The sequence below is a fragment of the uncultured Flavobacterium sp. genome, from assembly GCF_937967675.1.
In the GTDB taxonomy this organism is placed as follows: domain Bacteria; phylum Bacteroidota; class Bacteroidia; order Flavobacteriales; family Flavobacteriaceae; genus Flavobacterium.
The window spans coordinates 1-57,671 of record NZ_CALBSN010000044.1; the positions used below are offsets into that span (position 1 = coordinate 1).

General features: G+C 32.6%; 58 protein-coding genes (1 of these 58 running past the window's edge). 32 read left to right on the forward strand and 26 right to left on the reverse strand.

All coding sequences use genetic code 11. From position 1 onward, the window contains the following. The 6 genes from hisH to Q0075_RS03015 form a co-directional block, all read left to right on the forward strand. Positions 1 to 335 (forward strand): imidazole glycerol phosphate synthase subunit HisH (hisH, locus tag Q0075_RS02990; protein WP_297868216.1); only part of this gene is annotated, 335 nt, incomplete at its 5' end. A gap of 91 nt (positions 336 to 426) precedes the next feature. Further along, a complete protein-coding gene (hisA, locus tag Q0075_RS02995) occupies positions 427 to 1,149 on the forward strand; it encodes a 1-(5-phosphoribosyl)-5-[(5-phosphoribosylamino)methylideneamino]imidazole-4-carboxamide isomerase (RefSeq protein WP_297868217.1) in 723 nt (240 codons plus the stop codon). 27 nt (positions 1,150 to 1,176) lie between these two features. Next, positions 1,177 to 1,932, forward strand: coding sequence for an imidazole glycerol phosphate synthase subunit HisF (gene hisF / locus Q0075_RS03000; RefSeq protein WP_297868218.1), 756 nt, complete (start codon positions 1,177 to 1,179; stop codon positions 1,930 to 1,932). A 137-nt stretch (positions 1,933 to 2,069) separates the two neighbouring features. After that, positions 2,070 to 2,693 carry a bifunctional phosphoribosyl-AMP cyclohydrolase/phosphoribosyl-ATP diphosphatase HisIE gene (gene hisIE, locus Q0075_RS03005; RefSeq protein WP_297868219.1) on the forward strand — a complete coding sequence of 208 codons (624 nt, stop codon included), beginning with the start codon at positions 2,070 to 2,072 and terminating at the stop codon, positions 2,691 to 2,693. Between the two features lie 77 nt (positions 2,694 to 2,770). Beyond that, positions 2,771 to 3,160, forward strand: coding sequence for a hotdog domain-containing protein (locus tag Q0075_RS03010; RefSeq protein ID WP_291108205.1), 390 nt, complete (start codon positions 2,771 to 2,773; stop codon positions 3,158 to 3,160). Positions 3,161 to 3,323: 163 nt separating this feature from the next. Continuing rightward, positions 3,324 to 3,992, forward strand: a complete 669-nt coding sequence (locus Q0075_RS03015; protein ID WP_297868220.1) for a DUF2461 domain-containing protein — start codon at positions 3,324 to 3,326, stop codon at positions 3,990 to 3,992. 74 nt (positions 3,993 to 4,066) lie between these two features. Here Q0075_RS03015 and Q0075_RS03020 read toward each other — a convergent pair whose 3' ends face one another. From Q0075_RS03020 to Q0075_RS03040, 5 genes are all read right to left on the reverse strand, one after another. Beyond that, positions 4,067 to 4,453 (reverse strand): glyoxalase, encoded by a 387-nt coding sequence (locus Q0075_RS03020; protein WP_297868221.1) that lies wholly within the window; start codon positions 4,451 to 4,453, stop codon positions 4,067 to 4,069. Between the two features lie 78 nt (positions 4,454 to 4,531). Continuing rightward, a complete protein-coding gene (locus Q0075_RS03025) occupies positions 4,532 to 5,785 on the reverse strand; it encodes a mechanosensitive ion channel domain-containing protein (RefSeq protein WP_297868222.1) in 1,254 nt (417 codons plus the stop codon). After that, on the reverse strand, positions 5,785 to 6,063 hold the full coding sequence (locus Q0075_RS03030) for a DUF3817 domain-containing protein (RefSeq protein WP_297868223.1): 279 nt from the start codon (positions 6,061 to 6,063) through the stop codon (positions 5,785 to 5,787). Before Q0075_RS03030 ends, Q0075_RS03025 begins: the two co-directional genes overlap by 1 nt. Next, positions 6,060 to 6,668, reverse strand: coding sequence for a short-chain dehydrogenase (locus Q0075_RS03035; RefSeq protein ID WP_291108215.1), 609 nt, complete (start codon positions 6,666 to 6,668; stop codon positions 6,060 to 6,062). Before Q0075_RS03035 ends, Q0075_RS03030 begins: the two co-directional genes overlap by 4 nt. A 115-nt stretch (positions 6,669 to 6,783) precedes the next feature. Continuing rightward, on the reverse strand, positions 6,784 to 7,152 hold the full coding sequence (locus Q0075_RS03040; protein WP_291108217.1) for a hypothetical protein: 369 nt from the start codon (positions 7,150 to 7,152) through the stop codon (positions 6,784 to 6,786). Positions 7,153 to 7,344: 192 nt separating this feature from the next. Here Q0075_RS03040 and Q0075_RS03045 point away from each other — a divergent pair, with 192 nt between their 5' ends. Together Q0075_RS03045 and Q0075_RS03050 are read left to right on the forward strand one after the other, a co-directional pair. Then, positions 7,345 to 9,264: a DUF294 nucleotidyltransferase-like domain-containing protein gene (locus Q0075_RS03045; RefSeq protein WP_297868224.1), complete on the forward strand. Its 1,920-nt coding sequence runs from the start codon at positions 7,345 to 7,347 to the stop codon at positions 9,262 to 9,264. Between the two features lies 1 nt (position 9,265). Next, the gene (locus tag Q0075_RS03050) at positions 9,266 to 9,874 is read left to right on the forward strand and encodes a 3'-5' exonuclease (protein WP_297868225.1); all 609 of its coding nucleotides are present in this window, start codon (positions 9,266 to 9,268) and stop codon (positions 9,872 to 9,874) included. A 422-nt stretch (positions 9,875 to 10,296) separates the two neighbouring features. Here Q0075_RS03050 and acs read toward each other — a convergent pair whose 3' ends face one another. From acs to Q0075_RS03100, 10 genes are all read right to left on the reverse strand, one after another. Further along, positions 10,297 to 12,204: an acetate--CoA ligase gene (gene acs / locus Q0075_RS03055; RefSeq protein ID WP_291106093.1), complete on the reverse strand. Its 1,908-nt coding sequence runs from the start codon at positions 12,202 to 12,204 to the stop codon at positions 10,297 to 10,299. Positions 12,205 to 12,329: 125 nt separating this feature from the next. Beyond that, positions 12,330 to 14,225, reverse strand: a complete 1,896-nt coding sequence (locus Q0075_RS03060) for an acetate--CoA ligase (RefSeq protein WP_297868226.1) — start codon at positions 14,223 to 14,225, stop codon at positions 12,330 to 12,332. Between the two features lie 108 nt (positions 14,226 to 14,333). Beyond that, positions 14,334 to 14,888, reverse strand: coding sequence for a hypothetical protein (locus Q0075_RS03065; RefSeq protein ID WP_297868227.1), 555 nt, complete (start codon positions 14,886 to 14,888; stop codon positions 14,334 to 14,336). Between the two features lie 17 nt (positions 14,889 to 14,905). Next, positions 14,906 to 15,268: a response regulator gene (locus Q0075_RS03070; protein ID WP_297868228.1), complete on the reverse strand. Its 363-nt coding sequence runs from the start codon at positions 15,266 to 15,268 to the stop codon at positions 14,906 to 14,908. Between the two features lie 100 nt (positions 15,269 to 15,368). Beyond that, a complete protein-coding gene (locus tag Q0075_RS03075; RefSeq protein ID WP_297868229.1) occupies positions 15,369 to 18,062 on the reverse strand; it encodes an ATP-binding protein in 2,694 nt (897 codons plus the stop codon). Continuing rightward, positions 18,055 to 18,249 carry a hypothetical protein gene (locus Q0075_RS03080; RefSeq protein ID WP_194095559.1) on the reverse strand — a complete coding sequence of 65 codons (195 nt, stop codon included), beginning with the start codon at positions 18,247 to 18,249 and terminating at the stop codon, positions 18,055 to 18,057. The genes Q0075_RS03075 and Q0075_RS03080 overlap by 8 nt, the downstream gene beginning before the upstream one ends. 73 nt (positions 18,250 to 18,322) lie before the next feature. Continuing rightward, on the reverse strand, positions 18,323 to 18,538 hold the full coding sequence (locus Q0075_RS03085; protein WP_297868230.1) for a DUF6814 family protein: 216 nt from the start codon (positions 18,536 to 18,538) through the stop codon (positions 18,323 to 18,325). A gap of 12 nt (positions 18,539 to 18,550) precedes the next feature. Continuing rightward, a complete protein-coding gene (locus tag Q0075_RS03090; protein WP_297868231.1) occupies positions 18,551 to 20,092 on the reverse strand; it encodes an MFS transporter in 1,542 nt (513 codons plus the stop codon). A gap of 20 nt (positions 20,093 to 20,112) precedes the next feature. Beyond that, positions 20,113 to 21,489, reverse strand: a complete 1,377-nt coding sequence (locus tag Q0075_RS03095) for a porin (protein WP_297868232.1) — start codon at positions 21,487 to 21,489, stop codon at positions 20,113 to 20,115. Positions 21,490 to 21,586: 97 nt separating this feature from the next. After that, complete coding sequence (locus tag Q0075_RS03100; protein WP_297868233.1) at positions 21,587 to 22,006, reverse strand: hypothetical protein; 420 nt, start codon at positions 22,004 to 22,006, stop codon at positions 21,587 to 21,589. A gap of 232 nt (positions 22,007 to 22,238) precedes the next feature. Between Q0075_RS03100 and Q0075_RS03105 the strand changes: the two genes are divergently transcribed. The 9 genes from Q0075_RS03105 to Q0075_RS03145 all read left to right on the forward strand — a co-directional run bounded on the left by Q0075_RS03105 (position 22,239) and on the right by Q0075_RS03145 (position 31,593). Then, positions 22,239 to 22,844: a flavin reductase family protein gene (locus Q0075_RS03105; protein ID WP_297868234.1), complete on the forward strand. Its 606-nt coding sequence runs from the start codon at positions 22,239 to 22,241 to the stop codon at positions 22,842 to 22,844. Between the two features lie 4 nt (positions 22,845 to 22,848). Next, a complete protein-coding gene (locus Q0075_RS03110; protein ID WP_297868235.1) occupies positions 22,849 to 25,185 on the forward strand; it encodes a bifunctional salicylyl-CoA 5-hydroxylase/oxidoreductase in 2,337 nt (778 codons plus the stop codon). Positions 25,186 to 25,212: 27 nt separating this feature from the next. Then, complete coding sequence (locus tag Q0075_RS03115) at positions 25,213 to 25,566, forward strand: four helix bundle protein (protein ID WP_297868236.1); 354 nt, start codon at positions 25,213 to 25,215, stop codon at positions 25,564 to 25,566. Positions 25,567 to 25,583: 17 nt separating this feature from the next. Further along, positions 25,584 to 27,164: an AMP-binding protein gene (locus tag Q0075_RS03120; RefSeq protein ID WP_297868237.1), complete on the forward strand. Its 1,581-nt coding sequence runs from the start codon at positions 25,584 to 25,586 to the stop codon at positions 27,162 to 27,164. 16 nt (positions 27,165 to 27,180) lie between these two features. Then, positions 27,181 to 27,600 (forward strand): thioesterase family protein, encoded by a 420-nt coding sequence (locus Q0075_RS03125; protein ID WP_297868238.1) that lies wholly within the window; start codon positions 27,181 to 27,183, stop codon positions 27,598 to 27,600. 61 nt (positions 27,601 to 27,661) lie between these two features. Then, positions 27,662 to 28,642 (forward strand): carbon-nitrogen hydrolase family protein, encoded by a 981-nt coding sequence (locus Q0075_RS03130; protein ID WP_297868239.1) that lies wholly within the window; start codon positions 27,662 to 27,664, stop codon positions 28,640 to 28,642. Between the two features lie 48 nt (positions 28,643 to 28,690). Further along, complete coding sequence (locus Q0075_RS03135; protein WP_297868240.1) at positions 28,691 to 29,803, forward strand: cupin domain-containing protein; 1,113 nt, start codon at positions 28,691 to 28,693, stop codon at positions 29,801 to 29,803. A gap of 65 nt (positions 29,804 to 29,868) precedes the next feature. Further along, on the forward strand, positions 29,869 to 30,777 hold the full coding sequence (locus Q0075_RS03140) for a fumarylacetoacetate hydrolase family protein (protein WP_297868241.1): 909 nt from the start codon (positions 29,869 to 29,871) through the stop codon (positions 30,775 to 30,777). Between the two features lie 69 nt (positions 30,778 to 30,846). Further along, on the forward strand, positions 30,847 to 31,593 hold the full coding sequence (locus Q0075_RS03145) for an Asp/Glu racemase (protein WP_297868242.1): 747 nt from the start codon (positions 30,847 to 30,849) through the stop codon (positions 31,591 to 31,593). Positions 31,594 to 31,658: 65 nt separating this feature from the next. Here Q0075_RS03145 and Q0075_RS03150 read toward each other — a convergent pair whose 3' ends face one another. The 5 genes from Q0075_RS03150 to Q0075_RS03170 form a co-directional block, all read right to left on the reverse strand. Continuing rightward, a complete protein-coding gene (locus Q0075_RS03150) occupies positions 31,659 to 32,348 on the reverse strand; it encodes a Bax inhibitor-1 family protein (RefSeq protein WP_297868243.1) in 690 nt (229 codons plus the stop codon). A 113-nt stretch (positions 32,349 to 32,461) separates the two neighbouring features. Next, positions 32,462 to 33,424 carry a sodium-dependent bicarbonate transport family permease gene (locus Q0075_RS03155; protein WP_297868244.1) on the reverse strand — a complete coding sequence of 321 codons (963 nt, stop codon included), beginning with the start codon at positions 33,422 to 33,424 and terminating at the stop codon, positions 32,462 to 32,464. Further along, a complete protein-coding gene (locus tag Q0075_RS03160; RefSeq protein ID WP_297868245.1) occupies positions 33,415 to 34,398 on the reverse strand; it encodes an L-threonylcarbamoyladenylate synthase in 984 nt (327 codons plus the stop codon). The genes Q0075_RS03155 and Q0075_RS03160 overlap by 10 nt, the downstream gene beginning before the upstream one ends. 8 nt (positions 34,399 to 34,406) lie before the next feature. Beyond that, positions 34,407 to 35,261 carry a DUF6671 family protein gene (locus Q0075_RS03165; protein WP_297868246.1) on the reverse strand — a complete coding sequence of 285 codons (855 nt, stop codon included), beginning with the start codon at positions 35,259 to 35,261 and terminating at the stop codon, positions 34,407 to 34,409. Continuing rightward, the gene (locus Q0075_RS03170) at positions 35,251 to 35,529 is read right to left on the reverse strand and encodes a hypothetical protein (protein WP_291106174.1); all 279 of its coding nucleotides are present in this window, start codon (positions 35,527 to 35,529) and stop codon (positions 35,251 to 35,253) included. The genes Q0075_RS03165 and Q0075_RS03170 overlap by 11 nt, the downstream gene beginning before the upstream one ends. 275 nt (positions 35,530 to 35,804) lie before the next feature. On the opposite strand from Q0075_RS03170, the gene Q0075_RS03175 reads away from it, so the two are divergent. Then, entirely contained in the window at positions 35,805 to 36,728 is a 924-nt protein-coding gene (locus tag Q0075_RS03175; RefSeq protein ID WP_297868247.1) for a LysR family transcriptional regulator, read from the forward strand. Between the two features lie 50 nt (positions 36,729 to 36,778). Here Q0075_RS03175 and Q0075_RS03180 read toward each other — a convergent pair whose 3' ends face one another. Beyond that, the gene (locus tag Q0075_RS03180) at positions 36,779 to 38,755 is read right to left on the reverse strand and encodes a dehydrogenase E1 component subunit alpha/beta (protein WP_297868248.1); all 1,977 of its coding nucleotides are present in this window, start codon (positions 38,753 to 38,755) and stop codon (positions 36,779 to 36,781) included. A 336-nt stretch (positions 38,756 to 39,091) separates the two neighbouring features. Here Q0075_RS03180 and Q0075_RS03185 point away from each other — a divergent pair, with 336 nt between their 5' ends. The 10 genes from Q0075_RS03185 (at position 39,092) to Q0075_RS03230 (ending at position 46,153) form a co-directional block, all read left to right on the forward strand. Continuing rightward, a complete protein-coding gene (locus tag Q0075_RS03185) occupies positions 39,092 to 40,045 on the forward strand; it encodes a 2-oxoglutarate and iron-dependent oxygenase domain-containing protein (protein WP_297868249.1) in 954 nt (317 codons plus the stop codon). Between the two features lie 181 nt (positions 40,046 to 40,226). Then, a complete protein-coding gene (locus Q0075_RS03190; RefSeq protein ID WP_262318639.1) occupies positions 40,227 to 40,622 on the forward strand; it encodes a GxxExxY protein in 396 nt (131 codons plus the stop codon). 226 nt (positions 40,623 to 40,848) lie between these two features. Next, complete coding sequence (locus tag Q0075_RS03195; RefSeq protein WP_297868250.1) at positions 40,849 to 41,178, forward strand: translation initiation factor; 330 nt, start codon at positions 40,849 to 40,851, stop codon at positions 41,176 to 41,178. A 142-nt stretch (positions 41,179 to 41,320) separates the two neighbouring features. Further along, positions 41,321 to 42,187, forward strand: coding sequence for a nucleoside phosphorylase (locus tag Q0075_RS03200; protein ID WP_291108250.1), 867 nt, complete (start codon positions 41,321 to 41,323; stop codon positions 42,185 to 42,187). 62 nt (positions 42,188 to 42,249) lie between these two features. Further along, positions 42,250 to 42,783, forward strand: a complete 534-nt coding sequence (locus tag Q0075_RS03205) for a GNAT family N-acetyltransferase (RefSeq protein ID WP_297868251.1) — start codon at positions 42,250 to 42,252, stop codon at positions 42,781 to 42,783. A 14-nt stretch (positions 42,784 to 42,797) separates the two neighbouring features. Continuing rightward, positions 42,798 to 43,295: a hypothetical protein gene (locus tag Q0075_RS03210; RefSeq protein WP_297868252.1), complete on the forward strand. Its 498-nt coding sequence runs from the start codon at positions 42,798 to 42,800 to the stop codon at positions 43,293 to 43,295. Positions 43,296 to 43,332: 37 nt separating this feature from the next. Further along, the gene (locus Q0075_RS03215; RefSeq protein WP_297868253.1) at positions 43,333 to 44,178 is read left to right on the forward strand and encodes a substrate-binding domain-containing protein; all 846 of its coding nucleotides are present in this window, start codon (positions 43,333 to 43,335) and stop codon (positions 44,176 to 44,178) included. A 27-nt stretch (positions 44,179 to 44,205) separates the two neighbouring features. Next, positions 44,206 to 45,135, forward strand: a complete 930-nt coding sequence (locus Q0075_RS03220; protein WP_297868254.1) for a transglutaminase domain-containing protein — start codon at positions 44,206 to 44,208, stop codon at positions 45,133 to 45,135. Positions 45,136 to 45,198: 63 nt separating this feature from the next. Then, complete coding sequence (locus Q0075_RS03225; RefSeq protein ID WP_297868255.1) at positions 45,199 to 45,765, forward strand: hypothetical protein; 567 nt, start codon at positions 45,199 to 45,201, stop codon at positions 45,763 to 45,765. A 10-nt stretch (positions 45,766 to 45,775) separates the two neighbouring features. Then, positions 45,776 to 46,153, forward strand: coding sequence for a hypothetical protein (locus Q0075_RS03230; protein WP_297868256.1), 378 nt, complete (start codon positions 45,776 to 45,778; stop codon positions 46,151 to 46,153). A 221-nt stretch (positions 46,154 to 46,374) separates the two neighbouring features. On the opposite strand, the gene Q0075_RS03235 is transcribed toward Q0075_RS03230, so the two are convergent. From Q0075_RS03235 to Q0075_RS03255, 5 genes are all read right to left on the reverse strand, one after another. Continuing rightward, positions 46,375 to 46,737 (reverse strand): methylglyoxal synthase, encoded by a 363-nt coding sequence (locus Q0075_RS03235; RefSeq protein WP_297868257.1) that lies wholly within the window; start codon positions 46,735 to 46,737, stop codon positions 46,375 to 46,377. Between the two features lie 101 nt (positions 46,738 to 46,838). After that, positions 46,839 to 47,690 (reverse strand): BadF/BadG/BcrA/BcrD ATPase family protein, encoded by an 852-nt coding sequence (locus Q0075_RS03240; protein ID WP_297868258.1) that lies wholly within the window; start codon positions 47,688 to 47,690, stop codon positions 46,839 to 46,841. Positions 47,691 to 47,760: 70 nt separating this feature from the next. After that, positions 47,761 to 48,771 (reverse strand): type I glyceraldehyde-3-phosphate dehydrogenase, encoded by a 1,011-nt coding sequence (gene gap, locus Q0075_RS03245; protein ID WP_297868259.1) that lies wholly within the window; start codon positions 48,769 to 48,771, stop codon positions 47,761 to 47,763. A 27-nt stretch (positions 48,772 to 48,798) separates the two neighbouring features. Beyond that, entirely contained in the window at positions 48,799 to 49,785 is a 987-nt protein-coding gene (pfkA, locus tag Q0075_RS03250; RefSeq protein WP_297868260.1) for a 6-phosphofructokinase, read from the reverse strand. A 134-nt stretch (positions 49,786 to 49,919) separates the two neighbouring features. Further along, complete coding sequence (locus Q0075_RS03255; RefSeq protein ID WP_297868261.1) at positions 49,920 to 54,359, reverse strand: translocation/assembly module TamB domain-containing protein; 4,440 nt, start codon at positions 54,357 to 54,359, stop codon at positions 49,920 to 49,922. A gap of 163 nt (positions 54,360 to 54,522) precedes the next feature. Between Q0075_RS03255 and tsaD the strand changes: the two genes are divergently transcribed. The 4 genes in view from tsaD to Q0075_RS03275 are tightly spaced (at most 4 nt apart) and all read left to right on the forward strand, a layout consistent with a single transcriptional unit that may run on beyond the window. Then, positions 54,523 to 55,545 (forward strand): tRNA (adenosine(37)-N6)-threonylcarbamoyltransferase complex transferase subunit TsaD, encoded by a 1,023-nt coding sequence (gene tsaD / locus Q0075_RS03260; protein WP_291109442.1) that lies wholly within the window; start codon positions 54,523 to 54,525, stop codon positions 55,543 to 55,545. 4 nt (positions 55,546 to 55,549) lie between these two features. Further along, positions 55,550 to 56,518 (forward strand): alpha/beta hydrolase, encoded by a 969-nt coding sequence (locus Q0075_RS03265; protein WP_297868262.1) that lies wholly within the window; start codon positions 55,550 to 55,552, stop codon positions 56,516 to 56,518. A 4-nt stretch (positions 56,519 to 56,522) separates the two neighbouring features. Then, positions 56,523 to 57,227, forward strand: a complete 705-nt coding sequence (locus Q0075_RS03270) for a 16S rRNA (uracil(1498)-N(3))-methyltransferase (RefSeq protein ID WP_297868263.1) — start codon at positions 56,523 to 56,525, stop codon at positions 57,225 to 57,227. Further along, positions 57,220 to 57,671, forward strand: partial view of a DUF4159 domain-containing protein gene (locus Q0075_RS03275; RefSeq protein WP_297868264.1) — the 5' portion only. Its footprint extends 187 nt past the window's final position; only the first 452 of its 639 coding nucleotides appear in the window; it begins with the start codon at positions 57,220 to 57,222; its stop codon lies off the right edge, out of view. The genes Q0075_RS03270 and Q0075_RS03275 overlap by 8 nt, the downstream gene beginning before the upstream one ends.

Sequence of the window (57,671 nt, forward strand, 5' to 3'; positions counted from 1 at the left end):
TGTGTAAAAATTCAGAAGAAGGCAATACCATCGGATTAGGAATTTTTGATGTCAACGTCGTAAAGTTTTCAAATCAAGTAAAAGTCCCACAAATGGGTTGGAATACGATTTACAATTTGAAATCGCCATTATTCTCAGAAATTAAAGAAAACGAATTTATGTATTTGGTTCATAGTTTTTACGCGCCATTAGCTGAAAACACAATTGCTACCACGAATTATGAGCATGAATACAGCACCGCTTTACAACGTGATAACTTCTTCGGAGTACAATTTCACCCTGAGAAAAGTGGAACCTTTGGAGAACAAATTTTGAAAAACTTTTTAAACCTTTAATTCTTAAAATAGGAACACAGATTTAAGAAATGAGAAAAATTTTAATAATTTCTTCAATTTTAACAATCTGCGTTCCAAAAAAAAATGTAAAATGAGAATAATCCCAGCCATAGACATTATCGATGGAAAATGCGTCCGACTTTCCAAAGGCGATTACGACACAAAGAAAATATACAACGAAAATCCGCTTGAAGTAGCCAAATCCTTTGAAGCGCATGGAATTCAGTATTTGCATTTGGTTGATTTAGATGGAGCCAAATCAAGCCGAATTGTGAACTATAAAGTTTTGGAACAAATTGCTTTGAAAACGAGTTTAAAAATCGATTTTGGTGGTGGTATAAAATCTGATGTCGATTTGAAAATTGCTTTTGAAAGTGGCGCCAATCAAATTACAGGTGGAAGTATAGCCATCAAACAACCAGAAGTTTTCAAAAATTGGATACAGCAATATGGAGCAGATAAAATTATTTTGGGCGCCGATGCTATGAAGGAAAAAGTAGCTATTTCAGGTTGGTTGGAAGAATCAAATGAAGAAGTAATTCCGTTTATTCAAAATTATCAGAAAGAAGGAATTCAATACGTAATTTGCACTGATATTTCAAAAGACGGCATGCTCGAAGGTCCAAGTTTTGAATTATATAAAAGAATTTTGGAACAAACCAAAGATGTAAAACTCATCGCTTCAGGAGGAATTTCTACATTCGATGAATTACCCAATTTAGCCGAATTAGGTTGCGAAGGCACAATCATCGGAAAAGCCATTTACGAAGGTAGAATAACTTTAAAACAATTGGAGAACTACATTTTGTCTTAATTCTTAATACTCAAATCTTAATACTATATGCTCACAAAAAGAATCATTCCCTGCTTAGACATCAAAAACGGTCGAACCGTAAAAGGTGTCAACTTTTTGGATTTAAAAGATGCAGGTGATCCAGTGGAATTAGCCAAGAAATACGCTGAAACTGGTGCTGATGAACTTGTTTTTCTTGATATTTCCGCAACAGAAGAACGTCGTGCTACTTTAATCGATTTGGTTCGAAAAGTGGCTACTGCAATTAATATTCCGTTTACTGTTGGTGGTGGTATTTCTTCCGTTGCGGATGTAGATGTTTTGCTGCACAATGGCGCGGATAAAATTTCGATTAACTCATCAGCAGTTAAGAACCCAGATTTAATCAATGAAATTGCTGCAAAATATGGAAGTCAATGCGTTGTTGTAGCTATCGATGCGAAAAAAATTTATGGCGATTGGATAGTTCATTTAGTAGGTGGAAAAGTTCCAACCGAATTGAATTTATTTGATTGGGCAAAAGAAGTTGAGCAACGTGGTGCTGGAGAAATTTTATTTACCTCTATGAATAACGACGGAACCAAAAACGGTTTTGCTAATGATGCTTTAGCCAAATTATCTGAAATCGTAAACATTCCCATCATCGCTTCTGGTGGTGCGGGAACTAGGGAACATTTCGCAGAAACATTCATCAACGGAAAAGCCGATGCCGCATTAGCAGCTAGTGTTTTTCACTATCAAGAAATCGAAATCCCTGAATTGAAACAGTTTTTAAAAAATCAAAATATCTCGATAAGATTATAATAAGAATAAAGATCAAACCACATAGAAACATAGAAAATCGTTTTTGAGAGTTAATTATAGCATTGCATTAAAACATAGCTATGAAACCTCTGAAAAGTACAACGACTAACAATTTTAAATATAAAAGCTATGTTTCTATGTGGTCAAAAAAACAACTATATATGAAAGTAAACTTCAACAAAACCCCAAATAACCTAATCCCAGCCATCATTCAAGATAACGAAACTAAAAATGTTTTAATGTTAGGCTACATGAATCAAGAAGCTTTAGACCAAACATTAGCAACAAAAAAAGTAACTTTTTTCAGTCGAACTAAAAACCGATTGTGGACAAAAGGTGAGGAGAGTGGCAACTTCTTAGAACTAATTTCCATCAAAGAAGATTGCGATAACGATACACTTTTAGTAAAAGTAAAACCTGCTGGTGCAACTTGTCACACAGGTTTAGATACGTGTTGGCAAGAATCTAATAATCAAGAATTTGGGTTTTTATCAAAATTAGAAAAAACCATTACAAAACGCAAAGAAAATGCAGACACTGAAAAGAGTTATGTGGCTTCTTTATTTGCAAAAGGAATTAATAAAATTGTTCAGAAAGTTGGAGAAGAAGCGGTTGAAGTAGTCATTGAAGCCAAAGACAATAACGACGATTTATTCTTATCTGAGAGTGCTGATTTATTATTTCACTATTTGATTTTATTGCAAGCGAAAGGTTTTCAATTAAACGATGTTGTGGAAGTTTTGAAAAATAGAGAAAAGTAATACCATTATTAATAAAAGAATTAATTGAAATTTATTTTTATAAATGTATTTCCTTACCTTTAAAATAAAAATTCAAGATGCGATTTCACACCAGAAAGTGGGTAAAACCCGAAGATTTAAATGCCAACGGAACCTTATTTGGTGGTAAAATGTTGGCATGGATTGACGAAGAAGCTGCTTTGTATTCGATTGTTCAATTAGAAAATTCACGTGTAGTAACCAAATACATGAGTGAAATAAATTTTATGAACTCGGCCAAACAAGGTGATATTGTTGAAATTGGAATTGATGTGGTTAAATTTGGAAAAACTTCTTTAGTTTTAAAAAGTGAAGTTCGAAATATGATGACTAGAGAAACCATTATCTCTATTGATAATATTACGATGGTAAACTTAGGCGAAGATGGAAAACCAAAACCACATGGTAAAACTCAAATAGAATTTATTGAAGACCGTTTGAAAAAATAATTGTTATTGAAACACATAGGCACATAGAAAATTAAAAATATTGTACCTTAAAGTTAGTTTTAAGCATTTTATTTACACATAGAACTTTATTTTCTATGTCAAGTAACACGTCTAAAGACAAAACTATGAAAACTATATATCTATGTGTTTAAAAATTAAAAATATGCTACAAAAATCAACTTTAGAATTTCTAACAAAACTTAAAGAAAACAACGACCGCGATTGGTTTGCGGCAAATAAAAAAGCCTTTGAAACCGAACAAAAGTTAGCCAAATCGTTTTTTATATCGGTAGGTGAGCAGTTGGGCAAAATAGATAGTATCGAGCGCATTCAAGTTTTTAGAATTTATCGCGATGTGCGTTTTTCGAAGGATAAATCACCTTATAAAAATCATTTCAGTGTTGGGTTCACCCGAACAAAACCAATGCTTCGTGGCGGTTACTATTTGCATATTGAGCCTGGAGGAAGTTTTGTAGGTGGCGGCTTTTGGGAACCTAATGCAGTTGATTTGCATCGCATTCGTAAAGAATTTGAAATGGATGATGAAGAAATCAGAACGATTGTTGCTGATGAAAAGTTCAAAAAATTCTTTGGCGAACTAAAAGGCGAGGAGTTAAAAACTGCCCCAAAAGGTTTCGATAAAACGCATCCTGCCATTGATTTAATTCGTAAAAAACAATATTTACTAACTCGTAGATTTTCGGACAAAGAGGTTTTGGCTCCTAATTTTCAAGAAGAAGTTTTAGCGACTTTTCAAGTTATGCGACCATTCTTCGATTATATGAGCGAAGTATTGAGCACGGATTTGAATGGAGAATCTTTATATAATTAGCCAATTTTTGAATGTGCCGATGTTTCAATTATTTTCTTTCCATTGGCACATTGACTAATTGTCTCATTGCCAAATTAAATTATCTGAATTTGACTTTTTAAACGTTCAATCAATAAATTCATCATACGTTTGTTTAAATTGGATGAATTTTGGGTGTATTCTTTGTATTCGGAAACAGTAAACATTCCGAAAACTATTCCTTTTAATGAATTTCGAAATTTGATATCGCGTTGGATGGCGTTTTCAATATAATTTTCTTTTTTCTCTGGAGAAAGTGTAAAATATACGCCTTTTTGTTTCATGGCGTAATTTCTAAAAACTTCAATAAACAATTCATTTTGGAATTTCAAAATAGGTCGCAATGTCTGATTTTGAAACTTTTCTTCAGAACTCGATTGTTCAGTAATAATACCTATACTACCACCTCTAATTTCTAAAAGTGATTCGTCTTTCGTTTTCATGATAAAGTGAATTTGTTTGAATTAAAGTTAAAAAAAATAACCTCCAATTTCTTGAAGGATACTTTAAGTTATTAAGAATCAGTTGTTAATTATACTTTGTTTACTTGGTGAACTGATAAATTCAAATACTTCTAAATCAAAATAAGGCATAGAAGCAATAATATGATCAAAAATATCGGCCATGATATGTTCGTAGTTTAACCAAGTTTTATCTTTTGAAAAGCAATAAATTTCTAATGGAATTCCTTTTTCTGTGGGTTGTAAATGACGTACCATTAAACTCATGTCTTTGTTAATTCCAGGATGTGATAAAATATACTGATTAATATATTTTCGAAACAAACCTAAATTGGTTAAATTTCTTCCATTTACAATAACACTTTTATCAATTCCATTATTCGAGTTGTATTTGTCGATATCCGCTTGACGATGTTCGATGTAGGAAGTTAAATGTTGAATTTTTTTGAATTTTTCTAATTCTTCAGATTGAATGAATCGCACAGAATTCGCTTTAATCAAAATGTGACGTTTAATTCTTCTTCCATCAGAATCCAACATTCCACGCCAGTTTTTGAAACTATCCGATATTAAACTGTACGTTGGAATCGTAGTGGTAGTATTGTCAAAATTTCGAACTTTTACAGTTGCCAAATTAATTTCAACAACATCTCCATCAGCTCCAAATTTTTCCATAGTAATCCAGTCGCCAATATGCACCATGTCATTTACTGAAACGGAAATACTCGCTACAAATCCTAAAATGGTATCTCTAAAAATTAAGATAATAATTGCAGAAATAGAACCAAAAGTGGTTAATAATGTAGTTTTACTTACGTCGAAAAGAATTAATACAAAAGAAATAATTCCAAACAACCACAAAAACAACATGATTACTTGAATGTAACTATCAATCGGCTTGTCACTAAAACGAGGCTTTTGTTTTAAGTAATCACGAAGTGAATTAAAAATACTTCTAGTAATCCATAGCGATAGGATAATGATGTAAATTTTAACTCCTTTTTCAAAAATGTATTCCCAATAGGTAAAATTGTTCAAAATTACAGGAACAGTTTTATATATAAACAATAAGGGAACAAGATGGGCTAAATATTTAGCTGTTTTGTTTGCAACTAAAAAATCATCAAAAGAAGATTTTGTTTTTGCTGCAACAATTGCCAAGAAAATAATAAAGAGCTTTTTGAAAAGATAGTCTAAAATATAAGCAACAACTATTAGAACAACAATATTGATGGCTAAATTCAAATAAGAAGAAATCGCATCGCTAAAATCGAAACTTTTAAAAATATCGTATGCCCAGTTAAAGATTTTCATTAGGTAGTTTGAAGGTATTTTTTTTCAATATAAAAGGTTCCAAAAGGAAAAATAGATGCCAAACAAATAATTACAAATGTTTTAGTGGCCCATTTTTGTTCCTTCTTTAGCAGAATTGCAAAAGCAATATACAACATAAAAAGTATCCCATGAGCCATTCCAATATTTTTCACATATATAGGATCGTTAGCCATGTATTTCATTGGCATAGCAAAAAAATACAACGCTAGAGTTGAAATTCCTTCTAACAAAGCAATAGAGCGAAAAGATTTTATCATGATAAAGCAGAATAAATTACAAATCCGTAAATAGCAAAACGAAAGAAACGAAGTAAACCAAACATAAAGAAATGTCTTCTAGAATAGTTAATCATTCCTGCTGCTAGGCAAGCTATTGCAAAAGGCAAAGGCAATAAAGCTCCAACAGCAATTAAAAAGCCTCCCCATTTTTGCATGTTAATAATATGCTTAGACATTTTACCATACAAACGCTTATTAACTGAAGGAATAGCTACAATCGCCATTCCCATAAAATAAGCAATTACACCACCTAAATAAGATAAAAAGGCTAAAATAGTCAAGTAGAGTAGAGGATTTTCTGTATTTTTCGTCCAAGCAATAAAAATATCGGGTGGAATTAATCCTAAAACACTTTCTGAAGCAAGAAAAATTCCAAAAATAAACAAATCACTAAAATTTTGGGTGATGTAAATTAAAGCTTCATTAAGATTAATAACCTTATAATTAACATAAAAAAGAAGGGCTACAACAATAGCTGTAGGCAAAATAGCACCTTTGATACCTTGCCAAATAAAGGAATAAAATCCTGTATATTTATAATATTGATGAAGTAATTTAACTTTTGATTTTTTAGTTCTAGACATTGGCTTTAAATTTTAAACAAAATTAGTTAGTTTGAAGAGATAATAAAGTTAAGAAAAACAAAAAAATCGGTAAATTTACTTACCGATTTTATATTATGTAAAATAGAATTATAAATTAATAAGCTAAAAATGCTTTATTATATTCTTTTAAATCTAATATATTGTTTTTCTTATCCAAATCAGTTAATAGTGAAAGGAAATAATTGAAGCTTTCTACATTATTTTCAACCGAAATGTTTGTTTCAACTTGAGCGTCTTTGCTATCAACAGGTTCATCATCAGGAATTCCAATAAAAAATCCATTATTATTTTCTAAATGCTGATATGCCAATCGTAAAGCTTTAGTTACAAATGGATTATTTAAATCTAAAGTTATTTCTCTAAGTTTTTTTAAATCGGTTACAATTTCTAAAACTTCAAAATTATCTTTGAATAATTCTTTTTGAATCTTTTCGATTAATTTAAGGGCTTGTTTGTTTTCCATAACTATGTAATAAGGGACTGCAAACTTAATCTTTCTTATGCTTTTACACAAACGTTTTGTAGAGTATTTTTAACCTTTTTTATTATTATCAAATTGAATTATAATATACATTATGTAAAATAGAAAATTTAAAACATTTACTTTAATAAGCCATGCAAACTTTGTATCTTCGTTTATAATAATTGAACCAATATGAAAAACCCAATTGCAGAACGCATCACTGATTTTTTAAAGCATTACCCACCTTTTTCTAGTTTAACTTACCAAAATTTGTTGAATATAGCAAAAACTTGTAATGTATTGTATTTGGAAAAAAACCAAATACTTTTTAAAATTAATGATCCAACACATTCTTTTTTCTATGTGGTAGCTTCAGGAGCTGTTGGCTTGTCAGTTACTTCTGATGTAGATGATGTTTTAATTGACAAATGTGATGAAGGTGATATTTTAGGTTTACGTCCGTTTTTTGCTAAGAATAATTACTTAATGACAGCTAAAGCTCGTGAAGAAAGTATTATTTATGCCATCCCAATTGAAACTTTTAAGCCTTATGTAGCGGCTAATTCAGATGTATTGAGTTTTTTATTAGAAAGTTTTGCCTCAAATACTCGTAATCCTTACGATAAAAATCATAAAGGTAAATTAGTTTCGGAAAATGTTATTTATAATGATCAAAATGCTGAAATTCAGTATTATCAACCTATAAAATATACTGCAAATCCTATAACTGCTTCTCCAACAGACATAGTAAAATTTGTTGCTCAAACCATGGCAAGTAGTAAAATTGGTAGCATGATTATACATCATAACCGCAAACCTATTGGTATTGTTACCGATAAGGATTTACGTTCTAAAATTGCTACAGGATTATATTCTATTGATGTTACTATTGATAAAATAATGTCTTCTCCTGTAATTACAGTAGCTGACAATCTTTCTATTGCTGAAGCTCAAATTATGATGTTAAAACACAATGTTTCGCATTTGTGTGTAACTAAAGATGGAACAAATGATTCTGAAATTACAGGAATTATAACAGAACATGATATTGTGGTTGCCCAAGCAAATAATCCTGGAGTACTTTTAAAACAATCAAAACGCGCTCAAAAATCAGCTGATTTAAAAGAAGTCAGAGAGAAATTGACTGATTTAATTCAGCATTCACTTGATAAAAACGTTCCAATAAATCATATTACTTCAATTGTTGGTGAAATTAATTTAGCAATAACGAAACGTGCGATAGAATTAGCCATTGATAAAATAGGAACTCCTCCTCCAGCCCAATTTGCTTGGATGAACATGGGAAGTCAAGGCAGAAAAGAACAACTTTTGCTTACTGATCAAGATAACGCCATTGTTTTTGAGGATGTTCCAGAAGAAAAATATGATGCTGTTAAGAATTATTTCTTAGAATTAGCCGAAAAAGTAACGAAAACGTTGAATAAAGTTGGCTACAATTATTGTCCAGCCGAAATGATGGCAAGCAATCCACTTTGGTGTAAATCGGTTACTGATTGGCAACACCAATTTAAAGGATGGATTACCTCACCTGGTGAAAAAGGAATTTTAATGTGTACCATTTTCTTTGATTATGATTTTGTTTACGGAAATGAAGATTTGGTAGATGCAATTAGTAATACGATTCACGAAGAAACCAATGATAATCAGTTGTTTTTTGCTTATTTAGGAGCTGATGCTTTAAAAAATCCGCCACCATTAGGCTTTTTCCGTCAGTTTTTAGTAGAAAGTGATGGTGAACATAAAGATACTTTCGATTTAAAAGGAAGAGCTTTAATGCCTTTGATTGATGCGGCTCGAATTTTATCTTTAAGTAAAGGAATTAAGAATGTATCCAATACAATTTCAAGGTATTCAAAATTAGCCGAATTAGAACCTCAAAATGCACCCGTTTATGAAGCTTGTGCCGATGCATTTGCCGAATTATTGAAGTTTAGAACGGAAGAAGGATTGAAAAATGAAAATGATGGTAGATATTTGACTTTAAGTGAGTTATCAAAGTTATATAAAGTAAAACTTAAAAATGATTTTCAGCCGATTAACGATATTCAAGAAGTGATTAAGAACCGTTTTCAGTTAACTTATTTTACGTAATATGAAGTTCAATTGGTTTAAGAAAATAGTAAAAGATTATCCTAAATTTTGGGAAACCTATTTGTCATGTTTTGATGAAAATGAGAGTAAAACCAAACGTTATGTAGTTTTTGATTGTGAAACTACAGGTTTAGATTATAAATCAGATCGAATTCTTTCTATTGGTGCAGTGGCTATTCAAAATGATAAAATTATCGTTGGAGATTTTATGGAAGTTTTTCTTCAACAAGACATTTTTAAGCCCGAATCAGTGCCTATTCATGGAATATTAAAAGAAGGGAAAGAAGAAAAAATTGTAGAAGCTGAAGCAATTATACGTTTTTTGGAATTTATCAAAGATGCAACATTAGTTGGGCATCATGTAGCTTTTGATATTGAAATGATAAACCAAGCCTTAGATCGTTTGAATGTTGGTACTTTGAAAAATCAAGCAATGGATACGGATGTAATGTATCAAAAGCTCAAATATTTACCTTACGAACAACATGCTTCGTTAGATGAATTGTGTGATATTTATAAAATAAAAAAATCAGATCGACATACCGCTAGTGGTGATGCATTTATTACGGCTCTACTTTTTTTGAAACTGAAAAAAAAATTGGAAATTTAATTTTCTAGAATGAGACAAATAATTAATATAGGATTAATATTAAGTTTTCAATTATGTTATTTAGAATGGCCGAATAATGCTTCATTTATTTTTCAAGCTGAATATGAAATTTTTACAAAAACGGAGCAACTTATTAAAAATTTTATGCACCCAATTATTTTAATTGGTTTTGCTTCTCAAGCTTTTATTTTATTTGCAGCTATCTTTAAAAATTTTAATTCTAGATTAAACTTTATTGGAGTCATCTCCTTAACTCCTATTGTCCTAATCTTTCTTGCTGTTGGTTTTATTAGTTTTAATTTTAAAATTATAATTTCAACAATACCTTATATGTTTTTTTGTTTTTTGTATTTCAAATTCAAAAATAAATAAAAAAACTGCTCCATTTCTGAAGCAGTTTCTTAACCAATAAAACTAAAAAACTAGAGTTTACCGTCTTTTATTTCATCCACTATCTCAGGATTTAATAAAGTGGAAATATCTCCAAAATTAGAGAAGTCTCCTTCAGCAATCTTTCTTAATATTCTACGCATGATTTTACCTGAACGTGTTTTAGGTAAACCACTTACGAATTGAATCTTATCTAATTTAGCAATCGGACCAATTTGATCAGAAATCAATTGATTAATCTCTTTTGCTAAGTTAACTCTATCACGACCTTCACCTGTTTCTTTCAAGATAATGAAACCGTAAAGGGCATTTCCTTTAATATCATGAGGGAAACCTACAATTGCACTTTCTGCAACCGCTGGATGCTCATTGATAGCATCTTCAATTGGAGCAGTTCCTAAATTGTGTCCAGAAACAATAATAACATCATCTACTCTACCCGTAATTCTGTAATACCCTACTTCATCGCGTAAAGCACCATCTCCTGTGAAATATTTTCCTGGAAAAGCAGTGAAATAGGTTTCTTTATAACGTTGATGATCACCCCAAATGGTTCTCGCCATCGAAGGCCATGGAAATTTAACACATAAAGCACCCGTTACTTGATTTCCTTCGATTTCATTACGCAACTCATCCATTAATACCGGTTGAATTCCAGGTAATGGTAACGAAGCATAAGTTGGCTTTGTTGGTGTAACAAAAGGAATTGGTGAAATCATTATTCCTCCAGTTTCAGTTTGCCACCAAGTATCTACTAACGGACAACGCTTCCCTCCTACGTGGTCATTGTACCAGTGCCAAGCTTCCTCGTTAATTGGCTCACCTACTGAACCAATAACTTTTAAAGAACTTAACGGAAAACGTTGTACATAATCTAAACTTTCTTTTGCTAAAGCTCGAATAGCAGTAGGTGCCGTATAGAATTGGGTAACATTATGTTTTTCAATTACTTCCCAAAATCTACTGAAATCTGGGTATGATGGAACTCCTTCAAAAATAACCGTAGTTGCCCCATTTAAAAGCGGTCCGTATAAAATATACGAGTGTCCTGTAATCCAACCGATATCAGCGGTACACCAATAAACATCATTTTCTTCGTAATTGAATACATTTTTAAAAGTATAAGCGGTGTAAACCATATAACCTGCAGTAGAATGTACCATTCCTTTAGGTTTTCCAGTAGAACCTGAAGTATATAATATAAATAAAGGATCTTCCGCATCCATAATTTCAGCTACATTATTTCCAACAGCGGCATCCATTAAAGGTTGTAACCATAAATCTCTTCCTTCTTTCATGTTAACTTCCGTATTGGTTCTTTTAACAACCAAAACAGTTTCAACACTTGGGCATTTTTCTAAAGCCTCGTCAACAATTCCTTTTAAATCAATAGCTTTATTTCCGCGGTAACTTCCGTCAGAAGTGATGACCATTTTACATTCGCTGTCATTGATTCGAGCAGCAACGGCAGAAGAAGAAAATCCTGCAAATACAACTGAATGTATCGCACCAATTCTAGCACAAGCTAAAACGGCAACAGCTAATTCTGGAATCATTGGTAAGTATATACAAACTCTATCCCCTTTTTTGATTCCTTGTTCACGTAAAACATTGGCTAATTTTGAAACTCTTACATACAATTCGTTATAAGAAATATGTTGCGCTGCTTCGCTAGGATCATTTGGTTCGAAAATAATAGCTGTTTTATCACCGCGTTTTGCTAAATGTCTGTCTATACAGTTTTTAGTGATGTTTACTTTCGCATTTAAAAACCATTTGAATTGGGCTTCTTGCATATCAAATTCGAAAACTTTGTCCCATTTTTGATACCAAGTAAAATTCTCATCGGCAATACGATCCCAAAATTTTCTTGGTTCGCGCACCGATTTCTTATACATTTTAAAGTAATTCTCTAAATCTTTAATTTTATAATAACTCATTTTTTAGCTTTATTTTTAATTGATAATGTAAAGATAACCAATCTGTTTTAAGAATTTTATAATTTCTTGCTAAATAGATATAGTTAAGTGATTAGTGAAAAGTGAATAGTAATTAGCTTAAAATCTTACTTAAAACAACCAATTCTAGCATGTTCTAAAACTTCTCTGATTTCATCGATAATAGCTTCATCGTCAATAGTTGATGGAATTTGGAATTGTTCACCATCAGCTATGCTTCGCATCATTTTTCTTAGAATTTTTCCAGAACGTGTCTTAGGTAAACGTTGTACAATAACCACATCTCGTAAGGATGCTACAGCTCCAATTTGTTCACGCACTAAATGCACCACTTCATGTTGTAATTGGAAATGTTCAATATCTTCTCCTGATTTTGCTACCACTAATGCCAATGGAATTTGACCTTTCAATTCGTCATTAATGCCAATAACAGCACATTCAGCAACAGAATGATGAGATGCTACAATTTCTTCCATTTCAGCAGTTGAAAGTCGGTGACCTGCTACATTGATGACATCATCTACTCTACCTGTGATGTATATATAATCGTCAGTGTCTTTAAATCCGCCATCACCAGAGAAATAATAGCCTGGGAATTTATTCAAATACCCTGCTTTAAAACGTTCGTTATCTTTCCATAGATCTAATAAAGTTCCTGGAGGCAATGGCAATTTGATAACTACGTAACCTTCTTCATTTGGACCTAATTCTTGCCCATTTTCTCCAAAAATTCGAATATCATAACCTGTAACTGCTTTTCCTGCTGAGCCTGGTTTTATTGGTAAATACTCCACTCCCATCATGTTTGCAATCATCGGCCAACCTGATTCTGTTTGCCACCAATGGTCGATAGCGGGAACTGGAATATGTTCGCGATACCATTCTAAAGTCGCAACATCGCAACGCTCACCTGCTAAGAATTGAATTCGTAAACTACTCAAATCATATTGTTTGATAAATTCGCCGTTTGGATCTTCTTTTTTGATGGCACGAATGGCTGTTGGAGCGGTAAACATAACATTTACTTTATGCTCAGCAATAACACGCCAAAACGTACTCGCATCAGGAGTTCGGATAGGTTTTCCTTCGAATAAAATAGTTGTGTTTCTATTAATTAATGGTCCGTAAACGATATAACTGTGTCCTACTACCCAACCCACATCTGAAGCTGCCCAAAAAACATCACCTTCTTTTGCATCATAAATATGTTGCATTGAAAATTTAAGTGCGGTAGCATAACCACCAGTATCTCTAACGATTCCTTTTGGTTTTCCAGTGGTTCCAGAAGTATATAAAATGTATAATGGATGCGTTGAATTTACAGGAACACATGGCGTTTCTTCCGACCCGTAAACTAAAGCATCATAATCGACATCGTATTTTTTAAAGGGAACTCTAGCCCCTAATTTTCTATTGAAAACGACTACTTTTTCAGGTTTATGATTCGCTAATTCGATAGCTTCATCTACTAAAGGTTTGTAAGCAATTAATCTGTCGATTTCAATTCCTGATGAAGCGGTGATGATAGCTTTTGGCTCGCAATCATCGATACGAATCGCAAGTTCATGTGGTGCAAAACCTCCAAAAACTACCGAATGCGTTACTCCTATTCTTGCGCAAGCCAACATAGCGAATGCGGCTTGAGGAATCATTGGCATATAGATTACAGCTGTATCGCCTTTTTCTAAACCTAATGACAATAAACCTCCAGCTAATTTGGCTACTTCGGTTTTAACTTCGTTAAATGTATACTTTTTTACAGTTTGCGTAACGGGTGAATCGTAGATGATAGCTACTTGTTCGCCATAACCATCTTGAATGTGTTTATCAACGGCAAGATAGCAAGCGTTTAAATTTCCATCTGTAAACCATAAAGGATAACCATTTTTATCGGTTGATAAAATGTTCGATGGTAAATTATACCATTCTAATTGATTCGCTTGTTCCTTCCAGAATTCTTCAGAAGAAGTAATACTTTTATTATAAATATCGCAATAATTCATTTGTATTATTCAATTTATGTGATTTATTTTCTTTAGTAAATGTAGAAAATAAAATAATGCCAAATAAATTAATGTTGCTAAATAGGTATAGATGATTCTTGATTTGGATTATTTATTTTTTAAATATTTTGAAATCGTATTGGTATAAATATCGTCAAAATCAATATGAGTTATATCAGAATATTGAATTTCAGTAAAATCTTCGTCAAATTTACCAGTAGCATCAAAATAATTTATAACAACTTTATTGCTTGTTACTTTTAATATTGGACCAATATCAAATGAGTCTTGTTCAGAAATTTCATTTATAATAATTACATTGAATCCTAATTTATGAATAGAATTAAATATGCTTTCCCAATTATTTAATTCAATATTTGGCTTTTTAATTGAATCTTTTATGCCTTCCAATTTACAAATCTTATCGAAGAAAACATCATTTTTATTTCTCCTAATTTTAGAAACTTGATGAATTGGAAAAACTAAAAAACCTCTAACGAAAAAATCGTCAACTTCTTTAAAAAGAACGAAATCATTGGAGAAATCAACGATGTAACCTGTTTTAGAACTCAATTCTTCTTTATTGACAATTCTTGAAATTTTGCAATATTTTCTTTTAATTGTAAAATCATTAATTTTATTTAGAATTGAAACTTTACTCATAGTTGCTATTTTATAATTTATCCCAACAAATCCTCCACTTTCTCCACTACTTTCTTAATCGAAAACGGTTTTGTCATGTAAGCGTCTGCACCAAGAGCTAAACCTTTTTCAATGTCACTTTTTTTGTTTTTTGCAGATAAGAACATCACTTTTGTACGTTGTAAATTAGCATCGCTTCTAATTTGTTCTAATGTGGCAAAACCGTCAACCATTGGCATCATGATATCCAAAATGATAACATCTGGAAAATTGGTTTTTAAAATATCTAAAGCTTCTTGTCCGTCGCGTGCTATAAAAACTTCGTAATTGCTTTTCTTGAACGTATATTCAAGTGCCATTACGATATTTGGTTCGTCGTCTACAATTAAAATCTTTTTCATAAGTTTTTCTTATTGTTTTTTAAAGGTCTTATGTAATCGCTTTATTTTTAAAGGTGTTTGTTTTCAACAAACTTTTTATTGTTAGCGATTTCATGGTCTTTTAATTTTCAATATTTTTTATGGGTAAAGTGAATACAATACAAGCGCCTTTTACACTTGGTTGTACCCAAATTCTCCCTTTGTGATGTTCTATAATTTGTTTGCAAATGGCCAATCCTAATCCGCTACCAACAGGTTTTTTGAAATTCTGGTTGGATGCTTGATAAAATTTGTCAAATATAACGTCAAAATCGTTAGGATTAATACCTTTTCCGTTGTCTTGCACCGAAGTTTCTATAAAATTATCTTTCTTTTTAACTTGAATGGTGATTAAACCATCGGTTTCTGGACAAAATTTTATGGCGTTTGATAGTAAATTAGTCACTACTTGAATTATTCTATCTTCATCATAATAGGCCAAAACCGTGTCTTTACTTTCGACATAAACACTGATGTTTCGGTTCTTAATTAACTGTTTTAAAGGTTCAATCGAATGTTCAATCGTGGCAATTAGGTTGTTTTGACTTGGATGAATGGTTTGTTTTCCAGTTTCGAATTTTTCTAAATCCAAAATTTTATCAATCAAACGATTCAATCTGTCAGATTCCGAAATGATATTTTGTAAAAACTGTTTTCGTAATTCTTCTGGAATTTCATCATCATCATGCAAAATCTCACTTGCTGCACGAATGGCTGTAATTGGCGTACGAAGTTCGTGTGTTACGGTGTCTAAAAATTCATCTTTTTGAACGTCTTTTCTAACCAATGTTTCATTGGCTTTTTGTAATTCGAAAGTGATTTTTTGGAGTTGGTTTGAAGTTTCTGTTAATTTTTTGTTGATTGTGATGTTTTCTTTCGATTCTTCTAGAATTTTTAATACTTCTGGTAACGTGATTTTTTCTTCTTTTACAACACTCGAAATTAGAATTCTTGCTGAAGCCGTTCCAATGTGACCCGTTAATAAATTTTCGGCGAATTTTACTAATCTCGCATCGGCTAATTCTTGATCTTTATCTACATTGTACTTCACATTAAAAATATTCATGGCGCGTTTGGTACGTTCTTCGCCTAAAAATCGAATCAAAACTTTTTCGATATCACGTGTGTAAGCGGTTCCTTTCCATACGAAAGCATTTTCATGATTTGTGCTATATTTATCGATATCAACGTACATTTCTGCATAATTACGTTCGCGATAATTTCCTTTAAAACTAACTGAAACCGCGAAATATGTCAATGTATTAAACAACATACTCCAAAAAAAAGTATGTGGAACCGGTTGCAAATAATCCAATCCAAAAAGTTGAAAAGGTTTTAACAAATTAATTTTCATAAAACCTTCGGTAACAAAAGAACTTTCATCATTGGTTAACCCAATAGCATAAGGCAATAACAAAGTATAAATACAAATAATAAATCCGATTAAAATGCCATAAATAGCACCTAATCTTGAACCTCTTCGCCAGAAAATGGCTCCAAAAAATGCTGGTGCTAATTGAGCAATAATAACAAACGAAATCAATCCAATAGAAACCAAACTGTAATCTAATGCGAAGAATCGGTAAATGAAATACGCGGCTATAATTAGAGAGAAGATTCCGATTTTACGAATGTTGACAATCTTTTTGTTATTGATGATTTGTTCTTCATTCTTCAATTTACCTAAAAAAGTATACGGAATCAACAAGTTGTTACTCAACATGGTAGACAAACTAATACTTGATACCACAATCATCGAAATTGCTGCGGAAAATCCGCCAAGAAAAACTAAAACGGTTAGCGTTTGATTATTAAAAAACTGCGGAATCAAAAGCGAATACGTATCGGCATTGACATTTTTTCCATCAAACAATACGTTTCCGCCCCAAGCAATTGGATAGACAAAAAGGTTGAACAATAATAAGTACAAAGGAAACAACCAAATCCCCGTTTTAATATGGCGTTCTCTGTTATTTTCTACCACAGAAATTTGAAATTGTCTTGGCAATAAGAAAATAGCAAAAAGCGAAACCATACTCAAAAAGAACCAGTTTAATCCTTGTTCTAATCCGCCAATGGTGTTTTTTTCTTTGAAGTTTTCTAAAAGTGATGCTTTTGCATAGATATCATCGTATCCATCAAAAACGAAGAACGTAACGTAAACTCCAACGATTAAAAAGAAGACTAACTTTAGAACGCTTTCTAAAGCTACAGCAGTTACAATTCCTTTACGTTTTTCAGAAGCATCTACATAACGTGTTCCATAATAGGATGCAAATAAGGCTAAAGCAATAGCAACATAAGTCGTTGTATCATCAAAAATGTAAGAACTTGTATTGGTTTGGGTTACAATGTGAAAAGTTTCAGAAATTGCTTTTAATTGTAAAGCGATGTAAGGAATAATTCCAGCCAAACAAACCACAGTCACAATCGCGCCTAAAAAACGACTGTTTCCATATCGCAGTGAAATAAAATCGGCAATACTTGAAATTTTATTTACTCTAGAAATACGAATAATTTTCTTTAAAATAATAATCCAAGCGGGAATAATTATTATAGGACCAATATAGATAGGTAAATAATTCAAACCTGAATTTGCTGCTACTCCGATACTTCCATAGTACGTCCAAGCAGTACAATATACTGCTAAAGACAAGGAATATATATACGAATTATTTGTCCATTTGATGTTCTCTTTTTTCTCTGCCCAATGCGCAATAAAAAAAAGAATACCCAAATAGCCTAATAAAATAAGTAATAAAATAGCACTATTCATAATAACGTTGTACTACAATCCAAGACATTAATACTGAAAACAACCAAACAGAAAAAATATAAATATAGATTACTGGAAATCCCAATACATTATCAGCACTATCAAATAGTAAAACGATTGGTAAATTCAATACCAATAAAAGTAACAATGATAAAACTACTAGTTTCTGTTGATGTCTTTTTTTCATAAAGAATACGTTTATAAAACCTAAAAGCTCTTATGTAAAATAAGAGCTTCTAAGATAAGTATTTTTATTTTAATTAATCTTCATATTCGTCCGTGATTGCATACCAACCAAAAATAGTTAATCCGGTAACAATCATTGGTAAAAGTATAAAGAAAATAATGATTCCAAAAACTAAATCATCTTGTTTTCCTGAAGTTAACTTTCCTCCAAAAATTCCAATCGAAAAATAGGCTATTGCAATTGCAAGTGCTATCCAAACGATTCCTAAATATTTTTTTATTGTGTTCATGATTATTATTTTTTAGTCGTGAAGTGTATTAATTTTTCTGTCGATGTAAATCATTCCAATTACGAAACATATTGCAGCTATTCCAATTGGATACCAAAGTCCTTCTAAATAAAACTCTACATCTCCTGCCTCCTTAGAAGTAGTAACAAAATAGGTTGAAATAGCTGGAAGCAATCCACCAAATATACCATTCCCAACGTGATATGGCAATGACATTGAGGTATATCTAATCTTAACTGGGAACATTTCTACAAGGAATGCGGCAATTGGACCATAAACCATGGTTACAAAAATCACCTGAATGAAAACCATTAATACTAAGAACCATCGATCGCTATTGTTAATCATTTTGGTCACTTTTGTTTCCACTTTATCTTTTCCTTTATCATCTACCATTACTTTTCCACTTTCAAAATGGATAGTTTTGATTTCTTCTACAGTAGTTCCATCAGTATAAGCTTTTGTAGTAGTATAGATAGAATCCATTTTAGTAGCATCAATTTCTTTTAAAGAAGGAACTACTTTAGTTTTCTCAACGATTTCAGTTTTTAAAGTTAAATCTGTTGAAGCATACATAGCTCTGTAAATTGGGCGATACGCTAAAATAGCAATTAACATTCCACTCATCATAATTACTTTTCTACCTACTTTATCACTCAACCATCCAAAAAATACGAAGAATGGAGTTCCTAATAAAAGTGCAATTCCTAGTAATGTATCTACTTGAGAAGAATCAATACTTTGAACAGTTTTTAAGAAGTTCATCGCATAGAATTGTCCTGTATACCAAACAACTCCTTGTCCCATTGTAGCACCAAATAAAGCTAAAAGAACAAATTTTAAATTGTATTTATGACCAAAACTTTCTTTTAATGGATTTGTAGATGTTTTACCTTCTGATTTTGCTTTCGCGAAAGCTGGTGATTCGTGCATGTTTTTACGAATCAAGAACGAAACATAAACCATAACAATAGAAACCCAAAACGGTACTCTCCAACCCCACTCATCAAACGCTTCTTTAGACATTAATCCTTTTGTAAGCAAGATAACCACTAAGGAAATAAATAAACCTACCGTAGCTGTAGTTTGAATCCAAGATGTCCAATATCCTTTTTCGTTTTTAGGAGCGTGTTCGGCCACATAAGTTGCAGCTCCCCCATATTCACCACCAAGAGCTAAACCTTGAAGTAAACGTAGAATTAATACAATAACAGGCGCAGCATAACCAATTGTTTCAAAACTTGGAATACAACCAATTACAAAAGTAGCTCCTCCCATTAACATTAAAGTTACCATGAAAGTATACTTTCTTCCAATTAAATCTCCTAATCTTCCAAAGAAAAGGGCTCCAAATGGACGCACTACGAAACCTGCAGCAAATGTTGCTAATGTTGATAAAAAAGCCGCCGTTGGATTGTCAGAAGGGAAAAATTTAGTAGATAAAACTACTGCTAAACTTCCAAAAATGTAGAAGTCATACCATTCAATCATTGTTCCCATAGAGGAAGCCGAAATAACTTTCCAGATTCCTTTTGATGATTTGTTATCGCTCATAATTTAATTGTATTAGTTTGTTATAAATAGATTTGTAATTGTATGATGAATTCACCTTTGTAATTATCAATTTTGTCAACTGCTGAATAAACTGGACGCGTTGAATATTGCGTAGTAATTTTAGCATGGTGACCATCTAAGAAAAAGTTAGCTCCTAAATCAAATTGACTACTTGCTTTTTCTAAAGCATCAAAGTTTTTATAAGTATAAGCTCCAAATGGCTGAATTCTCACTTTTGGTTTTTCGTTTTTATTTGGTAATAAAACACCCGCTTGTGTATACCAAATATTTCCTGTTCCTACCATTGGTTGTAAATTTCCTGCTCCCGCTAATGCTGGTGAACCTGTAAAAGTAGGATCAACAACACCTTCATTCATAATTCCAAGGTTTCTTAAATAATTAGGACCAAAATCATAATTATAGAAAACACTGTAAGCTGTAATTGCCATTTTTTTCTCTTTAGCACCAATTGGCATATCTAAGAAAACATCTCCAGCAAATAAATTAATCGCATGTTCTTTAATTACTCCATTTACAGAAGTTTGTGTTCCTTTTGGCGCATTATAAAAACCAGCTCCAATGTTGAACATTCTTTTAGTTCCTAAGTAAGTTCCTACTTTGTAAGGTAAAAAGTTAGCTTCTTTATCAAAGAATTGATATTCCACATAACCTGCTTTTGACCATTGTGTAGTGTTGTTATTATCAACAGCTTTTGCTATACTCGCATCGGTAACATTTGTTGGTGTTTGATTTGTTGCAAAAGGTTTATTGATACTAAAACGATATTCAAATTTGTTATATTTCCCTTTTGCGAAAATTCCAATTTGTCTGGCAAACTGATCGGAATTCTCTATCAAAGGCCAGTTGAAAATTGGTGCATCAACCGTTAGATAGTTTAAGGTAGAAGACATGGTCATACGAGATAATCCCATATAATAATGTAAACCTGCTCCTACTGACAAACTAAAAGGTTTTGATTCTTTAGGTAATACTAATGCGTATTCATTCCATGCATCATGAAAGAATAAACCTGGTTTTTTTCCAGCGCCATAGCCACCAGTTCCAGCCGAACCTGAAGCACCACCATTAATAAAAGTTTGATTGTTAATCCCTATATGAGTCAAAATCATATAACGGGGAGAAATTTGTGCATAAGCTAATAATCGCAAACGACGTAAGCCTGCATCTTCATGACTAGAAACAGTTTCGTCTCCAATCATCGAACCCGGATTCAAATCGGTTGAACGAAGCCAAACTTGATTCCATGCAATAAAACGCATGTATTTGGTTCCTTCTGGATTTAAGTTGAATTTTAAACCTCCTCCATAATCAGGTGAGCCCTGAGCGGATACTAGCAGAGATAAAAATAATCCTGAAATAGTTAGTAATTTTTTCATAATTTAATTTTGGTTAGTTATGCATTTCTGCAGTACCAAATTCTAAAATTATGTTAATGAAAAAAATTACAATATATATTTTTGTTAAAACGTATAGCTAATCTTTAAAACGTTCCCATTTTATGAGCATAAATTTATCTCCAAGTTCAGTTATAATCATACCAGCTCCCGATAATTGATCTTTGTTTTGCAAAAATTCTACCAACTCATTGTGCTTAAAAATCTTATAAGTAGGATGATAATTAGGATGAGGTGGTTTCTTGATCTTAAACTCTTTTACCCAATTGCTAATGGAAACGTGCGAAACACCAATGATTCGCTCAATTTCTCTAAAACTCAAACCTTCTAAATACAATTGCAAAGCTTTCGTTACATAGTAATCATCTATCTTTTTTCCTAATTTATTGACAGTGAAGTAATAATTACACGATTTACACAAATAGCGCTGTCTATCTTTGATAATACCACTTTTTACAATACTGTCACTTTGACATTTTGGACAGGATAAAATCTTCATATATATAATTTTTGCATAAATATACTAATTTTGCAAAATATACAAAAAATAATATCATAAAAATTTCAATTTATTTTTTTACTTATTGCAATTTTCAGGTTTTAAAATTATGAATAGTATAATTTTAGCTTTAAATCGCTACATTTTTAATTTTGATAAAATGAAAAAAAATCCATTTTTGTTGTGAAAAAGTATAGTTATTTTATTTAATTTGTAAAAACAACACAAAACCATGCAATTCGACATACAAAATACCGAATCTTCCGCTTTATACAAGCTTTTAACAGGTACTGTAATTCCAAGACCAATAGGCTGGATTTCAACAATTGATACAGATGGAATCAACAACCTTGCTCCTTTTTCTTTCTTTAATGTGGTGAGCGAAGATCCACCACACGTCATGTTTTCCACCGTTCGAACAGGAAACAAAAACAAAGACACTTTAAATAACATATTAGATAATAAACAATTCGTGGTTAATTTAGTGACCGAAGAAGTTGTAGAACAAATGAACACCACTTCTCAAAGCGTAGCTACTGATGTTGACGAATTTGAATTAGCAAACGTTACTCCTATTGATTCAATTTATATCAAGCCAAAACGAGTAAAAGAAAGCTTAGTACATTTTGAGTGCGAAATGGTACATCATTATTTTATTGAAAATCATCAAAATGGCGGCGCTTGTATTATCATTGGTAAAATTATTACCATGCATATAGACGATTCTATATTAATGGAAAATCACAGAATCAATTTAGACACATACAAACCTGTTGCCCGTTTAGCAGGTTCCAATTACAGTAAATTAGGAGAAATATTCTCAATTAAAAGACAATAAATATATGAAAGCAATAATTCCCCCTTCGGGGGTTAGGGGGCTCAAAATAACAGTTATAGGTGGTGGTCCAGGCGGACTTTACTTTTCGATATTAACAAAAAAAGCAATGCCACATTGCCAAATCGATATTTACGAACGTAACAAACCCGATGATAGTTTTGGATTTGGTGTCGTATTTTCAGATGAAACTTTAGGTGAATTCCTAAAACGCGACATGCAATCCTATGAATTAATCCGAAGCAAATTTGCCTATTGGGATGATATCATCGTTGCTCGTGATGGTGAATCTGTGAATATTGCTGGAAATGGTTTTTGTGGTTGTTCTCGTAAAACATTGTTACAACTATTACAACAACGTTGCATCGAAGAAGGTGTAAATCTGCATTTCGAGCAAAATGTTGATGATTTATCGCAATTCGCGGATTCGGATATTATTTTAGCTTCAGACGGAATCGCAAGTGCGATTCGTACACAATACCAAAAAGAATTCGGAACCAAAATCGAATTAAAGAAAAACCGATTTGTTTGGTTGGGTTCTACGAAACCTTTAGATGCTTTTACTTATTTCTTCAAAAGCACACCTCACGGAACCATTGTAGCTCACTCGTATCAATACGAAGAAGGTATGAGTACGTGGATTTTCGAATGTTCAGACGAAACATGGCAAAAACACGGTTTTGAAGTTACAAATGAAGCCGATACGATGGCTAAAATCGCGAAAATCTTCAAAGAAGAATTAGACGGACATCCATTGATTTCCAACAAATCGCATTGGCGTCAATTTCCGCATGTTACGAATGAAAAATGGTATCATAACAATATCGTTTTATTAGGCGATGCCAAAGCTACAGCCCACTACTCTATTGGTTCAGGAACCAAATTAGCGATGGATTGTGCAATCGGTTTATCAGATGCCGTAATTGCGAATCCAAATAATGTGCAAGCTGCTTTCGAACAATACGACAAAACTCGAAGAAATACGGTAGAAATGATTCAATATGCCGCAGTCGTTTCTTTAGATTGGTTCGAAAATATGGACCGTCACATGCAACATCCATTCCAACAATTTGCTTTTGGATGCATGACACGTTCTAAAAAAGTAACGTATGAGAATTTACGTTTGAGAGATAGTTCGTTTACCGATAAAGTTTTAAAAGAATTTAACGAGAATCTTGTCAAATCGAGCGAAGTCGAGACTGTTTCGGCTGCCTTCACTCCTTTCAAAATTAGACAACTAGAACTCCCAAACCGCATCGTTATGGCACCAATGGGACAATATTCTGCTGTAGATGGATTGGTTTCTGATTGGCATTTAGTCCATTACGGAAGTCGAGCTACTGGTGGTGTAGGATTAATCATTACCGAAATGACCGCCATTTCTGAAACCGGAAGAATTACCGAAGGTTGTGCTGGAATTTACAATGCAGAACAAGTAAACCAATGGAAAAAAATTACCGATTTCATACATAACAATACAGAAACAAAAATCGGAATTCAATTAGGACATTCCGGAAGAAAAGGTGCTACTAAAAAACCTTGGGAAGGCAACGGACCAATGGAAACCCCTTGGGATTTAATCTCAGCTTCTCCTATTCCATTTAATGACAATTTTGCGACTCCAAAAGAAATGACTTTGGAAGATATGGCGGAAATCAAATCGCAATTCGTACAAGCAGCTAAAAATGCAGACGAAGCAGGCTTTGATATGATTGAATTACAAGCGCATCATGGCTTTTTATTAGCTTCATTCTTATCGCAATTAACCAATATTCGTACGGATGAATTTGGTGGTAGCATCGAAAACCGTTTGAAATATCCATTAGAAGTTTTTATAGCGATTCGGGAAGTATTCTCTGCTGATAAACCAATCTCAGTGCGTATTTCAGCAACAGATTGGGCAGAAAACGGAATTTCAGAACAAGAAGCAATAACTATTGCAACTGCATTCAAAAATGCCGGAGCGGATATCATTAATGTTTCAACAGGAAATACTGTCGCTGCTCAAAAACCATTAACGGGTAGAATGTGGCAAACGCCTTTTTCAGATGCTGTTCGAAATACCGTTCATATTCCAACGATAACCGCTGGATACATTCAAGATATTGACCAAATCAACACGATTCTTTTAAACGGAAGAGCCGATTTAGTCGCTTTAGGAAGACCTTTATTGTTAGACGCTAATTTTGTTAGAAATGCTCAAGCCTACGAACAATTTCAATCAACAGATATTCCAAATCCATACAAAATGGGTGTTTCGCATTTATATCCGCTAAAAGCTTCCGAAAGAAAACAAGTGGAAGGCATGAAAAAAGCATTAAAACCTAAGAGTAATAAGAAATAATTAATTACGAATTAGAAATTACGAATTATGAAAAGTGATAATGTTGTACAAATAAAAAGTTTCGCATTTGCGGTCCGAATAATTAAGGTTTTTAAATATTTATCTGAACAAAAAAAGGAATTTGTTTTAAGTAAACAACTATTAAGATGTGGAACTTCAATTGGAGCTAATATTGAAGAAGCTATTGGAGGACAATCAGGAAAAGATTTTTTCGCCAAATTAACCATATCCTATAAAGAAGCAAGAGAAACACATTATTGGATTAGATTATTAAAAGATACTGATTATTTATCTATTGAAGAAGCAGACAGCTTACTTAAAGATGTTGATGAGTTACTTAGAATAATTGGTTCCATTCAAAAAACGTTACGTAATTCGTAATTTAAAATTCGTAATTAATGAAGGATAATTTCGCTCACAATAGCTTACCATCTCTGGAATTACAACCAGAATACACCTTTTTGGATTTACCTCAATTCCAACAACCAGAAATGTTGAATTGCGTGGATAAATTGCTAGATAGTCATATTCGAGAAGGTCGTGGAAATAATAGTTGTATTCGCACCTTTGAGGAAACTTGGACGTATCAAGATTTGTTTGAAAAAGCAAATCAAATTGCACATGTTTTGGTGGATGATTTAGGATTACAATCTGGCAATCGTGTTTTGATTCGTTCGGCTAATAATCCGATGATGGTCGCGTGTTGGTTTGCAATTCTTAAAGCGGGCGGAATTGTTGTAGCCACCATGCCATTACTTCGTTCTAAAGAATTGACTACGATTATTGATTGTGCCGAAATCTCGCATGTATTATGTGATAAGGAATTGGAAGAAGAAATGCATTTGGTAAAATCAGATTTCCTGAAACAAACGTGTTTTTATGGCAATTCTCAATTGGAAGAATTAATGGCTTCTAAACCGAAAACTTTCGACAATTATCATTCAAAATCGGATTCAGTTGCTTTAATTGGTTTTACTTCTGGAACTACGGGTTTACCCAAAATGACCGCACATTATCACAGAGATATTTTGAATATTTGTGAAGCATTTCCACAATATTCGCTCCAACCCACACCAAATGATATTTTCACAGGAAGTCCACCATTAGGATTTACATTTGGTTTGGGCGGATTGGTGTTGTTTCCAATGTATTTTGGTGCTTCAACATTTTTAATCGAAAAACCAAGTCCAGATTTGTTATTAAAAGCGATTCAAGACTTTAAAATTACGATTTGCTTCACGGCTCCTACTGCTTGGCGTATCATCACTACAAAAGTTCAGGATTACGATATTTCAAGTTTGAGAAAATGTGTTTCTGCTGGCGAAACCTTGCCGTTAAAGGTTTGGCAAGATTGGTATGATACTACGGGTTTAAAAATCATAGACGGAATCGGTGCTACCGAAATGTTGCATATTTTCATTTCTTCCAATGAAGAAAACATGAAACCAGGCGCTACAGGTAAAGCCATTACAGGTTACGAAGCCAAAATCATAGACAAAATAGGTAACGAATTACCAAGAAACGAAGCCGGAAGACTAGCGGTTCGTGGAATTACAGGTTGCAAATACCTAAATCGAGAAGAAAAACAACGTGAATACGTAGAAAACGGTTGGAACATCACAGGCGATATTTTTCGTCAAGATGAAGAAGGTTATTTTCATTTTGTGGCTCGTGGCGATGATATGATTATTTCTTCGGGCTATAATATTGCGGCAATTGAAGTAGAATCCGTACTTTTAACCCACGAAGATATATTAGAATGTGCCGTAGTAGGTTTACCTGATGAAGAACGAGGAATGTTAGTTTGTGCTCACATTGTGTTACATGACAACACTAAAGCAACAGATGTAATGAAGAATCGTATTCAACACTGGTTCAAAGAAGTAGCTGCTCCGTATAAATATCCAAGAGTGATTAATTTCGTAGAAAGTTTACCAAAAACAGAGACAGGGAAAATACAACGATTTAAGTTGAAATAATATCAAGACATATATAATGAGTGAATTCAAAAAACAAGAAAAAGTGCGTTTCCAACATGTTGATTATGCTGGTATTGTCTTTTATCCCCGATTTTTAGAAATGCTAAATTGTTTAGTAGAAGATTGGTTTGAAGAAGCCTTAGATCGTCCTTTTTCAAAAATGCACGAAACCAATGGTATTCCAACGGTTGATTTAAAAATTCAATTCAAAAATGCCGCAAGATTAGGCGAAATCTTAACCAAAAAATTGTGGGTAAAAGAATTAAAGAACTCTTCTATTCTTTGCGGATTTCAGTTTGCAAATGAATCAGAAAACACCGTTTTAGAAGGCGAAGTTACCTTAGTAAACGTAGCTTTCAATCCAGATAGAAACGGCATCAAAGCCGAACCTTTCACAGAAGAAATGAAATCAAAAATTATGAATTACCAATTATGAATTACGATTTAACCTCGTTTCTATTCATAATTCGTAATTTTAAATTCGTAATTATATAACTATGGAATTCAAAAAATTCAAAGCTGCAACCGTTCAAACGTCACCTGTATTTCTAAATGTAGAAAAAACAGTGGATAAAGCTATTTCATTCATTAAAGAAGCGAGCAATAACGGAGCCAAATTAATCGCTTTTCCAGAGGTTTTTTTAGCTGGATATCCATATTGGAATTGGATTATGACACCCGTTCAAGGTAGTAAATGGTATGAAGAATTATATAAAAATTCGGTTGACGTTGCTGGTCCAGAAATAAAAAAACTTTGCTTAGCTGCCAAAGACAATGACATTCATATTGTGATGGGAATCAACGAGCGAGGTAAAAGCTATGGCGAAATTTACAATACCAATTTAATCATTGACAACAAAGGTGTTATCGTTGGAAAACATAGAAAGTTAGTTCCAACATGGGCCGAAAAACTAACTTGGTCTTCAGGTGATGGTTCTTCGTTAAAAGTGTACAATACAGAAATTGGTCCCATCGGAACTTTAGCTTGTGGCGAAAACACAAATACATTAGCCCGTTTTACGCTACTTTCTCAAGGCGAATTGATTCACATTGCGAATTACATTTCATTACCTGTAGCGCCACCTGATTACGATATGGCAGAAGCGATTAAAATTCGTGCCGCAGCGCATTCGTTTGAAGGAAAATTATTTACGATTGTTTCGTGTTCGACCGTTTCGCAAGAAATAAAAGATGCTTTACGTGCTGATGTTCCTAATGTAGATGAATTATTGGATAGAAAAAGTTCTGCTTTCTCTGGATTTATTGGTCCTAATGGCGCTGTTATTGGACAACCATTAATCGACGAAGAAGGAATGGTCTATGCCGAAATTGATTTAGCAAAATGCATCCAACCCAAACAAATGCACGATATTTTAGGTCATTACAACCGATTTGATATTTTCGATTTACGAGTAAACACTGCTCCAACTCGAAAAATTACGTTTATTGATAATCATGAAGAATTTAATAAAAGATAAATAATTGGTGACTGAGGCTCTCAAAGTCACCAATTAAAACATAAAATTATGGAAGAAAACAATTATTCAGACGACCAATACGGAAGAGCGCGAGTTCAAGATTCCGATGAACTAAAAGCCTATTATAAAGAATTAGAAACGCTTGGTGCTGGCGCTTTATGGACGGTCGCTAATGATATTGAACCTTGGGAACCACGTTCTTCTTCGGTTCCTATGTTATGGAAATATGATGATTTACGCGAATTAGTTCTAAAATCATCCGAATTAGTAACGCCAGAACAAGCGGGAAGACGTGTTGTATATTTAGTAAACGACAAACGCAAAGATGTTTCGGCTGCTGTGGGTTGGTTGTATACTGGAATTCAAGTAACACGTCCTGGCGAATTCACTTCGGCACACCGTCATCGTGCTTCAGCCCTACGTTTTATTATGGAAGGTGAAAAAGGTTATACGGTTGTTGATGGTAATAAAATCATGCTAGAAGTCAATGATTTTGTCATTACTCCTAATTCCACTTGGCATGAGCATGGTGTAGAAGAAGGCGGAAAAACGTGTATTTGGCAAGATGGTTTGGATATTCCGTTAGTGAATGCTTTAGAAGCGAATGATTATGCAATTTATGATGGTAAGCAAGAATTGGTAAAACCATTAAACTTCTCGCCTATTACTTATGGTTGTGCGGGATTAATTCCAGCCGATAAAACTTGGGATAAACCATATTCGCCATTATTCAAATATTCTTGGAAGAATGTTTATCCAGCGTTATTAGAAGCACAAAAAGTGAATGAAGTCCATCCTTTTGATGGGATTTTTATGCAATATTCGAATCCGTTAACTGGCGGACACGTAATGCAAACTATGGGAGCAGCTATGCAATTATTACCAGCAGGTTTCAAAGGAAAAGCACACAAACACACAGGTTCATTTGTGTACCAATGCGCCAAAGGAAGAGGTTACACCATCATCAACGGAAAACGTTTAGATTGGAAAGAAAGAGATATTTTCTGCGTTCCGAGTTGGGCGTGGCACGAACATCACAACTTATCCGAAACAGAAGATGCTTGCTTATTCAATTTCAATGATTTACCAGTAATTGAAGGTTTAGGATTATATCAAGGAAGAGAATTAACAGAAAACAACGGACATCAACAAATTCAATAACAATATCAAGTTCAAAAAGCAATCACAACAAAAAACTTTGCGAACTTTGCGTTTAATTAAAGAATATGAAACTACTTACTTACAAAACTCAAGACACCGAGCCACGTTTAGGCTTTATTCATAACAACCAAGTCATCGATATGCAGGATTTTGGAGATGTTTCCAATTTCCCGTTACCTAATGATATGTTGGAATTAATCGATATGGGATTTGAAATTATTCCAGAAATCACAGAAATGATTGCGGAAACACCTGAGAATTTCTTTGAAGAAATCGCTTATGAAATGGATGAAGTAACGATTTTGGCTCCTATCGAAAAACCAAGAAAAAACATCATTGGAATTGGGTTGAATTATACTGAACACGTTGCAGAAAGCGCTCGTACGTTAGATACAACTGGAAAACTTCCAACCAAACCAATTATCTTCTCAAAACCACCAACAACGGTTACAGCTACCAATACCGAAATTATCAAAAATACCAAACTTACATCTCAATTGGATTGGGAATGTGAATTAGCGGTAATTATATCAAAAAAAGGGAAATACGTACCAAAATCTGAAGCATTAGATTATGTGTTTGGATATACGGTAATTAACGATATTTCAGCACGTGATTGTCGAAGAGAAGGGCAATGGATTGTTTCCAAAGGTCAAGATACATTCGCTCCAATGGGACCTGTAATCGTAACAAAAGACGAAATTGAAAACCCACACAACTTGAATTTATCATTAAAAGTTAATGGAGTTGAAAAACAAAATTCGAATACCAAATTCATGCTGTTTAACATCAACGATTTGATAGAAGATTTAAGCACCGTTTTCACTTTAGAAGCAGGCGACATCATCGCAACAGGAACTCCAGCAGGTGTTGGTGCCGGTCGCGACCCACAAGAATGGATGTACAATGGAGATGTGGTGGAAGCTACTGTGGAAGGAATTGGTACAATAGTGAATACAATTAAAGAAATATAATAAAAGTATGCAGTCGCAGTTTTCAGTTTTCAGACTGCTAACTGTGACTGAGACTGTAAACTAATAAACATGAAATACAGAATAGGCCAAATAGTTCCATCCTCAAACGTAACGATGGAAACCGAAATACCAGCAATCTTCCGTTCGCGTGAAACGATTTTACCGGAACGTTTTACGTTTCACAGCAGTAGAATGCGCATGAAAAAAGTAACCAAAGAAGAATTGGAAGCTATGGATGCCATGAGTTTGAAATGTGCGCAAGAATTATCCGATGCTCACGTTGACGTAATGGGTTACGCTTGTTTAGTAGCCATTATGAGTATGGGACGCGGTTATCATTGCGTTTCGGAAGTGAATTTACACCAAGAAACAGTGGCGAATGACTTCCCTACTCCTATTGTAACTTCGGCTGGTGCTTTGATTAATGGATTGAAAGTTTTGGGTGCGAAACAAATTTCTATTATTACGCCTTACATGCGTCCTTTAACAGACAAAGTGGTAGATTATATCGAACATCAAGGGATTAAAGTAAAACAAAGCATTGCTTTAGAAATTCCTGATAACTTAGAAGTAGCGGCTCAAAATCCGATGAATTTATTGGAAATCTACAAACAATTAGATTTAACCGATGTGGATGTTTTAGTAGCTTCCGCTTGTGTACAAATGCCTTCTTTAGAAGCTATCGATTTGATTCAAGCAGAATGCGGTATTCCTGTTACTTCAGCAGCTGTTTGTACTACTTATGAAATGATGAAGAAATTAGGAATCGAAGCCAAATCAGCGATTGGTGGTGAATTGTTGAGTGGGAAGTATTAAAAAACATAATAAGAAAAACCCTGAAATTTAGTATTTCAGGGTTTTACACATAATTTGAAAATCAATTATTTTCTACTCATTAAAATTCTTAAAATATACCAGAACAATAACATAATAGAAGCGAACAATTGCAATGAAGCTCCTACGTATTGATCCGTACTGAATTGGTCTTTAATTTGGCTTGTTTGGTATAAAATACTAGCAGAAGCTAATACCACCATCCCAACAGAAAACCATAATCCTAAATTAAATCCGAAAATAGCTCCTACAACGATAACTCCTAAAGCTACAAAACCACCGATAGTGATTGCTGTTCTTAAGAATGAGAAATCCGTTTTTGTCATAAAAACTACTGCAGTTAAGCCTGAAAACATGAACAATGTGATAATCGCAGATTGCATAATCATTTCACCACCAGAGTATAACACGGCAAAGGCAATCATTGGTAAGAAGATAATAGCTTCTAATAACACATATAAACCTAAACCTAAATATTGTTTATCTCTATCAGGATGGAAAACCAAACGGTCTGACAAAGTAGAACCTAACCAAAATAATCCTAAAATAAACAACCAAACGAATTTACCGCCCATCATCATTAAAATCCATTCCATTGGAACAATTCGTAATAAAATAGATTCTACTAGCATAAAAGCTAAAATAGCATACGCAACATGACTATACGTCTTTTTAAAAAAGGTAGCTCTATCTGCATCAGTTGCATAAGAAACTACCACATTGTTTTCTGAGTTCATAAAAATTTGTTTAAAGTTTATCGAATGTACTATTTTTATTGAAATAAAAAAATTTTAAATCTAGTATATCAATCAAAAAACAATAAAACACTTAAAATTCAAACTAATAAAATTTAAAAATGTTGCACAATATAAAAGTAAATAGGCATCCCAATTGTTATGTTTACAGGGAATGTAATTGCTAAAGCCATAGGTAAAAACAACCCGGGATTAGCTTTCGGAACCGTTATTTTCATTGCTGCCGGAACTGCTATGTAAGAAGCACTCGCCGCCAATATCGCAAAAATAAATCGATTTGAAATATCATCAGTGACAAAACCACTCAAGCAAGCAAAAATTACTCCATTTACCAACGGAATTACTAAAGCAAAAGCAAAGGGAAACCAGCCATGTGAAAAAAACGATTTTAATTTTCTACCACTCGTAATTCCCATATCTAACAAGAAAATTGCTAAAAATCCTTTGAATAAATCATTTGTAAAAGGTTGAATTCCTTGTGCTTGTTTGGCATTGGCTAAAAATCCAATTATCAAACTACCTAAAATCAATAGCACACTACCATTTGTTAGCGAGTGTCTTAAAATTTCTAATTTATTTATTTTTTGGGTTTGTTCTTTATTAAATAGCGAAATTAATACCAATCCTATAATTATAGCTGGAGATTCCATAAGTGCCATAATAGCTACCATATAACCATGAAGCTCTAATTGATGTGATTCTAAATAAGAAACAGCAGTTACAAAAGTAACCGCACTAATAGATCCATAAGCAGCAGCAATAGCTCCCGCATCATATACATTCAATTTACGTTTTAAGATAAAGAAAGTATAAAGTGGAATTATTACAGCGATTGAAATTCCAAACAGCATGGACCAAATAACTTCACTATTTATAGTTTCATGCGATAATTCTTGCCCTCCTTTAAAACCGATGGCAAAAAGCAAATACAACGATATAAATTTTGAAGAATTATTTGGGATTTCTAAGTCGCTTTTTAAGTAAACCGCTATAATTCCTAAGATAAAATAAAGTAAAGCGGGATTAGTTAAGTTTTCTAATAGTAAATTTAAATCCATTTTTTAATTTTTAATGTGATGTTATTTTTTGAAGCTCTTTCTAATCGATCATTCATTGAAACTCCCAAACTATATTCGGGTAAACGTTCTGCTATAATGACATCTAAATTCATTTTATCTAACTGATGCATGGCATTATATAATTGGGAAGCCGCTACTTGTAAATCGCTTTCTTCAGATAAAACAATTTGATAATTAGAATCATAGTGCGAAACATAAGAGTCAAATAAAAGCAGTCCTACCTTTTTATCAGAGTACCACTCTAATTCTTGTTGCACATTTCTTGTCAAAATAAAATCAGTTTTAGGAGCATAATGTTTTAATAGCATGCCCGGAACAATAGGTTTTTTTTCTTTTTTATTTACCAAAGAAACAGTTCCTGCAGTTTTTTCAATTTCTTCAAGGGTTAAAGCTCCTAATCGATAAACTATAACTTTATTATCTTCAAAACCCACAATTGTAGATTCAATACCTGCAGCACATTCTCCTCCATCTAAAACCATATTGATTTGATTTCCAAAGTATTTTTCAACATGCTCAGCGCTTGTTGGACTAATACTAGTAAAAGGATTGGCACTTGGTGCTACCAAAGGAAAATTTATATAATTCAAAAGCTCTAAAGCTACGGCATGATTAGGAACTCGCACTGCCACTGTATCTTGATTTGCTGTTACTAAATCTGGAATATGAGGTTTCTTTTTTAAAATTAAAGTCAAGGGTCCAGGCCAAAAAGCATTGGCTAATTCATAAGCCATTGGTGGAATTTCTTGTGCAACCTGTTCTATATCTTCAATTCCTTTAATATGAACGATTAAGGGATTAAAAGTAGGACGCTTTTTTACGTCAAATATTTTATGAATGGCTTCGGTTTCAAAAGCATTTCCTGCCAATCCGTAAACGGTTTCGGTTGGAAAACCTATGATTCCATTTTCATTAAGATGCTGAACTGCTAAATTAATATCTGTACTTATCATTATTTCTTTTATGGGTTACAAAAATCGCAATACATTGGGTCTTCAGTTTTCTTCCCATTCGGATACAAAACTTTAGATTCGAAATTACAATGTTGACATTGGTAAATATGAGCCGATGTAGAGCGTGTTGGCATTGAACAGCTACTACATAACAAACCGGCTTCGGCACCAACCACACCAAAGCCGGGATAATTACATTCAGGGCAAACCGAGTGCAATTTGTTAATTAACTTTAAACAAACCTCTTTTATAATTTGCATCCGCGTAGGGTTTTGCATGGCTCGCATATCGGTTTCAATATAACAACCACCACCAGAAGCAATAATCGTGTCGAATATTTTTTCGGCTAAATCATAATTTGACACCCCTTTATATATTTTACTCCAATTTTCACTAGCATCTTTTAAAATAACACCATGTGAAGGGAATTGAACTTTATCTAAGAAAACCTTTAACTCTGCTTTGGTACTAACTTCACTACAATCAAAATTGGTATCCAAACTCAAAACTCGTTCTACAATTTCTAACTTATTTTTTTGATCAATTAACATGATAAATTCATCGTTTGCTGGAGCAAAAAAAACAGTGGGATGATTTCCAAACGAACCTTCGGTAGCTACCGCTAAATCAAATCCTTCTGCTTGCATTCCTTCCCAACATTTTTTTCTGAGCGTTGTTAAAGCGTCATCTTTTCGTGAGATTTCTCCCGAAAATGTACCTAAACTATCGGTATCAAAATCTTTTACTACAAAACAAGTTACACCAAGAACTGCTTCTAATAAAGGAGCTATAACTTCTTCTTTCTGATGTTTCGTTACAATAAGCAATCGACGGCCAGAAAAAAGATTGGGTTTAGTCTTCATATTCGATTTCAATGAACGATTTTATTTTTAGTTTTTTATTACGTCCTTTAGCTTCATCCAATATTGCTAAAATATGGCCTACACTTTCACGTAATTGTTCTATTCGATGTAATGCTTTTTCATCATCTTCGCCAAAACGAATTTGAGAACTAAAATTTTGCACTTTATTAAAATTTATATTTTTGTTACACATATCTAGTAAGATTTCGCGTGCTTCAATCGAATCAAACTTACCGTTAATTAGATTAATTTTTTTCAGGGTTTCCATAAATAATGTTTGTTAGATTATTAATTAAACGAATTATGGTTAACAGTACCAAAACGGCTAATCCCGCAAAGAGTTCTTGGTGGATAATGTTAGGTGTTGCTATCATTTTATAAATAAGTACCGATTCAATTATCACGCACAAAATCAAAACGAGTTGTATAGTTATTTTTTTCATAGTTAAGTTTAACCTTATGAGTTAATTACAAGTGCAAATTTTAAAATTATTATTTATATATTTTTATTTATATTTGCTATACATTATATAAAATATTTTTATGAATTATACTTTAAACCAGTTACGTATATTCTTGAAAGTAGTACAAAATCAGAGTGTTACTAAGGCATCAGAAGAGTTACATTTGACCCAACCTGCGGTATCTATTCAATTAAAAAATTTTCAAGATCAATTTGAAATTCCGCTCACTGAAGTAGTGGGAAGAAAAATATATGTAACTGATTTTGGGAAAGAAATTGCCGAAGCAGCGGAACAAATCTTACAACAAGTCAGCACTATTGATTATAAAACATTAGCCTACAAAGGACAGCTTTTTGGAAAAATCAAAATTTCAGTCGTTTCTACTGGAAAATATGTGATGCCGTACTTTTTGGCTGATTTTTTAAAAATGCATCCCGGAGTAGAATTAGAAATGGATGTGACCAATAAAAATAAAGTAGTAAAAAGTTTGCAAAATAATGAAGTAGATTTTGCTTTGGTTTCCATTCTACCTGAAAAAATGAAAGTAGAAAAAATTGATTTAATGCAAAACAAATTGTTCTTAGTGGGCAATATGGAAGAAGATTTTACTAAGAAAAAGAAAATTGAAGCTATTTTAGAAAACCGTCCCTTATTATTCAGAGAAAATGGTTCTGGAACACGCCAAACTATGGAGCGTTTCATTGTACAACAAGATTTAAAGATTAGCAAACGTATGGAATTAACTTCAAATGAAGCCATAAAACAAGCTATTTTAGCTGGCTTAGGATATTCAATTATGCCTTTAATTGGAATTCGTAAAGAAATACAAAACAACGACTTACAAATTATTCCTTTAAAAGGATTGCCCATTAAAACCGATTGGAGTTTGATTTGGGTAAAAGGCAAAAATCATAACCCAGCTGCCCTAGCCTATTTGGATTATTTAAAAAAGGAAAAAGAAGCGATTATTCATTCCAAATTTAGTTGGTATGAGACGATGTAAAACAAAAAAGACACCCGAAAGTGCCTTTTAAATAATTTATTATAAATGAATTAATAAGCCAAAAGCTCTTTTAATTCTATTTCAAATCTACCTTTTGGTAAATATTGATCTTCTAATGTCTTCATAAATGGAATTGCGGTTTCTAAACTTCCCACTCTTCTTACTGGAGCGTCTAAGTACTCGAAACAGTTTTCCATAATCATAGCTGAAATATCACTAGCTACACCACCAAACAAAGTATCTTCTTGTAAAATGATTACTTTATTTGTTTTCTTAACTGAAGTATAAATCGCATCCCAATCCATTGGTTGTAACGTTCTTAAATCCAATAAATCCGCTTTAATTTCTGGATTTTTAGCTAACGTTTCTAAAGCCCAATGAACTCCTGCTCCAAAAGAAATAATCGTCACATCAGTTCCTTCTTTAATTAATGAAGCTTTTCCGAAAGGTAATGTGTAGTAATCTTTTGGCACATCTTGATAAACCGAACGATACAATAATTTATGTTCAAAGAACAATACCGGATTTGGATCGTTAATTGCCGTATTCAATAATCCTTTTGCATCGTAAGGAAACGCTGGATAAACTACTTTTAATCCTGGCGTTTTGGTAAACCAAGCTTCATTGGTTTGTGAATGGAAAGGTCCTGCTTGAGTACCACCTCCGCAAGGCATACGCACCACTACATCACTTTTTTCTTGCCATCTGTAATGTTGCTTTGCTAATAAGTTAACGATTGGATTAAATCCGGTGGAAACGAAATCGGCAAATTGCATTTCCATTACCGCTTTAAATCCGTTTATTGATAATCCGTTAGCCGCTGAAACGACAGCACTTTCACAGATTGGTGTATTTCTAACTCTTTCTTTTCCAAATTGCGCTACAAATCCATCGGTAATTTTGAAAGCTCCACCGTATTCAGCAATATCTTGTCCCATAATTACTAAATTCTCATGGCGTTCCATAGACTGGCGTAAACCATTCGAAATGGCATCAATCACACGAATGTTTTCCATTTCTGAAGATGGATTATAAGACTCAAATTCGTAAGGTGCATAAACATCACCCAATTCTTCTTCTAAAGAGGCAACAATAGCTGGCTCTTCTTGAACTTTTGCCCAATCGGTATCAATTTCTTTCTTAATTTCAGCACGAATCGCTTCATCTTCTTCCTCTGATAAAACGGCTGTAGCTTTTAAGTAATTTCTATAATTTTCAACAGGGTCTTTCACTGCCCACATGTCCATTAATTCTTGAGGAACGTATTTTGTACCACTCGCCTCTTCATGTCCACGCATTCTGAATGTTTTGAACTCCAATAAAACAGGGCGCGGATTTTCAACCATCGAAGCTTTTAATTCTGAAATCAAATGATACACTTCTAATAAATTGTTACCATCAACAACATGGCTTTCCATTCCGTAACCAACCCCTTTATCTGCTAAATTCTCACAACGGTATTGCTCGTTTGTAGGAGTTGATAATCCGTAACCATTATTTTCAATTACGAATAAAACCGGTAATTCCCAAACAGCAGCGATATTCAATGCTTCGTGAAAATCACCTTCTGAAGTTGCGCCTTCACCAGTAAATACTGCGGTTACTTTTCCGTTCTTTCTTAGTTTATTGGCTAAAGCGATTCCGTCTGCAATCCCTAATTGTGGACCTAAATGCGAAATCATTCCAATAATTTTATATTCTTGTGTTCCAAAGTGGAAACTTCTATCACGTCCTTTAGTGAATCCGTTTTTCTTACCTTGCCATTGCGAAAACAAACGGTGCAACGGAATTTCTCTTGTAGTAAAAACACCTAAATTACGGTGCATTGGTAAAATATATTCATCTTTATCCAAAACCGAAGTTATCCCTACAGAAATAGCTTCTTGCCCAATTCCTGAGAACCATTTCGAAACTTTTCCTTGACGGATTAGAATCAACATTTTCTCTTCAATCAAACGCGGTTTTAAGATTTTCTTGTATAAATCAAGTAGTTGCGAATTCGATAAATCTTTTCTTTCAAAGTTCATGATACTGAAACAATTAAATTTTGCTCAAAAGTAATAAAAATAACATTTTGAAAGCGAATTGTTATAAAAAAAGACAAGACGAATTTCAAAGGCAAGAACAAGAGCAAGTTCAAGTTTAAATTTCAATACTAAGAACAATAAGTATCAATTTTAAGTTTTTTAAAACCACTTCAAGTTATACTTCCACTTTTCACTTTTCACTTTTCACTTTTCACTTTTTACTTTTTACTTTCCCCCATTGTTAACAACTTTCCACTTTCACAATTAAAATAAATAATTACCTTTGTATTTACTTGGGTTAAAGCCCATTTGATTTATTAACAATTAATTTTAAGTATGCAACAAATTCCTAGTGTTGACTTACGTGATTTCCTGTCGGATGATCCGGCACGTAAACAAAAATTTGTAAATGAAATCGGAAAAGCCTACGAAGAAATCGGCTTCGTAGCATTAAAAGGTCATTTTTTAGATGACAAATTAGTTGAAGGATTGTATTCAGAAGTAAGAAACTTCTTTTCACTTCCTTTAGAAACCAAAGCTAAATACGAAATCCCAGGCATTGGCGGACAACGCGGTTATGTTTCTTTCGGTAAAGAACATGCAAAAGGTCGTTCTGCTGGAGATTTGAAAGAGTTTTGGCATTTTGGACAATACGTTAGCGAAGGTTCAAAGTACGCTGGCGAATATCCAGATAACGTGGAAGTAACCGAATTACCTAAATTCAATGAAGTAGGTAAAGAAGCTTACCAAATGTTAGAAAAAACAGGTGTTTATGTGTTAAGAGCTTTAGCACTTTACATCGGATTAGACGAATTCTACTTTGATAAATACATCAAAGACGGAAACAGTATTTTACGTCCAATCCACTACCCACCTATTACCGACGAACCTAAAGACGGAGCCGTTCGTGCTGCAGCACATGGAGACATCAACTTGATTACCTTATTAATGGGAGCTCAAGGAAAAGGGTTACAAGTACAAAATCACAACGGCGAATGGATTGATGCCATGGCACAACCAGACGAATTAATGATTAACGTGGGAGATATGTTATCAAGACACACCAATAACAAGTTGAAATCAACGATTCACCAAGTGGTAAATCCACCAAGAGAATTATGGGGTTCTTCTCGTTATTCAATTCCTTTCTTCATGCACCCAGTAAGCGATATGAGTTTAAATTGCTTATCAGAATGTATCGATGAAAACAATCCAAAATTATATGAAGACATCACCGCCGGTGAATTCTTACATGAACGTTTGGTAGAATTAGGATTGATTAAGAAATAAATAATTTTATAATAGATAGAAAAGGCATTAAGTTTTCTTGATGTCTTTTTTGTTTTTAAATACAATTACAGGTTTACCTTTGGAACACAGATTGAAGAAATCTTAATAATTTTAAAAATTTCTTAAATCGCTGTTCCTAATTTTACAACAATTAAATATTTATACGCCATACAAAGTAATTATGAAAAATTTTCCACATCAAGAACTAACTAAATCGATAATCGGGATTTATTACAACGTATATAATGAATTAGGTTTTGGTTTTTTAGAAAAAGTATATCACAAAGCATTACTAATCGAACTCAAAAATAATGGTTATAAAATTGATTCTGAGAAAAAAGTGAATGTATATTATAAAAATGAAATTGTTGGAGAATATATCCCAGACATAATTATAAATGATTCTGTAATTGTTGAATTAAAATGCGTTGAATACTTAACTGATATTCATGAAAATCAATTATTAAATTATTTAAAAGCAACCGATTGTGAAGTTGGCTTAATTTTAAATTTTGGGAAAGACCCGCAATTCATTAGAAAAATTTTCACAAACGATTTAAAAAAGAAAAAAAGATAATTAAATTTGAATACTGATTATAAAGATTTTATTGATTTTTTAATATTTCTCAAATCTGTGTTCAAAAAATAAAATAATTAATTAAAATTACATCAATTAGATTATTTAGATTTTAAAATTTATCAAATCTGTGTTCCAAAAAAAATAAAATGATTAATTAAAATTACAACATTCAGATTATAGAGATTTTTAAAATTTTTCTAATCTGTGTTCCAAAAAATTAAAAATGGATTTAAGCGAACAATTAAAAAAACTATTTCCAGATCATCAGCCTTTAGAAGAAGAAAAAGAAGAAATTCTTCCTCATGAATTACATATTCAAAAGGAACCAATGATTTGCAAATATGAGAAACGCAAAGGAAAACCTACCACGATTATTTCAGGATATGAAGGCGAAGACGAAGATTTTAAGATCTTAGCAAAAGAAATCAAAAGCAAATTAGCGGTTGGTGGTACTTTTAAAGATGGCGAAATCATCATTCAAGGTGATTATCGTGATAAAATCATGAAACTATTACAAGACAAAGGATTCAAAACAAAACGAGTTGGAGGGTAAAGCCTCCTAACCCCCAAAGGGGGAATAAAATGAAAAAAGAATAAAATTAATAACAATCTCATATTTTAGTAAAAATAAATACGAGAACTTAAAACCTATTGACCCCTAATAGGATTCCCCCTTCGGGGGTTAGGGGGCTAAAATGATAGCAGCATCAGAATTAATATTAAATCCAGACGGAAGTGTTTATCACATCAATTTAAAACCTGGACAAATCGCTAACGATATTATCTTCGTTGGAGATCAAAATCGTGTAGAGAAAATTACAAAACACTTTGATTCAATCGAATTTACGACTCAAAAACGCGAGTTCAAAACCCAAACAGGAACTTATAAAGGCAAAAGAATTACCGTTATGTCTTCTGGAATTGGTCCAGACAACATCGACATCGTAATGAATGAATTAGACGCCTTGGTAAACGTAGATTTAGCAACCAGAACCGTTAAAAAAGAATTGACTTCTTTAAATATTGTTCGTATTGGAACTTCAGGTTCCTTACAAGCCGATATCCCTTGCGATAGTTTTGTTATGAGTCAATATGGCTTAGGATTGGACAACATGCTTCGCTCCTATTTAATTGACGAAATTTCGGAAACCGAAATGGAAGAAGCGTTCATCAAGCAAACGAATTGGGACATGAGAAAAGGTCGTCCTTACGTAATTGCAGGAAGTAAAACTTTAGAACAACGCTTAGAAAGTGATAAAATTTTCAAAGGATTCACAGGAACTGCAGGCGGATTTTACGGTCCTCAAGGTCGTGTAGTACGTTTAGGAATTCAAGATCCTGAGTTAAATGCTAAAATGGATAGTTTCAATTTCAACGGAACTCGAATGACGAATTTAGAAATGGAAACAGGTGCTATTTACGGTTTAGGAAAACTACTAGGTCACAACTGTTTATCCTTAAATGCCATCATCGCTAACCGTGCAACTGGTACTTTCAGTGAAGACCCATACAAAGCTGTAGATGAATTAATTGAATACACTTTAAATAAGTTAGCAGAGTAAAAAAACAATTAAAAAATTATTGAACTTTTTAAAATTTCTACAATCTGTGTTCCAAAAACAAAATGAATTTAATTCTAGAAACACCCCGATTAATCCTCAGAGAAATGCGTCACGAAGATGCAAATGCTCTATTTGAAATGGATTGCAATCCTAATGTGCACAAATATCTGTGGCAAAAACCCGTTGTACATATTGACGAAGTTCATGCTTATATTGATATGGTTAGAAAGCAATACATCAATAACGGAATTGGGCGTTTTGTAGCTATTACTAAAAACACGAATGAATTAATTGGTTGGACAGGAATTAAATTTGTAAACGACCACGTAGAAAATGGAAACACTAATTTCTATGATTACGGCTATCGTTTAAATGAAAAATTTTGGAACAAAGGTTTCGCTACTGAAGCTTCAAACGCTTGGCTAGACTATGGCTTTAACCAAATTAACATTCAAGAAATGAATGCTTATACTCATGCCGAAAACGGAGCTTCTAACCATGTGTTGCAAAAAGTAGGTTTCCATTTTATGGAAGATTATCCTGATGAAAATGGCGTAACTTGGAAATGGTGGCAAATTAGTAAGCAGTCACAGTAAACAGTTTTCAGTTTATGAATTTTGATGAACTAATAGAGAAAGTAAAAAACATTCCTTACGGAAGAAATGCTAATAGGTACAATTTTTCATTAGTACTCTCTGAAAACAAAGGAACTTGTAGTTCAAAACACGCTTTCTTAAAGGATTTTGCTGATAAAAATGAAATTGAAAATGTAAAACTATACATTGGAATTTTCAAAATGAATGAAGTAAACACACCAAAATTAGGCGATTTACTTTCAAGAAATAATATCGAGTACATTCCAGAAGCGCATTGTTATTTGAAAATAAATCAAATTCCTGTTGATGCAACAACATTAGATTCTTTTTATGATAAAATAAAACACGATATTTTAATAGAAATCGAAATTATACCCAATCAAGTAAGTGATTTTAAAGTGGAATATCACAAGTCTTTTTTAAAAAAATGGATAACAGAAACCAATCAAAATAATACCTTTGAAGAAATTTGGGAAATTAGAGAGCAATGTATCTCAAAATTATCTGAATAATCTTAATACTTAATACGCTTGTCTTAATACTTTTAGAATGAAAACAATCAAAATTGCGGGTGTGCCTGAACATTTTAATCTTCCATGGCATTTGTGTATAGAAAATGGCGAATTTGAAGCCGTGGGAATCGATTTACAATGGACTGATGTTCCTGAAGGTACAGGAAAAATGTGTCAAATGTTGCGCGATGGCGAAACTGATATTGCTGTAATTCTTACCGAAGGCATTATCAAAGATATCGCCGCTGGAAATCCGAGTAAGATTGTACAAGTTTATGTGCAAAGTCCATTAATTTGGGGAATTCACGTGGCTGCTAATTCAAATTATAAAACACTTTCCGATTTAGAAAATAAAAAAGTAGCGATTTCTCGAATGGGTTCAGGCTCGCATTTGATGAGTATAGTGAATGCTCAAAATCAAAATTGGAACACCGAAAACTTACAATTTGAAATCGTAAACACCATTGATGGCGCGGTTGATAGCTTAACTTCAGGAAAAGCAGATTACTTCATGTGGGAGCGTTTTATGACGCAACCATTAGTAGATAAAGGAATTTTTAGAAGAATTGGAGAATGCCCTACTCCTTGGCCTTGTTTCGTAATTGCAGTTAGGAATGAAGTTTTAGAACAACACCCAAAAGTAATCGAACAAATTATAGACATCATCAATACCACAACCGAAGAATTCAAAATGATTCCGAGTATTGACAGAACCATAGCTTCTAAATATAATCAAAATGTAGAAGCGATTCAAGAATGGTTAAAATTAACGCGTTGGTCGCAAAAACAAATTACAGCTTCAACATTAGATAAAATAATGGAACAACTTTTGAAGCTTCAAATTATCGATAAAAAACTACCAAAAGAGTCGATACTTAAATAATTCCGTATTTTTATCGTTTTAAACGAAATGACAATTAAAATCCCAACTATCGCCGAACTCAAAGAAAAGCTTTCTTTACCGAAGCCGTGGGATAATGTTGTCATTTTTTTGTTGAATATCTTAATTGCTATTCCTCTTTTTTTAATTGCACATCAAAATTTAATCGATTTAGAATGGTCACTGCATTTGGATAGAATCATCATATTCATCCTTATTCTTGTAGCCATTCAACTTGTTCTTCGATTGGTGAAAACCATCATTATTCTGATTGTTTTTCTATACTTAATTGCTTTGTTATACGGCACTTTATTCGGAAATTATGGTTTTAATCGGGTTTTTGAAGATTATCGTTATATGGTGTATTCCATGAGCGAAACACCAAATCCGCAAGACATTATTGTAGCCAAATTGCTGCCCTTTCCAAACAAATCGAAAATTATTAATGCAGTTGATTTTTCTAATCCGAAAGTTCGAAATTTTGCTTTATTCGCTACCACACAACATTTCAGAGAAATCAAACAAACTGGCGAAACCCGAAGAATGATTCAATGTTTTGCTGTTTTTAAAGAAATTAGAAACCGTTGGAATTACGTGAACGATCCAAAAGGAAGAGAATATATTGCTTACGCTTCAGAAAGTTTACAACATTTTTCGGGTGATTGTGATGACCACGCTATTTTGATGGCTGCCTGTATTAAAGCTATTGGTGGAACACCTAGAATTATTCATACTGGAGGCCATTTATACCCTGAAATGTTGATTGGTAATAAAAACGATTTAGAAACCGCCATTTATTTAATTAAAGAGGTACTTTTTAAACAAGAAAGTTATAACCAGCAAATTCATTATCACATTGATGAACGAGGACATATTTGGCTCAACTTAGATTACACAGCTACCTATCCGGGTGGAAAATTTATGAGTGAAGAAATATTAGGAGCACTAACTTTCAATTGATAAATTGAATATATTTACAAAAACAATATCCCTATTTTATGAAAAAAAATAAGCTATATATTAGTGATATTCCTTTCGATTAACGCTTTTTCACAAAGTAATTCAACCGCTTATGATTCACTTCCATCTCCAATTTTGTCTAAAAAAAGTGAGTTAAAAATAGATGTTTTCCATTTTGTTACCTACGGAAGATTAGGTATTTCATACGAACGTTTTTTAAACAAAGATTTTTCAGGGGGTATTACTTGTATTTTTTTAAATAAAAAAAGTACAAGAGATAATTTTCTTACTGACGATACAAGAACTTTAATTGATTATCAAATAATTCCATATGTTCGATATGCTTTATCTAAAAGCGCAACAAATTTATATTATTTAGAAGGTTTTGTGAATGTTAATGGTGGTAATTATAAAGAGTTAACGCATTTAAACAATGGAAGTGCCGACTATGTTGTAATAACAAAACATCGATATACCGATCTGGCTTTAGGAGGTTCGATAGGTTATAAATTATACCTAAAAGAATGTTTTGTAATAGACTTGACTGTGGGTATTGGTAAAAACATATTACAAGAAAACAGTCCATCAACAGTAGCGAGAATGGGAATTAATTTAGGTTATAGATTTTAAGTAAAATATCATGAAAAAATACATATTTATTCTTACGTTTATTATTCCGGTATTTGTATTTACAAGTTGTACAGAAAGTGATGATGAATTTTTTGCTTCTACTACTTTAACAGCAAATGATTTAATTGAAGTTAGCCTTACAGGAGATGAAGTAACTGTTTCGAGTAATATTCCTCGAATATTGCCTCAAACAACAAATCCTTTCGACATTTTTTTAACGAGCAACTCAAGAAAAATGTTTTTCAACTATACCATACAAAAGAAGAACAGTAATAATGTATGGGAATACATAACTCCATCAAATATTGTTTTACTAAATGGTGAAAATCAAACAGGAAGTTATATTTCAGGAATTGCCGTATTAGATGCCATAGATACTACTATATGAATATGAAAGTAAAATTACCTTAACAACAGGACAATACCGTATTTCATTTGAGCCTGAAATTGTAACCCTTAATGCTCAAAATGCCGTAATGGTAACTGTTAAGACTAGTGTTACAGGAATACCTAATAACATGTTAGAATTTACAATTAATTGATTTATATAACAGACAACTTTAAGGATTTTTCTACTGATATATAAAACATTTTTCAATTAAGTAAATATTATAGTGCTAAAACCATTAACTGAGCTGTGGCTTCGTTAGTGGCTAATGGCACATTGTGTACATCGCAAATTCGAATTAACATATTAATATCGGCTTCATGTGCATGACTAGAGTTGGGGTCTTTGAAAAACAAAACCATTTTAGTTTTTCCTTCAGCAACGCGAGCTGCAATTTGGGCATCACCTCCTAAAGGACCAGACAACATCTTTTTTACTTTAAAACCTGCCGCTTCTGCTTTACCTCCAGTGGTTCCGGTAGCAATTATTTTTATTCTTTCATTCGATAAGATGGTTTTATTCTTATTTAAAAACTGCACCATATCCGCTTTTTTTCCATCGTGAGCTATAATGGCTATTTCCATAATTTAATTTAATTTAATTCATTCCTCACAAATGTAATAATAAAAAAATCCCAAATCAAAAATGATATGATTTGGGATTTAATCAACTTTAAATTAATTTTTTATTTGTTTAAAACATGATATGCTATTAGACCATCAATCGGTCTTCTTAGAACATTTCCTATTTTAATAGATTTTTTTTCAAGTACTGATATTAGTTCCTCTTTCAAATAAAAAGCAATAGAACCAATAAAATGTACCGGAACTTCTTTACAATTATCGAATTGTTCAATATAATTTTCAACAAAAGATTCCATTTCTTTGTGAATTAGTTTTTGACAAAATTCGGTATCTTTATGACGAATTAAAAACTTAGCAAAAGTTGCTAAATAAGCATTTGGATTAGGTTCTTTGTATAAATTATGTTTGATATAATCGGCATCTACATTATATTCTTCTTCAAATTCTTGCGCTAATTCTTTAGGCATTTTATTGAAATAATAAGCTCGAATCAAATGACGTCCAAAACGATTACCTGAACAATCATCCATAGCAATATACCCTAGAGATTGTACTTTTTGATGCAACACTTTTCCATCAAAATAAGAACAATTTGAACCCGTTCCTAAGATACAAACAATGGCTTTTTCGTCTTTAGGAGTTGTAGCATAAACCGCCGCATAGGTGTCTTCATGAACAACTACAACTGCATGCTTAAAATAATCTTGAAAAACTAAAGTTAGAAAGTCTTTCATACGATCTGTTCCACATCCTGCACCGTAAAAGAACAAGTGAGTAGCTTTATCTTTATTATGCGAAATATCAAACTTATCTTCTAATCGGTTGATAATTTCGTCTTTGTCTAATACTTCAGGGTTTAATCCTAAAGATTGAGTAGTGAATACTACTTTACCATTATCATCAATAGCAATCCAATCGGCTTTTGTAGAACCACTGTCAACTAATAATTTCATTTGTTGGGTGTTAGTTTAGTTTGGGAGGAAAAAATCCCGCATAAAATGTGGCGGGATTTTTTTTAATATATTATTTTAAACCAGCAACATGTACCGATAAATCAATTAATTTACTTGAGTAACCGTATTCGTTATCATACCAAGAAACTAATTTGAAGAAAGTAGAATTCAATCCGATTCCAGCTTTAGCATCAACAATTGAAGTTCTAGAATCAGAAACAAAATCTTGTGAAACTACATCATCTTCCGTAAATCCTAAAATACCTTTCATTGAAGTTTCAGAAGCATTTTTAAGTACTTTCATGATTTCTTCATAAGTAGTCTCTTTCTCTAATTTAACGGTTAAGTCAACTACAGAAACATCTACTGTAGGAACACGGAATGACATTCCTGTAAGTTTTCCATTTAATGAAGGAATAACTTTTCCTACAGCTTTAGCAGCTCCTGTAGAAGAAGGAATAATGTTTACAGAAGCAGCACGACCACCTCTCCAATCTTTTTTAGAAGGTCCATCGGCAACCATTTGCGTTGCAGTTGAAGCGTGAACGGTTGTCATTAATCCTTCTACAATTCCGAAATTATCATTGATTACTTTAGCTAAAGGAGCTAAACAGTTTGTAGTACATGAAGCATTTGAAACAATAGTATCAGTAGCTTTAACCTCATTATGATTAACACCCATTACAAACATTGGAGCATCAGCTGAAGGAGCAGAAATTACTACTTTTTTAGCACCACCATCAATGTGTGCTTGAGCAGTTTCTAGAGTAGTAAAAATACCCGTACATTCTGCTACGACATCTACATCTACACTTGCATCATCCCATTTGATTAATTTTGGATCTCTTTCAGCAGTAACACGGATAAACTTATCATTTACATATAATTGTCCGTCTTTTACTTCAACTTTTCCATTAAAACGACCATGAACTGAATCGTATTTTAATAAATAAGCCAAATGATCTACGTCTAATAAATCGTTTATAGCTACTACTTCTACGTTATCTCTGTTGAATGTTTCTCTGAATACAATTCTTCCGATTCTACCGAATCCGTTAATTCCTAATTTTACTTTTGACATTTTTATTTTCTTTTATTTACTAATTCGTTATGATGATACGATATCGGATACTTTTACCAATTCCATATCGATTTCACTTTGTCCTTTGATGGCTTGTTCTAAAGGGGTTAACATAATTTTATCTTGATTCAAACCTACCATGTAGTTAGATTTTCCTTCTAATAAGGTTTCTACAGCTTTAACTCCTAATCTTGAAGCTAATACACGGTCAAAACAAGAAGGAGAGCCACCACGTTGCATGTGACCTAAAACAGAAACACGTACATCATATTCAGGCATATTCTCTTCTATAAAATCTTTTAATTCGAATACATTTTTACCGATTTTATCACCTTCTGAAACTACTACAATGCTTGATGTTTTTCCTGAACCTTTACTTCTTTTTAACGATTCAACTAATCGGTCTAAACCAAAATCTTCTTCCGGAATAAGAATTTCTTCTGCTCCTGCTCCAATTCCAGCATTTAAAGCAATGTGCCCAGCGTCTCTTCCCATTACTTCTACAAAGAATAATCGATTATGAGAATTTGCCGTATCTCTAATTTTATCGATAGCATCAATTACGGTATTCAAAGCTGTGTCATATCCTAAAGTATGACTTGTTCCATAAATATCATTATCGATGGTTCCTGGTATTCCAATTACCGGAAATCCATATTCTTCATTAAAGATTTCTGCTCCAGTAAAACTACCATCACCTCCAATAACAACAAAAGAATCAATACCTGCTGCTACCAAATTATCATAAGCTTTCTTTCTACCTTCTTTTGTTTTAAATTCAGTTGAACGCGCCGATTTCAAAATAGTTCCCCCTTTATTGATAATATTTTTTACATCACGTGGTCCCATTTCTTTAAAATCACCTTCTATCATTCCCTGATAACCTCTATATATACCTACACATTCCACATTATAAAAGGCACAAGCTCTTACTACTGCACGTATGGCAGCATTCATACCGGGAGAATCACCCCCTGAAGTTAAAACACCAACTTTTTTAATCTTTATTGACATATTTTTGATTGTTTATGTAAAGTTATAAAACGGAAAACAAAAAAAGAGCAATTTTTGCAAACTATTTAATGATAGTGGCAAATTCAAACGTTTTCGTTAATAACTTTTTGATTTTAGTACTAAATAACTAAGAATTAATCGATTTCTGGAGCCTTAATTGGCTCTTCTTTACTAGGTTCGCTTGACTTAAATTTTCTTTGATTTATAAATTCTATAAACTCATTTGGAAAATCTGAATCAGGTAAATCATCATGAGATTTTGAAGTTTTTTTTCTATTTCGATTTGAATTAAATATCTTTTTGAGCATTTCTCTAAAAGTATTAAATTCGACATTATAGGTAACACCAAGACCTTGAGTATATCCTATTCCATCACCAACATAATTGATATCATTCTCTCTATTAAATACATGAGCATTCAATGAGCCATCTTCATTAAGCTGTATTAAAACTTCAAGATTTCCTACAATAATAGATTCTGTCACACCTCCTATGGGTACATTTGCCTTTCCGTTAATCGTAATTCTATCACTAATTCTTGTGCTTAAAGTTACCCCCACTCGATCTGAGATTTCAGTTAATCTATTGCCTTGAGAATAGTCTAATCCTAATTGTAAGTTACTATCAGCATCTGCAAACAAACCATTAATAATCGAACTTGCTCCTTCTATTAAAGAGCCATATGCCGCATTTCCAGTAGATTCAGCTGTTACAAAGGAACCTGTTGCCATTAAAGCAAAAGCTTGGTTTTGTCGTGTATCTTTATCTTGTAATTTATAATCAATTTCACTTTTTAATACCGAACTTACAGTAGGGAAATCAATACTAAAATCAGGTTGAGGATTATCTAAATTACCATTTAGCAAAATGGAAACATTGGTATCCACTTTTCTATTTAATGAAGCACTCTCTATTAATACAGCTGGATTTGCCATAGTTTTATAGGTAGCCTTTAAATCCAAGACTGCATTCATAGGCTCTCCATCCCAACGAATAGTACCTCCTTTTTCGACATTAAATTTTTTATCTATAATACCGCCGTATTTAAAATTATATTGCCCTTCTTGCACAATAAAATCCCCAAACATTTCAAATTTCCCTAAAGTATTAATATTCATCTGCATGGATCCAACACCTTTTCCTTTCATTGCATGTCCTGTTTCTCTATTCAGAATAATTTCAATTTCTGCATCGGTGTCAATATCAAAATTAAAATCTAGCTCAATACCTTGATAACGATTCCCTTTAGTAATTTTTTCTTTTAATGATTTTTGGTATTCAGCAACTGTCATGAAATTTATGAATGAATTGTTACCCAAGTCCTCGTCATCATTTACTGGAATTTTTATCGATGTCCCTTTTTCAGACTCCCCTGAAACCTTAATGTTTAATGCATTTATTGCCCCTGTAATACTAGCCTTCCCTTTCATAAAAGCAGTTCCGTAATAATAGGCATCTTCTGAATCTTTAGTGTCTAATGCTAAAATATTATCCGAAATCAAATGCAAATCGAGTTCCCAATCGCCAAGGTTTTCATGACGAATAGTTCCATCAATAACCCCTTTTGTTTTGTATTTGGTATCGGTTAGTTCAATTTTCCGAAGACTAAATTGATGCTCAGTTAAATCAACAATGGCATTTTTTTCGAAAGCATAATCTACATTCAAATACGGAACGCGCATTCCGGCATCATTAAGATAGAGTCTTCCATCCATTTCAGGTTCTGTTAATGAACCTCCTATTGTAGTTCTACCTGTAGCATTTCCTCTTACATCCGATAAAACACTTCCAAGCAACGATCCAAAAGGCGCCAAATTAAATTTATCAAAACCCGCTTCTAAATCCAAACTCGATTGTTGACCTACAAAATTTACATTTCCATCTAAGAAAAAGTGTTCTTGACCATCTTGTTTTAAACTTGAATTGACTTTAAACTGATTGAAATTTTCATTTCCTTCAATCTTGAAATCTAAATCACCTAGTAAAAACTGATTTATTTTCAAACTATCTATAGTTAAGTTTGAAATAGGTTCATATTTATTTCTATCTTGTTTGTAGGTAATATTTCCATTAATTTTTCCGCCAAATGATAAACTATCCAAAGCTGGTGTAACCTTATTTAATTCTACATCATCAAAGAATAATTTGAAATCTTTATAAGTAGAATCACGCATGGTTCCAAAGAAATCTATCTTTTGCTCGTTATGAGATAATGTTAACTTTTGAAAATCGAAATCTTTGAACTTTTTATCAAATACAATTTTATTGTCTTCTGTTTCTTGCTCGTTAATAAACCAAAGGTACTCTTTGAACTTAATCTCCGATTTTTTAAATCCAACGATAGATTGCTTATTTTCATTTATGGTATGATATAAATTCAAATCATACGTATCTTCGCTCTTAGGTCCACCTTTAAACTCAGAACGCACAAATAATGTGTCATTTAAAGTTAGGTTAATCAAATTAAAATCTGCAATTTTATATTTATTATTCTTAATAGAATCAACCGTAATGTAAGCATTGTATAATGGATTCTTATTGTCAATCTCAATATTTACATTTTCAATAGTATTTTCATATGCAATGATATTTGGAGAAGTAAAATCAAAAACAAACTTTCCTTCATCACCACTTATTTTTCCTTTAGCTTTTGTGTTTTCAGAAATTTTAACTTCGGGTATAAAAACTTCTACAATTTTATCATAAATAGTTAAGTCAAAATTTAAAAATTGTCCTTTTTCTAATTTGTTTGGAGAATAATTGGCATACAAACTCCCCAATGCATTTTCGACCATTTTTTGCAATTGATTTACTTTGTATTTTCCTACTATTTGCCCTGTTATAATATCGGGAGAATTAATTTCAATAGTTCGAACTCGTTCCGTATCAAAAGAAGAGGTCACTTCAAAATCATCAAAAAAATAGGAATCTTTACTATTTTGATACGAAACATTATTAATTTTTAAAACACCTGCTAAATCATCAATTGAATTTCCATCAGCTTTAAAATTGATATTCCCTTTAAAGATTGAAATAGAATCTGTTTTGTAAAAATTTAAAATATGTAAATCGGCATAGTCAATTTGGGCTTTAAAATCGTAGTTTTTAGCTTTTAAACTTAAGTCGATAGTTCCATCGAAATCCATTTTTAAATTTGGATCATTACTATTGAAATAGCCTTTATAATAGGGCATTTTCATGCTTCCATCAACCGTAATGTTTTGATAATTATATCCGTTATAATAAAATTGATCAATTTTTCCTTTGATGGCTGTATTCAACAATTTTTGCGTGAATCCTTTACCATCAACATCTAAATCTAATGTAACTTTGCCAATATCGTTTTGACTTAAAAGTGTTCCTAAATCAAAAGCGTCTAACTTAATATTTCCTTGATATGAAGCATTATCAATATTATTGATATTTTGCATTGCTAAATTACCTTCTAAATAACCCAATTGCGATAACATCGAAACATCGGCGTTGATGTATTTTTGAGTTAATTCTACAGCACCAGCAATATTTACATTTCCTAATTTAGCCAAAACCGATGGTAAATTATTGCCTAAAATTCGAGGTAAAATCGATTTTAAATCTTCATAATTGGAAGTAATTCGATCAAAGTTTCCTTTCATGTAAAACTCTTGATTTCCTTTTCCAAAAAGATTTCTAAAATTGGCAGTTCCAATTATTTCTGATTGATTCTTATCTACTAATTTTAAATTATAAGTCGTGAAATTATTCAATGTTCCAACCAAATGCGTATCAACATAAAAGACATTATTTTTCCCGAATTCATTGTAAAAATAATTCAAATCGTTTGAAGCAATTGTAGCTTTATCAAACTGAACATCAAAAATAACTTTGTTATTAAAATCTGAAAAATCTTTTCTGTTGTACTTCAACTCTACTCTACCTTTCATTTCAGATAAAGGCGTTTTCATTGCTAGTTGTTCTAACAATATATTTTTCTTGGTATACGTAAAATCAGCTGTAATATTTTCGACTAACAATCCGCGATGATCTTTGAAAGATAGCTTGTCAATAAATGTGTAAACATTAGGACCTTTGATAAAGAAATCTTCGATTTTACCATTTAATTGCGTAAAATCAAGCATTTTTGGTGTTTGAAGATTGTAATCGATGTATTGAAAACGGCTGTTATAAACCGTCATCTTATTGGCTTTCATTCTAAATCTTCCCGAAGAAGGAGAACCATCGTCAAAAGCTTCAATGAATTTATCTAAGTTGGTATAATCTTCGTTTTTGTAATTTACAATTCGAACATCCATTCCATGCAAAACCACATCTTTCAAATAAGGATGACCTGGATCGTAAATTTTCTTAAAACTTAAAATAGACGTATTTAATTTCTTAATGTAAAACAAAGTATCTTGATGATGATCTATAACTAAAACATCGCCAAGTTTTACACTTCCGAAAGGCGTAATGGCAACTTTTCCTATCGCTATATTAGTTCCGAAAGACTTATTCAAGCTATCAGTCGCATATTTTCCTAGAGCAGTTTGTACAAAAGGCAACGACAAAAGAATACCCAATAAGAGAAACAGCAATAAAATTGCAATTAAGGAACGAAATAGTATTTTTTTAAATTTTTTGATACGTTCTTTTGTTTTAAATTTGCTACCAATTTATTTAACTGGATGTATAATCCAACAAAAATAAGGAAATTTGTAAGATAATTACAATATCCCTATTCCAAATTTCATGCCTAAAATGTCAGAAAGAAAAATATATACTTTAGCCATCGAAAGTTCGTGCGATGACACGTCTGCAGCCGTACTATGTAACGACGTTGTTTTATCCAATATTGTGGCGCGACAAGCGATTCACGAAGAATATGGTGGCGTAGTTCCAGAATTAGCTTCGAGAGCGCACCAACAGAATATTGTTCCTGTTGTAGATGTTGCTATAAAAAAGGCTGGAATTACCAAAAATGACTTGAATTGTATCGCTTTTACACAAGGTCCAGGATTGATGGGTTCGCTTTTAGTAGGCGGTTCTTTTGCGAAATCGATGAGTATGGCTTTGGATATTCCGTTAGTGGCGGTAAATCACATGAAAGCGCATATTTTAGCGCATTTTATTGATGAAGAAGGTTTTGATAAACCTACTTTCCCTTTCTTAGCATTGACTATTTCTGGCGGACATACACAAATTGTGAAAGTAAATAGCTTTTTCGATTTGGAAATTATTGGAGAAACTACTGATGATGCGGTGGGAGAAGCTTTTGATAAATCGGCTAAAATCTTAGGACTACCCTATCCTGGTGGTCCTTTGATTGATAAATTTGCAAAAGAAGGAAATCCGAAAGCGTTTCCGTTTACTAAACCAAAAGTTGACGGATTAAATTTTAGCTTCAGCGGTTTAAAAACCCAAATTTTATATTTCATCCAAAAAAATGTAGCGATAAATCCGAATTTTATAGAAGAAAACAAAGCTGATATTTGTGCTTCCATTCAATATACCATTATCAATATTTTAATGGATAAATTGAAATTAGCTGTTGCTGAAACTGGAATTAACCAAATTGCAATTGGTGGTGGTGTTTCTGCAAATTCAGGAATTAGAACTACATTAAAAGAAGCAGAAAAAAAATACGGTTGGAAATCCTACATTCCAAAATTTGAATACACAACCGATAATGCGGCAATGATTGGAATTGTAGGGTATTATAACTTTTTAGAAGAAAATTTCAGTCAAGCTGATGTCACTTCTAAAGCACGAATTGAATTTTAAGATTATGAATAAAGTTTTCTTACTTCTCTTAATCTCTTTAACAACTTTTGGTCAAAAAAAACCAGAGGACTTTGGATATAAACATATAATCTTTACATATAATAAAACAATTGTTGATGTTTTAATCCAATCAAAAAAAGGAGAAGAAAATATAAAAAAATCTCTATTTTTATTCTGTCAAGGAAGCATGCCGCAACCTTTGTTAAAATATGATGAAACTGGTTTGTATTGCACATTTCCTTTTGATGTCAACGATTTTTTAGATGAATTTCATGTAGTTATAGTTGGAAAACCAGGTATTCCTGTAATTTCTGATGTTAAAGATTTAAAAAATAATTATCAATATTTAGTTGAAAACGATAGTGTTCCAAAAACATATTCCGATAACAATTATTTAGATTATTATGTTAACCGAAATAATTTTGTAATCAACAAATTATTGAAAGAAAATTGGATTTCAAATAGTAAATTAGTTATCGCTGGACATTCTGAAGGAAGTACAATTGCGGCCAAATTAGCAACTAAAAACAAAAAAGTAACACATTTGATTTATTCTGGAGGAAATCCATATGGTAGAATTTTAAGTATGCTTGAAGAAGAAGTATACAAACGAAAAAATTATGAGTTAATTGAATATTGGAAATTTGTTGTTGAGAATAAGAACAATTTAGAATACAATGGTGGTGATACTTTTAAAGCAACTTATGATTTTTCTCAACCATCAGCTGTGTATCTTAAAAAAATTAAAATTCCAGTTTTTATAACTTATGGTACTAAAGATTGGAATGCACCTTATAACGATTTATTGCAAATTGAAAGTATTCAATCTGAGTTAAAAAATTTAACGTTCAAACCTTATTTGGATGTAGAACATAATTTTTTTCCAGTTAATGAAAATAGAGAACCAAACTATGAAATATATAATTGGGAGAACGTAGGAAAAGATTGGAAAAACTGGTTAGATAAAAATTAAACGTATGCAACTATTCTATAATCCCGACATAAAACAAGGTGATATTACTTTCTTTTTCGACAAGGAAGAAAGCAAACATATAGTTAAAGTTTTACGTAAAAAAGAAAGCGATACAATATTTATTACTAATGGATTAGGTTTTTTATTTGAATCGAAAATTATTTTAGCTTCTGAGAAAAAATGCGAAGTTAAAATCACAAAAGAAACCTTCCAAGAACCTGATAAATTTTACACGCATATTGTAGTTGCTCCAACTAAAATGAACGACCGATTAGAATGGTTTTTAGAAAAAGCAACCGAAATTGGTATTCATGAAATCACGCCAATAATTTGCGATCATTCCGAACGAAAAGTTTATAAAATTGATCGAGCGGAAAAAATTATTCAAGCTGCCATGAAACAATCGCTTCATTATTATATTCCAAAAATCAATGAACCGATTTCGTTCTCGCAATTTGTAAAATCAAATATCGACGGACAAAAATTCATCGCACATTGCGAAGAAACGGATAAAAAATCGTTTAAAAACGAAGTCAAAAAAGATGAAAAAGTTACAATTCTAATTGGACCAGAAGGTGATTTTTCTATAAAAGAAATCAATTTAGCTATTGAAAATGAATTTATTCCTGTAACTTTGGGAAACACAAGATTGCGAACAGAAACAGCAGCTTTAGTAGCTTGTCATACAATTGCATTGATAAATGAATAAAATCTTAGTCCTTATAATATTGGTTTGGAATTTGGGTTTTACCCAAGAAATCGCTGTTGTGAAATATTCCGGTGGCGGTGATTGGTATGCGAATCCGACTTCTTTACCTAATTTGGCTAAATTTTGCAATCAAAACATCAATACTAAAATCAACACTAAAATTGCTACTGTTGATGTTGGAAGTTCTGAAATATTCACCTATCCCTTCGTGCATATGACAGGTCATGGAAATGTTGTTTTTAGTCCGAATGATGTAATAAATCTTCGCAACTATCTTACTTCAGGAGGATTTTTACATATTGATGATAATTATGGTATGGACGAATTCATCCGAAAAGAAATTAAAAAAATATTTCCTGATAATCCATTAACGGAAATTCCTTCTAATCACATTTTATTTCAAGAACCATTTAATTTCCCTGGTGGATTACCCAAAATTCACGA

What these genes read in the sequence shown, in the direction of transcription:
- hisA (WP_297868217.1), top strand. Translation starts at nt 427, where the DNA reads ATGAGAATAATCCCAGCCATAGACATTATCGATGGAAAATGCGTCCGA.
- hisF (WP_297868218.1), top strand. Translation starts at nt 1,177, where the DNA reads ATGCTCACAAAAAGAATCATTCCCTGCTTAGACATCAAAAACGGTCGA.
- hisIE (WP_297868219.1), top strand. Translation starts at nt 2,070, where the DNA reads ATGTGGTCAAAAAAACAACTATATATGAAAGTAAACTTCAACAAAACC.
- Q0075_RS03010 (WP_291108205.1), top strand. Translation starts at nt 2,771, where the DNA reads ATGCGATTTCACACCAGAAAGTGGGTAAAACCCGAAGATTTAAATGCC.
- Q0075_RS03015 (WP_297868220.1), top strand. Translation starts at nt 3,324, where the DNA reads ATGCTACAAAAATCAACTTTAGAATTTCTAACAAAACTTAAAGAAAAC.
- Q0075_RS03020 (WP_297868221.1), bottom strand. Translation starts at nt 4,453, where the DNA reads ATGAAAACGAAAGACGAATCACTTTTAGAAATTAGAGGTGGTAGTATA.
- Q0075_RS03025 (WP_297868222.1), bottom strand. Translation starts at nt 5,785, where the DNA reads ATGAAAATCTTTAACTGGGCATACGATATTTTTAAAAGTTTCGATTTT.
- Q0075_RS03030 (WP_297868223.1), bottom strand. Translation starts at nt 6,063, where the DNA reads ATGATAAAATCTTTTCGCTCTATTGCTTTGTTAGAAGGAATTTCAACT.
- Q0075_RS03035 (WP_291108215.1), bottom strand. Translation starts at nt 6,668, where the DNA reads ATGTCTAGAACTAAAAAATCAAAAGTTAAATTACTTCATCAATATTAT.
- Q0075_RS03040 (WP_291108217.1), bottom strand. Translation starts at nt 7,152, where the DNA reads ATGGAAAACAAACAAGCCCTTAAATTAATCGAAAAGATTCAAAAAGAA.
- Q0075_RS03045 (WP_297868224.1), top strand. Translation starts at nt 7,345, where the DNA reads ATGAAAAACCCAATTGCAGAACGCATCACTGATTTTTTAAAGCATTAC.
- Q0075_RS03050 (WP_297868225.1), top strand. Translation starts at nt 9,266, where the DNA reads ATGAAGTTCAATTGGTTTAAGAAAATAGTAAAAGATTATCCTAAATTT.
- acs (WP_291106093.1), bottom strand. Translation starts at nt 12,204, where the DNA reads ATGAGTTATTATAAAATTAAAGATTTAGAGAATTACTTTAAAATGTAT.
- Q0075_RS03060 (WP_297868226.1), bottom strand. Translation starts at nt 14,225, where the DNA reads ATGAATTATTGCGATATTTATAATAAAAGTATTACTTCTTCTGAAGAA.
- Q0075_RS03065 (WP_297868227.1), bottom strand. Translation starts at nt 14,888, where the DNA reads ATGAGTAAAGTTTCAATTCTAAATAAAATTAATGATTTTACAATTAAA.
- Q0075_RS03070 (WP_297868228.1), bottom strand. Translation starts at nt 15,268, where the DNA reads ATGAAAAAGATTTTAATTGTAGACGACGAACCAAATATCGTAATGGCA.
- Q0075_RS03075 (WP_297868229.1), bottom strand. Translation starts at nt 18,062, where the DNA reads ATGAATAGTGCTATTTTATTACTTATTTTATTAGGCTATTTGGGTATT.
- Q0075_RS03080 (WP_194095559.1), bottom strand. Translation starts at nt 18,249, where the DNA reads ATGAAAAAAAGACATCAACAGAAACTAGTAGTTTTATCATTGTTACTT.
- Q0075_RS03085 (WP_297868230.1), bottom strand. Translation starts at nt 18,538, where the DNA reads ATGAACACAATAAAAAAATATTTAGGAATCGTTTGGATAGCACTTGCA.
- Q0075_RS03090 (WP_297868231.1), bottom strand. Translation starts at nt 20,092, where the DNA reads ATGAGCGATAACAAATCATCAAAAGGAATCTGGAAAGTTATTTCGGCT.
- Q0075_RS03095 (WP_297868232.1), bottom strand. Translation starts at nt 21,489, where the DNA reads ATGAAAAAATTACTAACTATTTCAGGATTATTTTTATCTCTGCTAGTA.
- Q0075_RS03100 (WP_297868233.1), bottom strand. Translation starts at nt 22,006, where the DNA reads ATGAAGATTTTATCCTGTCCAAAATGTCAAAGTGACAGTATTGTAAAA.
- Q0075_RS03105 (WP_297868234.1), top strand. Translation starts at nt 22,239, where the DNA reads ATGCAATTCGACATACAAAATACCGAATCTTCCGCTTTATACAAGCTT.
- Q0075_RS03110 (WP_297868235.1), top strand. Translation starts at nt 22,849, where the DNA reads ATGAAAGCAATAATTCCCCCTTCGGGGGTTAGGGGGCTCAAAATAACA.
- Q0075_RS03115 (WP_297868236.1), top strand. Translation starts at nt 25,213, where the DNA reads ATGAAAAGTGATAATGTTGTACAAATAAAAAGTTTCGCATTTGCGGTC.
- Q0075_RS03120 (WP_297868237.1), top strand. Translation starts at nt 25,584, where the DNA reads ATGAAGGATAATTTCGCTCACAATAGCTTACCATCTCTGGAATTACAA.
- Q0075_RS03125 (WP_297868238.1), top strand. Translation starts at nt 27,181, where the DNA reads ATGAGTGAATTCAAAAAACAAGAAAAAGTGCGTTTCCAACATGTTGAT.
- Q0075_RS03130 (WP_297868239.1), top strand. Translation starts at nt 27,662, where the DNA reads ATGGAATTCAAAAAATTCAAAGCTGCAACCGTTCAAACGTCACCTGTA.
- Q0075_RS03135 (WP_297868240.1), top strand. Translation starts at nt 28,691, where the DNA reads ATGGAAGAAAACAATTATTCAGACGACCAATACGGAAGAGCGCGAGTT.
- Q0075_RS03140 (WP_297868241.1), top strand. Translation starts at nt 29,869, where the DNA reads ATGAAACTACTTACTTACAAAACTCAAGACACCGAGCCACGTTTAGGC.
- Q0075_RS03145 (WP_297868242.1), top strand. Translation starts at nt 30,847, where the DNA reads ATGAAATACAGAATAGGCCAAATAGTTCCATCCTCAAACGTAACGATG.
- Q0075_RS03150 (WP_297868243.1), bottom strand. Translation starts at nt 32,348, where the DNA reads ATGAACTCAGAAAACAATGTGGTAGTTTCTTATGCAACTGATGCAGAT.
- Q0075_RS03155 (WP_297868244.1), bottom strand. Translation starts at nt 33,424, where the DNA reads ATGGATTTAAATTTACTATTAGAAAACTTAACTAATCCCGCTTTACTT.
- Q0075_RS03160 (WP_297868245.1), bottom strand. Translation starts at nt 34,398, where the DNA reads ATGATAAGTACAGATATTAATTTAGCAGTTCAGCATCTTAATGAAAAT.
- Q0075_RS03165 (WP_297868246.1), bottom strand. Translation starts at nt 35,261, where the DNA reads ATGAAGACTAAACCCAATCTTTTTTCTGGCCGTCGATTGCTTATTGTA.
- Q0075_RS03170 (WP_291106174.1), bottom strand. Translation starts at nt 35,529, where the DNA reads ATGGAAACCCTGAAAAAAATTAATCTAATTAACGGTAAGTTTGATTCG.
- Q0075_RS03175 (WP_297868247.1), top strand. Translation starts at nt 35,805, where the DNA reads ATGAATTATACTTTAAACCAGTTACGTATATTCTTGAAAGTAGTACAA.
- Q0075_RS03180 (WP_297868248.1), bottom strand. Translation starts at nt 38,755, where the DNA reads ATGAACTTTGAAAGAAAAGATTTATCGAATTCGCAACTACTTGATTTA.
- Q0075_RS03185 (WP_297868249.1), top strand. Translation starts at nt 39,092, where the DNA reads ATGCAACAAATTCCTAGTGTTGACTTACGTGATTTCCTGTCGGATGAT.
- Q0075_RS03190 (WP_262318639.1), top strand. Translation starts at nt 40,227, where the DNA reads ATGAAAAATTTTCCACATCAAGAACTAACTAAATCGATAATCGGGATT.
- Q0075_RS03195 (WP_297868250.1), top strand. Translation starts at nt 40,849, where the DNA reads ATGGATTTAAGCGAACAATTAAAAAAACTATTTCCAGATCATCAGCCT.
- Q0075_RS03200 (WP_291108250.1), top strand. Translation starts at nt 41,321, where the DNA reads ATGATAGCAGCATCAGAATTAATATTAAATCCAGACGGAAGTGTTTAT.
- Q0075_RS03205 (WP_297868251.1), top strand. Translation starts at nt 42,250, where the DNA reads ATGAATTTAATTCTAGAAACACCCCGATTAATCCTCAGAGAAATGCGT.
- Q0075_RS03210 (WP_297868252.1), top strand. Translation starts at nt 42,798, where the DNA reads ATGAATTTTGATGAACTAATAGAGAAAGTAAAAAACATTCCTTACGGA.
- Q0075_RS03215 (WP_297868253.1), top strand. Translation starts at nt 43,333, where the DNA reads ATGAAAACAATCAAAATTGCGGGTGTGCCTGAACATTTTAATCTTCCA.
- Q0075_RS03220 (WP_297868254.1), top strand. Translation starts at nt 44,206, where the DNA reads ATGACAATTAAAATCCCAACTATCGCCGAACTCAAAGAAAAGCTTTCT.
- Q0075_RS03230 (WP_297868256.1), top strand. Translation starts at nt 45,776, where the DNA reads ATGAAAAAATACATATTTATTCTTACGTTTATTATTCCGGTATTTGTA.
- Q0075_RS03235 (WP_297868257.1), bottom strand. Translation starts at nt 46,737, where the DNA reads ATGGAAATAGCCATTATAGCTCACGATGGAAAAAAAGCGGATATGGTG.
- Q0075_RS03240 (WP_297868258.1), bottom strand. Translation starts at nt 47,690, where the DNA reads ATGAAATTATTAGTTGACAGTGGTTCTACAAAAGCCGATTGGATTGCT.
- gap (WP_297868259.1), bottom strand. Translation starts at nt 48,771, where the DNA reads ATGTCAAAAGTAAAATTAGGAATTAACGGATTCGGTAGAATCGGAAGA.
- pfkA (WP_297868260.1), bottom strand. Translation starts at nt 49,785, where the DNA reads ATGTCAATAAAGATTAAAAAAGTTGGTGTTTTAACTTCAGGGGGTGAT.
- tsaD (WP_291109442.1), top strand. Translation starts at nt 54,523, where the DNA reads ATGTCAGAAAGAAAAATATATACTTTAGCCATCGAAAGTTCGTGCGAT.
- Q0075_RS03265 (WP_297868262.1), top strand. Translation starts at nt 55,550, where the DNA reads ATGAATAAAGTTTTCTTACTTCTCTTAATCTCTTTAACAACTTTTGGT.
- Q0075_RS03270 (WP_297868263.1), top strand. Translation starts at nt 56,523, where the DNA reads ATGCAACTATTCTATAATCCCGACATAAAACAAGGTGATATTACTTTC.